This is a genomic window from Helicobacter sp. MIT 01-3238 (assembly GCF_003364135.1).
GTDB lineage: Bacteria > Campylobacterota > Campylobacteria > Campylobacterales > Helicobacteraceae > Helicobacter_B.
This window is the reverse complement of the sequence record NZ_NXLN01000003.1, coordinates 57,672-115,342: the sequence shown is the minus strand read 5'-3', so window position 1 is coordinate 115,342 and position 57,671 is coordinate 57,672. Positions and strand designations below refer to the sequence as shown.

The 57,671-nt window shown below is 40.3% G+C and carries 46 protein-coding genes and 1 tRNA gene (1 of these 47 only partly in view); 31 read left to right on the top strand and 16 right to left on the bottom strand.

Annotated features, from left to right (window positions below; genetic code table 11):
* The 13 genes from CQA40_RS01925 to CQA40_RS01865 form a co-directional block, all read left to right on the top strand.
* Positions 1-1,246: the 3' portion of a hypothetical protein gene (locus CQA40_RS01925; RefSeq protein ID WP_115519299.1), read on the top strand. Its footprint begins 26 nt before the window's first position; only the last 1,246 of its 1,272 coding nucleotides appear in the window; the start codon falls outside the window, past its left edge; it ends in the stop codon at positions 1,244-1,246.
* A 2-nt stretch (positions 1,247-1,248) separates the two neighbouring features.
* Positions 1,249-3,546, top strand: coding sequence for a primosomal protein N' (gene priA / locus CQA40_RS01920; protein WP_115519298.1), 2,298 nt, complete (start codon positions 1,249-1,251; stop codon positions 3,544-3,546).
* 116 nt (positions 3,547-3,662) lie between these two features.
* Positions 3,663-5,132 carry a cytochrome-c oxidase, cbb3-type subunit I gene (ccoN, locus tag CQA40_RS01915; RefSeq protein WP_023926990.1) on the top strand — a complete coding sequence of 490 codons (1,470 nt, stop codon included), beginning with the start codon at positions 3,663-3,665 and terminating at the stop codon, positions 5,130-5,132.
* 13 nt (positions 5,133-5,145) lie between these two features.
* Complete coding sequence (gene ccoO, locus CQA40_RS01910; protein WP_023926989.1) at positions 5,146-5,832, top strand: cytochrome-c oxidase, cbb3-type subunit II; 687 nt, start codon at positions 5,146-5,148, stop codon at positions 5,830-5,832.
* A gap of 10 nt (positions 5,833-5,842) precedes the next feature.
* Positions 5,843-6,052 (top strand): cytochrome c oxidase, cbb3-type, CcoQ subunit, encoded by a 210-nt coding sequence (locus tag CQA40_RS01905; RefSeq protein WP_115519297.1) that lies wholly within the window; start codon positions 5,843-5,845, stop codon positions 6,050-6,052.
* Between the two features lie 3 nt (positions 6,053-6,055).
* On the top strand, positions 6,056-6,931 hold the full coding sequence (gene ccoP / locus CQA40_RS01900) for a cytochrome-c oxidase, cbb3-type subunit III (RefSeq protein ID WP_115519296.1): 876 nt from the start codon (positions 6,056-6,058) through the stop codon (positions 6,929-6,931).
* 9 nt (positions 6,932-6,940) lie between these two features.
* The gene (locus tag CQA40_RS01895; protein WP_023926986.1) at positions 6,941-7,141 is read left to right on the top strand and encodes a DUF4006 family protein; all 201 of its coding nucleotides are present in this window, start codon (positions 6,941-6,943) and stop codon (positions 7,139-7,141) included.
* 132 nt (positions 7,142-7,273) lie between these two features.
* A complete protein-coding gene (locus tag CQA40_RS01890) occupies positions 7,274-8,329 on the top strand; it encodes a hypothetical protein (protein ID WP_115519295.1) in 1,056 nt (351 codons plus the stop codon).
* Between the two features lie 19 nt (positions 8,330-8,348).
* On the top strand, positions 8,349-9,203 hold the full coding sequence (locus CQA40_RS01885; protein WP_115519294.1) for a hypothetical protein: 855 nt from the start codon (positions 8,349-8,351) through the stop codon (positions 9,201-9,203).
* Positions 9,204-9,210: 7 nt separating this feature from the next.
* Positions 9,211-9,597: a type II secretion system protein gene (locus CQA40_RS01880; RefSeq protein WP_147290136.1), complete on the top strand. Its 387-nt coding sequence runs from the start codon at positions 9,211-9,213 to the stop codon at positions 9,595-9,597.
* Positions 9,548-10,165, top strand: coding sequence for a hypothetical protein (locus CQA40_RS01875; RefSeq protein WP_115519292.1), 618 nt, complete (start codon positions 9,548-9,550; stop codon positions 10,163-10,165). The genes CQA40_RS01880 and CQA40_RS01875 overlap by 50 nt, the downstream gene beginning before the upstream one ends.
* The gene (locus CQA40_RS01870) at positions 10,165-10,665 is read left to right on the top strand and encodes a hypothetical protein (RefSeq protein ID WP_115519291.1); all 501 of its coding nucleotides are present in this window, start codon (positions 10,165-10,167) and stop codon (positions 10,663-10,665) included. The genes CQA40_RS01875 and CQA40_RS01870 overlap by 1 nt, the downstream gene beginning before the upstream one ends.
* A gap of 196 nt (positions 10,666-10,861) precedes the next feature.
* Positions 10,862-12,679 (top strand): hypothetical protein, encoded by a 1,818-nt coding sequence (locus tag CQA40_RS01865; RefSeq protein WP_115519290.1) that lies wholly within the window; start codon positions 10,862-10,864, stop codon positions 12,677-12,679.
* A 300-nt stretch (positions 12,680-12,979) separates the two neighbouring features.
* Here CQA40_RS01865 and CQA40_RS01860 read toward each other — a convergent pair whose 3' ends face one another.
* The 5 genes from CQA40_RS01860 to CQA40_RS01840 all read right to left on the bottom strand — a co-directional run bounded on the left by CQA40_RS01860 (position 12,980) and on the right by CQA40_RS01840 (position 21,331).
* Entirely contained in the window at positions 12,980-14,479 is a 1,500-nt protein-coding gene (locus tag CQA40_RS01860) for a phospholipase D-like domain-containing protein (RefSeq protein WP_115519289.1), read from the bottom strand.
* Positions 14,472-17,867 (bottom strand): AAA domain-containing protein, encoded by a 3,396-nt coding sequence (locus CQA40_RS01855; protein WP_115519288.1) that lies wholly within the window; start codon positions 17,865-17,867, stop codon positions 14,472-14,474. The genes CQA40_RS01860 and CQA40_RS01855 overlap by 8 nt, the downstream gene beginning before the upstream one ends.
* Before the next feature lie 285 nt (positions 17,868-18,152).
* Complete coding sequence (locus CQA40_RS01850) at positions 18,153-19,469, bottom strand: S1-like domain-containing RNA-binding protein (protein ID WP_115519287.1); 1,317 nt, start codon at positions 19,467-19,469, stop codon at positions 18,153-18,155.
* A 68-nt stretch (positions 19,470-19,537) separates the two neighbouring features.
* Complete coding sequence (locus CQA40_RS01845) at positions 19,538-19,975, bottom strand: GatB/YqeY domain-containing protein (protein ID WP_023926975.1); 438 nt, start codon at positions 19,973-19,975, stop codon at positions 19,538-19,540.
* A gap of 321 nt (positions 19,976-20,296) precedes the next feature.
* The gene (locus CQA40_RS01840) at positions 20,297-21,331 is read right to left on the bottom strand and encodes a cytochrome-c peroxidase (RefSeq protein ID WP_408941402.1); all 1,035 of its coding nucleotides are present in this window, start codon (positions 21,329-21,331) and stop codon (positions 20,297-20,299) included.
* 322 nt (positions 21,332-21,653) lie between these two features.
* Here CQA40_RS01840 and CQA40_RS01835 point away from each other — a divergent pair, with 322 nt between their 5' ends.
* From CQA40_RS01835 to CQA40_RS01800, 8 genes are all read left to right on the top strand, one after another.
* Positions 21,654-23,105 carry an LLM class flavin-dependent oxidoreductase gene (locus tag CQA40_RS01835; RefSeq protein ID WP_023926973.1) on the top strand — a complete coding sequence of 484 codons (1,452 nt, stop codon included), beginning with the start codon at positions 21,654-21,656 and terminating at the stop codon, positions 23,103-23,105.
* Complete coding sequence (locus CQA40_RS01830) at positions 23,095-24,132, top strand: RimK family alpha-L-glutamate ligase (RefSeq protein WP_115519286.1); 1,038 nt, start codon at positions 23,095-23,097, stop codon at positions 24,130-24,132. Before CQA40_RS01835 ends, CQA40_RS01830 begins: the two co-directional genes overlap by 11 nt.
* Before the next feature lie 37 nt (positions 24,133-24,169).
* Positions 24,170-25,195, top strand: coding sequence for an LLM class flavin-dependent oxidoreductase (locus CQA40_RS01825; protein WP_023926971.1), 1,026 nt, complete (start codon positions 24,170-24,172; stop codon positions 25,193-25,195).
* Between the two features lie 75 nt (positions 25,196-25,270).
* Positions 25,271-26,521, top strand: coding sequence for an MFS transporter (locus CQA40_RS01820; RefSeq protein ID WP_115519285.1), 1,251 nt, complete (start codon positions 25,271-25,273; stop codon positions 26,519-26,521).
* 122 nt (positions 26,522-26,643) lie between these two features.
* Positions 26,644-27,957, top strand: coding sequence for an MFS transporter (locus tag CQA40_RS01815; protein ID WP_115519284.1), 1,314 nt, complete (start codon positions 26,644-26,646; stop codon positions 27,955-27,957).
* 356 nt (positions 27,958-28,313) lie between these two features.
* Positions 28,314-29,753: a glycosyltransferase family A protein gene (locus CQA40_RS01810; RefSeq protein ID WP_115519283.1), complete on the top strand. Its 1,440-nt coding sequence runs from the start codon at positions 28,314-28,316 to the stop codon at positions 29,751-29,753.
* Positions 29,740-30,693, top strand: coding sequence for a glycosyltransferase family 2 protein (locus CQA40_RS01805; protein ID WP_115519282.1), 954 nt, complete (start codon positions 29,740-29,742; stop codon positions 30,691-30,693). Before CQA40_RS01810 ends, CQA40_RS01805 begins: the two co-directional genes overlap by 14 nt.
* Before the next feature lie 14 nt (positions 30,694-30,707).
* A complete protein-coding gene (locus tag CQA40_RS01800) occupies positions 30,708-32,078 on the top strand; it encodes a glycosyltransferase family A protein (protein ID WP_115519281.1) in 1,371 nt (456 codons plus the stop codon).
* A gap of 131 nt (positions 32,079-32,209) precedes the next feature.
* Here CQA40_RS01800 and CQA40_RS01795 read toward each other — a convergent pair whose 3' ends face one another.
* Both CQA40_RS01795 and CQA40_RS01790 read right to left on the bottom strand, forming a co-directional pair.
* Positions 32,210-33,070: a prephenate dehydrogenase gene (locus CQA40_RS01795; protein ID WP_115519280.1), complete on the bottom strand. Its 861-nt coding sequence runs from the start codon at positions 33,068-33,070 to the stop codon at positions 32,210-32,212.
* A 96-nt stretch (positions 33,071-33,166) separates the two neighbouring features.
* A tRNA-Arg gene (locus tag CQA40_RS01790) sits at positions 33,167-33,243 on the bottom strand.
* A gap of 210 nt (positions 33,244-33,453) precedes the next feature.
* On the opposite strand from CQA40_RS01790, the gene rpsU reads away from it, so the two are divergent.
* Both rpsU and CQA40_RS01780 read left to right on the top strand, forming a co-directional pair.
* Complete coding sequence (gene rpsU, locus CQA40_RS01785) at positions 33,454-33,666, top strand: 30S ribosomal protein S21 (RefSeq protein ID WP_023926966.1); 213 nt, start codon at positions 33,454-33,456, stop codon at positions 33,664-33,666.
* Positions 33,667-34,010: 344 nt separating this feature from the next.
* A complete protein-coding gene (locus CQA40_RS01780; RefSeq protein WP_115519279.1) occupies positions 34,011-35,087 on the top strand; it encodes a DctP family TRAP transporter solute-binding subunit in 1,077 nt (358 codons plus the stop codon).
* Positions 35,088-35,138: 51 nt separating this feature from the next.
* Here the strand turns inward: CQA40_RS01780 and CQA40_RS11500 are convergent, their stop codons facing one another.
* From CQA40_RS11500 to CQA40_RS01770, 3 genes are all read right to left on the bottom strand, one after another.
* Entirely contained in the window at positions 35,139-35,261 is a 123-nt protein-coding gene (locus CQA40_RS11500; protein WP_258864418.1) for a hypothetical protein, read from the bottom strand.
* A gap of 261 nt (positions 35,262-35,522) precedes the next feature.
* Complete coding sequence (locus tag CQA40_RS01775; RefSeq protein WP_115519278.1) at positions 35,523-36,413, bottom strand: hypothetical protein; 891 nt, start codon at positions 36,411-36,413, stop codon at positions 35,523-35,525.
* A gap of 11 nt (positions 36,414-36,424) precedes the next feature.
* A complete protein-coding gene (locus tag CQA40_RS01770; RefSeq protein ID WP_115519277.1) occupies positions 36,425-37,354 on the bottom strand; it encodes a hypothetical protein in 930 nt (309 codons plus the stop codon).
* Positions 37,355-37,685: 331 nt separating this feature from the next.
* Between CQA40_RS01770 and CQA40_RS01765 the strand changes: the two genes are divergently transcribed.
* Positions 37,686-38,474: a carbonic anhydrase gene (locus tag CQA40_RS01765; protein ID WP_115519276.1), complete on the top strand. Its 789-nt coding sequence runs from the start codon at positions 37,686-37,688 to the stop codon at positions 38,472-38,474.
* A 384-nt stretch (positions 38,475-38,858) separates the two neighbouring features.
* On the opposite strand, the gene CQA40_RS01760 is transcribed toward CQA40_RS01765, so the two are convergent.
* The 6 genes from CQA40_RS01760 to glyS all read right to left on the bottom strand — a co-directional run bounded on the left by CQA40_RS01760 (position 38,859) and on the right by glyS (position 49,890).
* Positions 38,859-39,146: a DUF3240 family protein gene (locus tag CQA40_RS01760; RefSeq protein ID WP_115519275.1), complete on the bottom strand. Its 288-nt coding sequence runs from the start codon at positions 39,144-39,146 to the stop codon at positions 38,859-38,861.
* A 23-nt stretch (positions 39,147-39,169) separates the two neighbouring features.
* A complete protein-coding gene (locus tag CQA40_RS01755; RefSeq protein ID WP_115519274.1) occupies positions 39,170-42,226 on the bottom strand; it encodes an efflux RND transporter permease subunit in 3,057 nt (1,018 codons plus the stop codon).
* Positions 42,226-43,722 (bottom strand): efflux RND transporter periplasmic adaptor subunit, encoded by a 1,497-nt coding sequence (locus CQA40_RS01750; protein ID WP_115519273.1) that lies wholly within the window; start codon positions 43,720-43,722, stop codon positions 42,226-42,228. Before CQA40_RS01750 ends, CQA40_RS01755 begins: the two co-directional genes overlap by 1 nt.
* Positions 43,723-43,765: 43 nt before the next feature.
* The gene (locus CQA40_RS01745) at positions 43,766-45,385 is read right to left on the bottom strand and encodes a TolC family protein (protein WP_115519272.1); all 1,620 of its coding nucleotides are present in this window, start codon (positions 45,383-45,385) and stop codon (positions 43,766-43,768) included.
* 351 nt (positions 45,386-45,736) lie between these two features.
* A complete protein-coding gene (locus CQA40_RS01740) occupies positions 45,737-47,626 on the bottom strand; it encodes a hypothetical protein (protein WP_115519271.1) in 1,890 nt (629 codons plus the stop codon).
* A 137-nt stretch (positions 47,627-47,763) separates the two neighbouring features.
* Entirely contained in the window at positions 47,764-49,890 is a 2,127-nt protein-coding gene (gene glyS / locus CQA40_RS01735; protein ID WP_115519270.1) for a glycine--tRNA ligase subunit beta, read from the bottom strand.
* 70 nt (positions 49,891-49,960) lie between these two features.
* Here glyS and CQA40_RS01730 point away from each other — a divergent pair, with 70 nt between their 5' ends.
* The 7 genes from CQA40_RS01730 (at position 49,961) to CQA40_RS01700 (ending at position 57,455) form a co-directional block, all read left to right on the top strand.
* Positions 49,961-51,358 (top strand): hypothetical protein, encoded by a 1,398-nt coding sequence (locus CQA40_RS01730; RefSeq protein WP_115519269.1) that lies wholly within the window; start codon positions 49,961-49,963, stop codon positions 51,356-51,358.
* Between the two features lie 224 nt (positions 51,359-51,582).
* On the top strand, positions 51,583-52,326 hold the full coding sequence (fabG, locus tag CQA40_RS01725) for a 3-oxoacyl-ACP reductase FabG (protein WP_115519268.1): 744 nt from the start codon (positions 51,583-51,585) through the stop codon (positions 52,324-52,326).
* Between the two features lie 74 nt (positions 52,327-52,400).
* Positions 52,401-52,634: an acyl carrier protein gene (gene acpP, locus CQA40_RS01720; RefSeq protein WP_023926953.1), complete on the top strand. Its 234-nt coding sequence runs from the start codon at positions 52,401-52,403 to the stop codon at positions 52,632-52,634.
* Positions 52,635-53,051: 417 nt separating this feature from the next.
* On the top strand, positions 53,052-54,323 hold the full coding sequence (locus tag CQA40_RS01715) for a beta-ketoacyl-ACP synthase II (protein ID WP_115519267.1): 1,272 nt from the start codon (positions 53,052-53,054) through the stop codon (positions 54,321-54,323).
* Positions 54,324-54,403: 80 nt separating this feature from the next.
* Positions 54,404-54,631, top strand: coding sequence for an FdtA/QdtA family cupin domain-containing protein (locus CQA40_RS01710; RefSeq protein WP_115519266.1), 228 nt, complete (start codon positions 54,404-54,406; stop codon positions 54,629-54,631).
* Positions 54,632-54,775: 144 nt separating this feature from the next.
* The gene (locus tag CQA40_RS01705) at positions 54,776-55,825 is read left to right on the top strand and encodes a DNA cytosine methyltransferase (RefSeq protein WP_115519265.1); all 1,050 of its coding nucleotides are present in this window, start codon (positions 54,776-54,778) and stop codon (positions 55,823-55,825) included.
* Entirely contained in the window at positions 55,818-57,455 is a 1,638-nt protein-coding gene (locus CQA40_RS01700; RefSeq protein WP_115519264.1) for a TIGR02391 family protein, read from the top strand. The genes CQA40_RS01705 and CQA40_RS01700 overlap by 8 nt, the downstream gene beginning before the upstream one ends.
* Positions 57,456-57,671 lie beyond the last annotated feature (216 nt).

Here is a 57,671-nt window from a genome sequence, read left to right as displayed (position 1 = left end):
CGATGAGAAACTAGAATCTAGCGAAGTAGAATCTCTAGGCATTGATGAGCAGCTAGAAATCAACATTTCTGGGCGTAAATTTAGCATATCACTCAAAGGCTTTGAGCCAAATGCGATAGTAGAGATAAAAGAGCTACTAGAAACCCAAAGCGTGGATTTGCTAGACCTAATGCGTGCGTATCTAAACTCTGTCCACTCTAGATGTGAGCTAGAATCCCAAGTAGCCCATATCACTCAAAAAATAGTCCAAAAGCTACCCCAAGTCTTTATCACAAAAGACTTTGATGAAGCACAAGATGAGCAAGCAGATGATGAGGTAGATAGTGAGCTAGATGAGGAGGATTTGGCGCAATATAGCGAGCTTGATGATGATTTGGCGGATGGGTTTGGAGATGATTTTGGGGGATTTGGGGAGGAGTTTGGGCATAGTGGGGAAGTGTATGGGGCATTTGGCGAATTTAATATGCTAGGTGGGCTTGGCATACATAGCAAAAGTGAGATAGAGCCAAGCGAGGAGGAGCTAGATGAGATAATGGCACAAAAAGAGCAAGAATCACAAAGTCAAAAAGCGCAAGATAAAGAATATGATATAGCAGAAGCAAACGAATCTACAAAAGCGATAGAAACAATAGAAGCGACAAAAAAAGAGCAAAAAGATGAGCAGGTAAAGCAAGCAAATAACTCCACTCAAGCACAGCAAGCACAAAAAGAGCGCACCGACAAAAAACCTAACTATGAAACTACGCAAAATAAAGATTCCCTAGAAAATCAGCCACAAAATCAATCACAAGAAAATCACTCACAAAGCCTTACAAACCAAACACCTCAAGCACCAAAAGCACCTCAAGCGAAGTTTGACCAAGCGAGATTTGACTTTGCGGACTTTTCTAAACCAAATCACTACAAAAATGAAGCACAAAACTTAGAAACAGAATCTAAAGCAAGCGATTCTAAAGCACACTCAAAAGATGATTTGCAAGTGGATTCTAAAGCGGACATTCATACAGATTTGGCAGATTCTAAAGCTGATTTGGAGGCGGACTTAGAAGCAAAATCTAAAGTGGAATCTAAAGCAAAATCTAATGCGGACACCAAAGAGAGTGAGCTATCTCACGCAGGGCAGGTACATAGCACTTTTGCAAATCGTGCGAACAACTCTTTTGACTTTATGGCGGATTCTCCCGCGCTAGAGCCAAAGCCCAAATCCACCCTTAGTCGTATCACAAAATTTTTTAAAAACCCTTAAAAATGTCGCTTTACTACCTTGTCGCACCATTTGGTGCAAAATCCCCACCCTTTACCTACAAATCACGCACTGCTTATGAAAAAGGCACGCTTGTAGAGATTCCATTGCGCGAAAAAGTCGTGCTAGGCGTGGTGTTAGGCAGCGTGCAAAAGCCTAGCTTTGAGTGCAAGGAGATAGGCGAGCAAAAGGGGTATTTTGATAGTAGACAGGTGCTACTAGCGGAGTTTGTGGCGTATTATTATTTTTGCACTCTAAGTGAAGCATACAACTTAATGCAGCCACATTATGGCTTTGGCAATTCGTCTTCGGGTAATCATTGCGTAGGTTTTGTAGATTTTGAGGGTTCGCAGGCGATACAGCCTAGCTCACCCCCAAAATCTACAAAAAACTCCACAAGCACCACCGCAAATACTAGAATTGTAGAAAAAAAATCTAATTTCGTTATCGCAGGTAAAAATCCGCATTTAACTATGGAAAGAACTTTAGCAACTAAAGTTGCCTTAGATAAGTCAAAGTCTAGTGTGGATTCCCACGAAGCAAGCACAAAGCCTTATATCGCTCATACACCGCAGCTACACCCGCTTAGCCAAGCACAAAAACGCGCACTAGATTTTGTGCTTACTAAACCTATAAGCCTGCTTTTTGGCGATACGGGCAGTGGCAAAAGTGAAATCTACTTCCACCTCATCGCCTCCGCACTCACGCAAGGAAAATCCGCGCTCTTTCTAATGCCCGAAATCTCACTCACCCCACAGATAGAATCAAGGCTAAAAAACGCATTTGGCGAGCAGGTGGGAATCTGGCACTCTAAAGTAAGCCAAAAACAAAAAAAAGAGATTTTACAAAAGCTCAAATCAAATGAGCTAAAAATCATCGCAGGAGCTCGCTCTGCACTCTTTTTGCCAATCCAAAATCTAGGGATTATCATTATCGATGAAGAGCACGATGATGCGTATAAATCTTTCCAAAATCCACGCTATAATGCGCGTGATTGCGCACTATATCTATCCAAAAAATGTGGCTTACAAGTGGTGCTAGGCTCGGCAACTCCAAGCCTCACAAGCCACTATCTTGCAAAAAAGGGTGGCTATCTCTATCGCCTAAAGGGTGCGTTTTTTGAGGAAGCAAAAAAACAATATATCTTAGAAAACTCCCCCACAAGCCTAACCCCGCTACTTCTCTCACACATAAAATCCACACTACAAGCAAAAAAACAAGCTATCATTTTTGTGCCAACTAGGGCGAATTTTAAGGCATTGCTATGCCAAGAGTGCGGATATGGGTTTGCCTGCCCATTTTGCAGTGTCAATATGAGCTTGCATATCAAGCAAAATCGCCTTATTTGCCATTATTGTGGCTACTCTCAAATCACGCCAAAATCCTGCCTAGAATGCGATAGCCAAAATCTAACCACAAAGCGCGTAGGCACACAGCAAATCGCAGATGAGCTAAAGCAATCTTTTAGCGAGGCAAAAATAGGGATTTTTGACAAAGACCATATCACTACAAGTGGCAAGCTAAATGAAGCATTGAGAGCATTTAGAGATGGAGAGATAGACATACTTGTCGGCACGCAAATGCTCTCAAAAGGGCACGATTATCACAATGTCGAACTAGCCGTGATTTTGGGAATTGAGTATGTGCTAAATGGAGGGGATTTTCGTAGCTTTGAGCGAGGGATAGCCTTGCTTCATCAAATAGCAGGGCGAAGCGGACGCAAACACATAGGCAAGGTGTTTATCCAAAGCCCACAAGCCGAGTTTCTTAGAGGATTTTTGGGCGATTATGAGGAGTTTTTGGCGTGGGAAGAAAAGCGCAGAAGTGATAATTATCCACCTTTTAGAAAACTTGTGATGATTCATTGCTCACACCCTAGACAAGAGAGGGCAAAGGAGCAAATGGAGGAGATTCTCCCCATATTAGAGCGACAAAAAAATATCCATATCATAGGGCACGGAAGCAACGCCATAGAGCGCATAGCAAACAAATGGCGGTTTCATATTTTGCTAAATGGAGAAAAGATTAGCGATATACTAGAAGCACTAAATGCGGTGCAAAGCGAGCTAGAATCGGGCGCAAAATCTAGTGTGGATTTGCATACAAAATCACACTCAAAGCCTAACTCAAAATCTAACCCAAACTCTTACCCAAAATCGCACGCAAACTCTAGCTTGCAAAAATGGGTAGAATCTACACAAAATCCTAGTTCATCATCACATAAGCAAAACTCTCATTCTCAAAAATCCCTACATTTCGGCAAAAGGCTTGATGTTGATATTGATTGCTTAGATACTTTGTGAGAAAATCTATTAGCAAAAAGCAGATGATTTTGAAAAAAACTAAAAAATTTAAGGATACAAAAGGTAAAAAAAGGTTAGAATAGCTGTGATTTAATTTTCGGAGAAAAGGAGAGTAAATGCAAGACAATGTAGCAACTTTAGAATACGACTATTCTATCGCAAAATTGTTTTTGTTCTCAACGCTTGCATTCGGGTTTATCGGTATGCTTATCGGCGTTGTTTTGGCGTTTCAGCTAGCGTTCCCTGATTTGAACTATATCGCTGGCGAATATGGAATCTTTGGGCGACTTCGACCACTTCACACAAATGGAATCATCTATGGTTTCACTCTTAGTGGGATTTGGGCTGCGTGGTATTATCTAGGACAAAGAGTGCTAAAAATCACTTACCACCAACACCCACTTCTAAAATTCATCGGTTTAGCACATTTTTGGGTTTATATCGTGCTTATGCTTGCGGCTGTGATTTTGCTTTTTGCAGGCTTTACACAATCAAAAGAATACGCTGAACTTCCTTGGATTTTGGACTTGGTAGTGGTAGTAGTGTGGGTGCTATGGGGCGCTAGTATGTTTGGCTCTATGGGCGTTAGACGCGAAAATGTGATTTATATTTCGCTATGGTATTTTATGGCGACTTTTACAGCTATCGCCGTGCTATATATCTTTAACAACCTTGCTATTCCTACTTACCTTGTCGCTGGCACAGGAAGTGTATTGCACTCTATTTCACTCTACGCAGGTAGCAATGACGCACTTATCCAATGGTGGTGGGGACACAATGCGGTGGCATTTGTTTTCACTTCTGGCGTTATCGGCGTGATTTATTACTTCTTGCCAAAAGAATCTGGGCAAAGCGTATTTTCTTACAAACTTACACTCTTTTCGTTTTGGAGTTTGATGTTTATATACATTTGGGCTGGCGGACACCACGTCATTTACTCTACCGTGCCTGATTGGGTGCAAACTCTTGGTTCAGTCTTTTCTGTGATTTTGATTTTGCCTTCTTGGGGAACTGCGGTAAATATGCTTCTTACGATGCGCGGGCAATGGCATCAGCTAAAAGAATCTCCACTTATCAAATTCCTAATCCTTGCTTCTACATTCTATATGCTATCTACTTTGGAAGGACCGATTCAGTCTATCAAGTCTGTCAATGCTCTAGCGCACTTCACAGATTGGATTGTCGGGCATGTCCACGATGGTGTGCTAGGCTGGGTAGGATTTACGCTTATTGCAGCTTGCTATCATATGCTTCCTAGAATGTTTAAGCGCGAAATCTACTCTAGAAAGATTATGGACATACAATTTTGGATTATGACGATTGGGATTGTGTTTTACTTCTCTAGTATGTGGATTGCAGGTATCACACAAGGTATGATGTGGAGAGATATGGACCAATACGGCAACCTAGCATATCAATTCATTGATACAGTTAGCGTGCTATTCCCATACTATCTTATCCGTGCGATTGGTGGGGCATTGTATTTGGTAGGCTTTATAATGTTTATATACAATGTCATAATGACAATCACAGCAGCAAGAGAGCTAGAGAGTGAGCCAAAATCTGCCTCACCTATGGCTTCTTAAAAGGAGGTGAGCAATGTTTAGTTGGCTAGAAAAAAATCCTTTCTTTTTCACAGTAGCGTTTTTGGTGGTGTTTTCTATTGCGGGGCTTGTAGAGATTCTACCTGACTTTTCTAAGTCCTCTCGCCCTATTGATGGGCTTAAGCCATATAGTTTGCTAGAGACTGCAGGCAGGCAAGTCTATATGAAAGAGGGTTGCTATAATTGCCATTCACAGCTTATCCGTCCATTTCAGTCTGAAACAGACAGATATGGTATGGCAAGTATAAGTGGTGAATACGCCTATGATAGACCATTTTTGTGGGGCTCTAAGCGCACAGGACCAGACTTGCATAGGATAGGGGATTCTCGCTCCACAGATTGGCACGAAAATCATATGTTTGACCCAAAAAGTGTTGTGCCTGCGTCTATTATGCCTGCGTATAAGCATCTCTATGATAAAAATGTAGATTTTGAAACTGCGTATGCAGAAGCTATCACACAAATGGAAGTCTTTAGTGTGCCTTATAATACTCAAGGTGGCGTGTCTATCGGCACAAGCATAGAGGAAGCAAAAGACATCTATATGGAAGAAGCAAAAGCACTTGTCGAGGATATGAAAAGCCAAGACATTAAGGACTATTTAGAAAAAGGCGAAGTCAAAGAAATCGTAGCTTTGATAGCTTATCTAAATAGTCTAGGGCAAAGCAGACGGACAAAATAAGGGGTAAGGTATGACAGCCCAAAATATTGAATACATAAGAGTTGGTGCGTATTTTGTCGTTACCATACTTTTGATTGTGTTTTTGTATTCGTATGCGATTTCTATGTGGCGCAGACAAAGAAAGGGTTTGCGCGACTATGAGAAATACGGCGATTTGGCTGTCAATGATAGCTTAAGCGATGAGCTAGTCGAGCCTCGCACAACATCAAAAAAGGAGTAGGTAATGAATTGGTCAAATGACGATGTGATTAAAATCACCCTCTTGGGTGCAGTAGTAATCCTATTGATTACGATTTATGTAGTTGGCTTTTACTTCAAAAAAATGAAAGACGCCAAAGCAGATGGGGAGCTTACAGAGCACTATTGGGACGGAATCGGCGAATTTAAAAACGACATTCCTGTCGGCTGGGTGCTGATTTTTATGGGGCTTATCGTGTGGGGGCTTTGGTATATTTTTGTAGGCTATCCACTAGGGCAATTCTCTCAAATCGGGCAATACAACGAGGAAGTCAACAGAAATAATGAAGTGTTTGAGCAAAAATGGAAGGGACTAAGCCAAAGCGAAAAAGTCGCTATGGGTGAGGGGCTTTTCTTGGTGCAATGCTCACAATGCCACGGAATCAACGCTGAAGGAATGGACGGAAAGGCACAGGATTTGCGCTCTTGGGGCAAAGAAGAGGGTATTATCAAAGTCATCACAGAGGGTAGCAAAGGGCTAAACTACGCTGGTGGCGAGATGACACCGGGATTGCTAGAAGATGAGACAGAAAAGCGACAAGTAGCCGCCTATGTGATGCAGACTTTTTCCCCTGCGCAGTCTACTAAGTATTCTCAAGCTGATGTAGAGGCGGGAAAAGCTGTATTTGATATGATTTGTGTAACTTGCCACGGCGAAGATGGCAAGGGCAATGGCTCTGAAATTGAGGGCTTTGCTGCGGATTTGACAGAATATGGAGATTACAAGTTTGTGAAGCATATTTTGACCGATGGCAAAAAGGGCTTTATAGGCAAAATGCCATCTTTTGGCTATGCAAATTTCAATGACATTCAAATCCAAGCACTTGCTGCATATATCAACTCGCTCAAAGTGCGAGACTAAGGAGAGACTATGAATGGTTTGTTTGGTATCAATGGACTTTTTGGTTTTCTTGTGGCGGTCGTGCTTGTAGTGGTGCTAGCAATCGGGTTTGGTATGCTAGCAGCGAGTATCCAAAGCGAAAACTCTACAAACTACTACATCATCAAAGATAGCGCACATATCGAAGCGCAAAGCGTGGATAACAAAGACCACTTTGAAGATGCAAAATAAGGAGGCAAAATGCTAACAACGCTAGAAAAACTACTCGGACTTATGATAGTCATCTTGGCTTTGGCTTCAATAGCTATCGTGTTTATCCCTGATGGATTCTTGCACCTCGTGTAGCTCTGCAATATTGTGTAAATGTCGTGCGCTCTTGCTTGCTACTTGATTGATGAGTGTTTGCACAAATCGACTTTGGGTGTGGCAAATGCCAAATATGCAGACTATGCCATAGCCCAAAGCCCTTGTAAAAATCCTCACAAAGGCATTCTACAATATAAGCAGATTTTACACGGCTTATTCTCCCTCCACCCCAATCCTAGATTCTTAAAAAAGTTTTTTTTATTTTTTGTGTTTTTTTGTGTGGCAAGCCTATCATTTGCGGATTCCACAGATTCTAAACCCCACCAAAATCATAAACCCCCCACCTGCTTTCCTAATAGCCCCGAAGCAGATTCTACAAAATCTATGGATTCTCACAGTGGCATTGATTACGCAACCTCTGCTAAAGAAAAAGACATAAATAGTGATTTTGTATTCCCTCACGCTATCTCGCCCCAATCCACCTATATTTTTGGCAATACAAAAAATATCATCGTGCCTAAATCTAAAGAATTTATCTCCGCTCTTGCAAGCGAAGTCTTTACAAAAAGTGGGATAAAACTCTTTGTCGATGTTATTGATGAAGTATCATTTCCCTCCTGCTACCCTACAAAGCAAAGTCGCAAAATCTACCAAAATCAAGTCATAAGCAAGCTAAACGCACCTTTTGTCATCATTTTTCTTTTTGTCCAAGAGCACAAGATAGAGATTCTCTCAAGCCAAGATTTGCACTACATAGCTAGCCCAAAATCCACCAACCAAAAACCTACACAAGACACTATAAACACAACAGAAGCAAAAAAAGAATTTCTTAGCCCAAAAAAACTAGATTCTATATACTTTGACTATATGGCACCGCTTTTGCCACACAAAGAGGAGGACTTGACGCCAAACCGCATTTCTGGTGTGATATTAAACGGCTATGCAGAAATTGCTGATAGAATTGCCGATACATATCACTTCACGCTAGAAAACAACTTCCCGCGCGATGAAGATGGAGTGAGGAATTATGTGAAGTTTATATTATATGTTATGCTTTTTATTCTTTTGGGGCTTTTTGCGTTTGCCTATCTACCAAAAAGAAGCAAAAGCTAGAATCTTTAAGGACTAATTTATGCCAAAAACACCGATTAGCACAAATAACAAGCATTCTACGCAAGATTCAAACCAAGATTTAGATAAAAACAATTTATCTAGTGATTTGCATAGCGATTCGCCTAGTGCAGATTCTACGCAGGCGACAAGACCTAAGCGCAATTTTTGGCCTTACGGCATTTTGCTAGTAATTTTGCTAGGCGTAGTGCTTATTAGCATTTCTATCCGCATTTCTGTGAAGCACCCCGTTGTTGATGATGTGCCCTTTTTTATCAAGCACGATGATATGGATTCTGCGATAAATGACTTGCTAGAGTCTACCAAAGCCTTGCAAAACGATTTTGATTTTTTTATCAATGCAAATGCTACGCCTACAAACGATGAGGCACTGCGCCCATACTCGCCCTATATGCGCCCACCACACCGAGATAAAGCCACTCAAAACACCTCCCCCACTTTGCATACAAAATCCCTAAATACGATTTTTTTGCGTGTCATTGGCAAATCTAGCAAACCTCAAAATCTACGCCTCCAAGCGTTTATCCAAAAAATAGGCAATCTAGAAGCCCAAGAGATTTTCATCTACAATCCCAAAGATAGCTCCTACTCATCTATCAAGCCACCCAAAAAAGGAGCACAAATCCCTATTGGCGAGCTAGTTTTGCAAGAAAACACACAATCTAAAGATTCTAAAAAAGAGGCAATCTATGCTAGCCCGTTTTTTATGCTTGAGCTAGAGGGACGCTGGATAGTGTCTTTGCAAATAAGCCAAAGTGATGACAAAGACACAAAAAGCGATATAGTCGTGCTTGAAAAAGAGTTTTTCGCCCTGCCAAATCAAAGCACAAATACAGATAGTGAAACTTTGCAATAATAACAAAATGAAAAATCCACACAAAACAGACGCGATAAAATCGCTTAAAAGTCATAAACCAAGCGAAAGCCAATACAAAAAAGCGCGTAAAAATAGTAGCACACACAGAGCATTTGCACTGCTAGAAGTTGTCTTTGCGGTGCTGATTTTGGGCGTGGCATTTGGGATTTTGGCTAGATTTTATCACACAAGGGCACAAAGCCAAGAAGCTCAAAATATCACACAAAATCTAGAGCAAATACAACAACAAGAAGAAAAAATCATAGCCGAGCTAGAGTCCCAGCTCTCGCCCAAATCCCACAAAATCATTGGAACAAATGGCGAGTTTTGTGAGGGAAAAATGTTTGAAAAATCCGCTTTTAAACTTTTTAAGCCACAAAACTGCGAGCAATAAGCCACAAAATCATCATAATTTCTACCCACAAAAACCACACAAAATACAAATCCACCAAAACCTAATGCAAAAACGACATAAACACACCAAAGCACTTCACAGAAGCGCAAAAAACGCCTTTATCCTGCTTGATTTTGTGCTTGCTATGTCTATTTTATCTCTTATCATTATTGCCCTTATGCAGGCTAGCGCACACTTTCAGCGACAAAACCTTGCCAAATCCACCCAGCACCTAAAAGGATTAGAAGCTAGCAACGCCATTGACATCGTGCGAAATCTCCTTGAAATGCACTCTAGCATAGACTTTAGCCACGATATGCTAAAGCTAGATAATCACATTATTTGGCTAGACTCTCACACGCTACTTTTGGACAATAGCCCGATATTACACAATGTTTTTAAGTTTTCTATCACTCCTCAAGGGCAAAGTGGTTTTAGTATCTCACTATGCTACGCTACAAGCCACGCCAAACAATCCTGCATTTCAAAAGCAGGATTTTTCTCCACAATACAACCCCTCTCCACAGATAAAAACCAAACTTCATCTCCAAAAAATACAAAATTGTAATGCGAAATCCTACCAAACTAGCAAGCCTTGCAAAACCTGCAAAAGCCACGCCCCCTGCAAACTCAAAAAAATCTACAAAAATCAAATCAAGCAATACAAAAAAAGCATTTGGGCTTATATATGCAGCGATATTTTTAGCCATAGTTGGGCTATTTTTGGCAAACGCGCGTCTTAGCACTTCTCTTAGCCTAGATAGGATTACCAACTCTCACATACACTTCCAATCAGCCCTCTACCTACGCAGCCTAGAGGATATAGCGCGACTTTGCGCAAGCAAGCCTGATTTTACGCAAGGGCGATTTGACTTTGGTGGCGGATATGTCGGTGGATTTTCTTTGCAGCATAATGAATCTATGACAAAGGCATACCTATATGTCGAGGGCAAAAACTTGCGCACAGGACAAATCCTGCGAGCTACAAAAGAAATCTACTTACCACAAAATGAGCCAAACAATCAAAATCCACTACCTAGCCAGCCACCAAACAAAGAAAATCCATAATATTTAAGTTTTTTTCACAAAAAGATAAACTTGTAAATAAATCATTTGTTTTAGGTAAAATCATATAAATAATAAACAAAAATAATATTTTCAAATAACCAAAATTTTTCCTTTATACCCAAAAATCTAAGGTATAATGTAGCCTTTTAATCTTAGATTTTGCAATTTAACCAAAACCTACAAAGGAAGACTTGATATGAAAATCACACAACAAAATAGAGCAAAAAACTCTAAAACTTTCAAAAAAATCCAAAATCTAGCTTTCAAGCTAGCTTGCGTGGGAGTCTTTACCCAAAGCGCACTTGCAATAGAAAATCTACAATCCCTAGATGAAAACGACAAAAAAGCCCAAGAGTCAAAAAAATCAAAAGAACTAGGAGTGTGTGGCAAAAAATCACTCCTTGATGAAGTAAGGCTAAATATCAAAAACAATCTCTTAAACCTAAAAATGGCTCATCTCCTAGAAAAAGGCTCTACCCCTTTTCCAAGCGTGGATTCAAGCGAATATGAAGCTACAATAAAAAGGCTAAGAAGCATAAATATGGGCTGTGATGCTCGCAGCTACTCCGAAAGTGCACAATGCCTTTATAATAAGCTAAAAGATGAGAAACTAAAAGCAGATTTTGGGGAATTTGCCAAGCGACTTTCAAAGATAAATATGACATTTGACGCACAAGCGATGAGTAGGGATTTGTGCTCTGTTAGGGGTATTAGCGTTGTGTTTGATGGTGGCGATAAAGCTAGCTATGACAAAGTAGATGTCGGCTACACACCTAGAGCTTATAATGACAAAGGCGTAGAGCTAATAAGCTTTAGCACCTCCACGCAAGGCACAAGTATAAATTCCAAATTCGCACCATTTGCTAGCATTATCACAGATATAGAGAATTATTACAGCGGTAGAGGAGTGATGATAAATAACTCCCTAAGAGGTGGATGCCCAAATGGTAGCTACACCACCACTCTAAACCCAAAAGACAAACTATCCCAAGTGTATAGCTGCGCGGGCGGGCTATTTAGAAGCGGGATAACAAAGGAAATCTCAAAAGAAAAACTCAAAAATAAAGATGAAAAAGACAATATAGTCATAGCACACTACCAATCAAGTGGTGGCGCACTCATCGTGCGAAAATACGCCATAACAAAATACATAGATGAGCAAAGATTCAACAGCATAGGACAAAACAAAGAGCTATACACCAAAGCCTATCAAAAAGCAAGCCAAAGGATAAAGCCACCCACTCTAAGCAAGGCAGAAAAAGATTTAGAGAAATTCAAAGAGCAGGCATTAAGCGGGCTTAACCCAGATAATATCGCACAAAATACGCTAGAAAAAGTCATAGATGAGGATTGGCAGGCTTACCAAGAAGTCCAAGACTACAACGCAAAAAGGACGACAAAAGTCCCAGATGAAAAAACACTAAAAATGGCAAAAGCATATCAGCAAAAAGAAGAAAAACAGCAAAAGCAGCTAGCCGAAATGAGGAGAATCTCACAAGAGTGGAACAACAAAATCCTAGCCTACAAACAAAAACTAGAAGAAGAAACCAAAAAAGAATACGCAAAAATCCTCCAATCATACCAAGAGCCTAGAATCGACACAGAGGAGCAGATTTTGGCATTTATCAAAAAAGAAAAGCTAACGCCTATTTATGAAAGTATCGAGACGGCAGACTTGAGGATTGTGGGTGGGGAGGAGTTTTATAGCAAATGCGAACCGATAGAAGAAACTTGCAATGCCAAGTTTCAAACAGGCTGCAAAATCATCGGCAAAAAGTGTGGAGTAGTGTGGAATAACAACTCGCCAAAGAAAGGATTGGGTGGCGAATATAAGACAAAATATAAAGAGCTAATTGAAAAAAGCCACTTCAAAGACGAGATAAACGCAAACCTAGACGCCCTAAATCCAAGTAGCACAGAAAAAAAAGAATCCAATCTCGAGCCACAAAAAGCCGAGCCCGCACCAACCCCACAAGAGCAGATTTTACAACCGATAGATATTTTGAGATTTTAGAGCAATCTAAGAAATCTCACTTTTAGTCTGCTAATGCTTTGTGCCAAACGCAAAACATTAGCATAAATCCTCTGTGGCAAAATCTTGTGTGATGAAACATACATTGATAGCAAAGATGAAAGTGCAAAATATTTTTTTTGCATTTGATAAATTTATAAAAATTTATAACTTTTTAGCCACTAGAGTCCTCTATAAAACCTATAAAAAACTTTTGTGTATCCTCTAGCTTTTGTCGCTACTTTATTGCACCAAATCTTGCGCGTTATGTTTGCGTGTTTTAGCAGGAATTTTAAATCTCACTTAGTCAAATTTGGCGATTTGCTTTTTTATTGAGTCTTTGTTTTTGTTTATGGTGGAGGTTTCTCCTCTTAATGCCTCATCGCCTTTACTTTCCCCACCAAAACTTAGCCAATTAAAACTCCCCACTATCATAAACTCATCATCACAAATTAAGATTTTGGAGTGGTCATAGTCGTGTTTAAGGCTAAAATTTGGGTATTTTGCTTTTAGCTCGTTAAGATAAGTCAGTGCCACTTCATCAATCTCTTTCTTGTCTTTTTGACTTCGCTTTTGCATTCCATATTTGATAGTTATTTTTACGCCTTTTTCTAGCGCGGATTGTATATACTCTTTATAGATTTCTAGCGTATCGTGGCGCACCCAAGGGCTTTGTATATAGATATGCTTTTTTGCATTTTTAAGCACATATATAAAATACCGCTTATGCTCGCCCACTTCAAGCATCGCTCCCTCGCTTAAATTTGGAGCAGATTCCAGCCTAGATTCTATCACTTCTTTGCTAAGCCTTTCGCGTTTATCCTCTTTGTCTTTCCACGCGTTAGAGTTGGCGTTACTTGGAGTTAGATTTTGCTCATTTATTAGCCTATCAAATAGCTTTGTGATTTCTGCATCTATCTCATATTTTTCGCCAACTACTAGGATTTTTTCCTCATCATTCGCGTTTTTGTAAAATAGACAAATGTATTTTTTGTAAAATTTTCTCACATTGCGCACGGCTAGGATATTGCTTACTTCCACACTTTGTCTTTCACTTTGTTCTTGCCCCGATTCATTTACACTATCTAGCCCTTGCAGTGCTTCGGCTAGGACTTGATAGAGTGTTTTGTTATTGCTAAATTCCTCATATAGATTTTCACTCCTAGGAGGACGCGCTTTAGGCTTTAGCTCGATAGAATCCCTACTTGGCTTATGTGGCAGATTCATATCTCTGACATTTTTTGCGACTTCTAGCACTTCATTATATATGCCATCAATCGCCACTACCGCGCTTTCATCATTGACAATCTTTTCTTTTTCTTCTCTTAATGCGTCTTTGCCTTTATCGCTTAGTCGTATTTCGCCATTTTCATTGCTTAGTAGTCCTTTTGTGATGAGTTCGGAGCTTATGCTACCATAGATTTCATCATCAAGCTGTGTGATAGCTTTTAGCTTTTGAGCGACATTGACATTTTTTAGCGTTTGTAGGTATTTCACAGATTTCAAAATCGCTATGATGATAGGGTGGATAGGCTGAATCTTTGTGATTTGATAGTCTATAATAGCCTTATACACAGGATAAAAAACCTCCCTAGTGTCATACCACACAAAATTGCTTTGCTCCTCACTCTCATCACCCTCCCTTGCTAGTCCCATTTGGGCTAGATTCTCATCACTCTGTTTTGTGCTTGTGTAGTAGTCGCTGTATTTGTGCGTGAGTAGCTGCATATCAAATTTAGCGTAGATAGACTCCGCAGGTTTAGTATTCTCACTAGTTTGTGGTGCTACTTTTTTCTTAGCCATTTTTGCCTCCTCTATTTTGTGTTTGTGGTGCGGGGATTATGTGATAGCTTTCTTTATGCTTGTGGATAAAGTCTATGATTTTATAAAACGGATTTATCCCCTCACTTACACTCGCTCTATACAAAAACTCCATATCGCCTATGATGATAAGTAGCTTTTTGGCACGAGAGAGTGAGACATTTAGTCGCTTCTCATCAGCGATAAAGTCGATTTTGCTCCCGCCTCTTTTGGCTTTGTCCTCTTTGCTATTTTTTGCCTTTGATGAGCGGACACAATCATAGATGATTATATCTCTATCACTCCCTTGGAAACTATCCACCGTGCCTATGTCAAAGCCATTGCGCAAGTCTTTGTCATCACTTGCCTTATCTGCATAAAACTCTTTAAATTCAGCTTTTATGCTTTTTAGTTTATCTTTTAGTAAATTTGTCTGCGCTCTATAAGGCGTGATGATTCCTATGCTGTGGCTTAGATTTTGTTCTTTTGATTTATCAAATTTATCAAGCAAAATTTTTAGAGTATGCAAAATTATAGAGGCATTGCAGTGGTTGATTTTACCCGTGCCTGCTTGGGTGTCCTCTCTATCATCTCTTTTGCCCGTATCTATCCACACCGCGCTGGATTTAAAGAGTGGAGAGAGATTATGCTCTCTTTTGCCTTTTATAGCTAGTGCCTCTTTTAGTTCGCCCTCATAAAATGGCTGATTGTAAAGCTCGCAGATTTTATGCTCGGAGCGGTAGTTGTAGATAAGTCTATGTCGGAAATTATCCAAATGTGGAGCTTCTTGCCTCCCCTCACTAAGTCGCTCGAAATACCGCTCAAAAAACGAAGTCCCCACTTCTTTTTTGGGAAAATTGCTATTCAAATTACTAGCGATTTCATCATCGATGACAGGGGCTAGCTGCTTGTGGTCGCCTACTAGCACGATATGCCTAGCTTTGATACAAGGCACACATAGCTCACTAAGCGTAGCTCTCCCCGCCTCATCGACAATAGCAAAATCAAAGACAATATCTCTAAAATCTTTCCACGAGGATATGCCTAGCAATGTCCCAAAAATAACGCGGATATTTTTTAGAAAAAGTGTGGCTAGCTCGCTTTCTTTTGATTTTTCGCCTGTTTTTGCGCTTATTTTTGCTGTGATTGTTTGCAGGGCTTTGTCAAAGTCGCCTTGTAGCTCTTGTAGCTTAGCTTGGATACTTGGATTTTCATCGCTGATAGGATTTGCTTTGATTCGCGCTCTATTGTCTTTGATAAGCCTATCTAGCACTTTATTTGGGACAAATTGCTTTGCTATATCACTCATTTTGGATTCATCATTGCCTATGCGCAAGATTTTATTCTCATTTGTGCTGATTTTTTCTAGCACATTATCCACAGCTTGATTGCTTTGAGAGGCTACCAAAATCTTAGCGTGCCTATGTCGCTTCTGAATCTGACGAATCATCTCTGTGATAGTCGTGGTTTTGCCTGTGCCCGGGGGTCCTTGGATAAGCAGTATTTCGCTACCATTATCTAGGCTTAGTGTTTTTACTACCGCTTCTTGTTGATTTTCATCTAAATTTTCATCAAAAAAGCTAGGAATCTCTACAAGGACATTTTCTCTTAGCTCCTGTGGCTCATTTATCTTACGCAAAAGATTGGGGATTATCGTGGTAGCTCCTTTTAAATCGCTTAACACCCTATCTTTTTTGCTCCACAAAATTTCCTCGACTTGATAGTCATAAGTGATAGTGTAGATTTGCTTTTTCATTATGGATTCATCGATATTGCTACTTCCATATCTACCTATCTTTATGGTTATTTCTTTATTTTGAGGATTTTGAGTTGTGATTTCGCCATATATCTCAATCTCAGCATTTTTATTCTCAACGATAACTCTATCATCATTTTTAAAATCACGCACTTTTTGTTGTTTTTCAAACCTTCTAAGCGCACAGCTCAAAAACTCATCTACAATCTCATCAATAGCTTCTTGCGAATAAGGAAGTCTTTTATAAAAATTTTCTTTTGTCTTTTCTACTATAATGTTTTCTTCATTGTCTGGCTCTATCCGCTCAAATATAATCGTATCTTTGCCTTTATCTACGCTTGTAAATCGCGCTAGGATTACATTTTTCTTTAAGTCGATAGTTTCTTTTTCAGCGCGAAGTAGCTCCTCCTCTGTGGCGATTGCTTTTTTATCTATTTCAAGCCGTTTGTTGCGGAGCTTTTGCATTTCAAAGTCGCGTTTTAGTTCGTCTTTTATACTTTGTATATCATCGCAGTCATAGCGATGATTGTATCCTATGGTGATGATAAAGTCATTATCAAACTCTAAGCCATTTGCATAGAGATTTTCTAACATTTTTTGATTTTCTAAGATAGAGAAGCAAAAAAGATAGCTTGAGTCCCTAGCCGAACAGCAAAAGATTAAATCCCCGCAAGCGATTTTGATTTCCTCACGGTCTTTATTTTTATCTAGCCCAAACTCCCAAAAAGATTTTTTGCCATCAATTCTGCGTTGTATATGCTCTTTTAACTCATAAAAGCTAATTTCGTGTATCTCGCGGTATTTTTCCCCTACACTATTAGATAGATTTAGCTCAAAAGTGTAGGTTTGCTTATTTTGCCTTAGAATCGCTCTTAATTCTTTACCCAAATCATCTAGTGAGATTCGCTCCTGTGGGTTTAGTGCCGTCATTTTGCGGATAAGCAAAAAGATTTCATTTTCGCTAGATTCTAGCTCATAGTCATTTTGGATTTTTGCGTAGATGTTTTCCAAATCGCTTGGCTTTTTGTAGTTTTTGTTGAATTCAAAATCCTCAAATGTCCCAAGCAGTAGGTTTAGCATACATAGCCCAAAGGAAAAAATATCCGACCTTATGTCAATATCTGCTTTTATCTCTCCTAGCTGCTCGGGGGCTTTGAAGTGTGTCTCATCATCGCCTAGTAAGGCATAAAAATAGCTTTTGCCAAAGTCTAGCAAAAACACGCGATTATCCCTAGTAACCAAAATCTTGTTCGTGCTTATATTGCCGTGATATAGCCCTTTTGAGTGGATATAGCTAATCGCATCAAAAATCTGCAAATAGCACTCTAGCAATCGCGTATAATCCACCTCATCGCCGTTTTTAAATATTTCTGGGCTTAAGGGGCGATACTCCCCCTTCTCAAAGTCCTCTCTAATAGCATAGAAAAACTCATCATCTTCATCAATGCCGATATTGATAAGATTTTTGTGTCGAAAGTCTTGGAGATTTTGGGCTAGATAGGAGGTCATAGTCTCATCTAAGCCCTCCTTTCTAACGCGCTTTATGAAATAACTTTTGTGCAAATCTTTCGCCCTAAACTTATCGCTTGAAAGCTGCTCTATGATTTCATATTTGCCTAAAATCCTTTTTATCATAGCTTATCCCCTTTATTTAGATTTTGTGATTTTGGAAGCGAAGTGATAAAAAGCAAAAATCTTATGCTCTTTATCACTTATTAGCAAAGAAGTAGAGGGGAATCTTAGCCGTTTTTTTTTTTTTTTTTCAAGCGCCCGCTTGGTAAATCGCGGATTTGGCAACTTGAGTATTTAGACAAATTTAAGTAGCAGTTTTTTTAGGCGTGTTTTAGTGGATTTTTAAGAATCTTTTGGAGTCTTTAAGGAAAGTTTGAATCGTAGATAAAAAGGCTTTGAGGTAGTTTGCTAAGCCTTTTGGCTAAATCTAGGATTTTTGGTGTTTTTATGTGCGCGATTAGCAGAATCTAGCAGAGTGATTTTGCCCTCTCTCAATTCTATACAAGAAGTAGCAATGAGATGAGAAAGCACGCGCTTAAAAGCCTTTTTGCTTATGCCAAAGGTTTTATCCAAAAGCTGTGGAGGGCTATCGTAGTGAAACTCTAGCACCTTATTAGTCTTTTTCAGTGAGTGCAAAATATCTAGCACTTTTTGTGCTTCATCTTTGGTATTTGACTTACTTTGTAGGGTCAAATCCAGCTTGCCATCAGGGCGGACATTTTGTATAAAAGCACTTGATTTTACTCCTAGACTTAGCTCTAGCTTTTTTAGCACTTCGCTAGAATCTATGTTGCGAGGATTTTGGCTAGATTTTTGGGGGGAATCTCTGTGGGGAAAGTCTTTGCGAGTAGAATCTTTGCTAGCAAAATCCCTGTGAGTAGATTTTGCTTTGGGGCTACTTTGCCAAGCATATAGCAATCCATAGTATTTGCCCTCCACTATACAGCCCACACCAAGAGGGCTTATCTCAAATGGCAAAATCTCTACCTTCGTGCCTCTATGTGCGCCCCTATGCTTTGCTCTATAAGGCTTAAGCGTGTCTTTTATACCCTTTTTTGCGATAAGTCGGTGGGACTTATCAGAGCAGATTTTCACTGCTACGAGCGAGTCTAGCGCGTAGGATTTTGGATTTTTGCTAGGCATAAATATATCTTTGTCAAGTCCCAAGTCCAAAAACACGCCATTTTGCCCCACGCTCACCACGCGCAAAAACGCGATTTGTCCTAGTGTGGCTAGTGGGGATTGTGTAGTGGCGATAAATCTATCTTGCGAATCGGTGTAGATAAAGGCTTGCACTTCATCGCCCACCTTTGCACTGCTAGGGCAAAATTTATTTGGCAATAGCACTTCGCTTGCAGGGATTTGCACAGGGGTTTGAGTAATGATTTGGGCTGGAATCTGCGTGTGAATTTTCGTGGGAATTTTCGGTGAAATTTGTGTAGAGGCTTGTGTAATGGCTTGTGTGGCACTTTGTGCTATGCTTTGATTTTGGGAGAAGCTATGTGTGGATTTTTGCGCGCTATCTCGCGTGGAAGTTTGTGGTAGCTTTTGTGTGGTGTTTTGCGTGGATTCTTTTTTGGCAGATTTTGCATTGGAAGCTATTGATTGCACTATTTTTGCATTTGTGTCAAAGTCTGCACCCAATGCACTCAAATCGTCGCTTAGATACGCACCATTTGGGCTAAAGCGCGTGATAGTGAGTGTTTGGATTTTGCCAAGCTGCATCTTAGGCTATATTTATTGTGGATTTTGTATTGTAGATTTTGCTTAAAAATCACTAATGAAAACTTATCTTAGCCCAAAAGTGTCTTTACCATTTGTGAGATTCTGCGTCCATCAGCGTTTAGGGATTTTGCACTAGCCATTACTTTGCCCATATCTTTTGGGCTAGTTGCGCCTACTTCTTTGATTATGGATTCTAGCTTGGATTGTAGCTCGCTATCGCTAAGCTGTGCGGGCAAATAAGAAGTGATGATGTCTAGCTCTTTTTGCTCCTTTGCTAGCAAGTCATCTCGCCCGCCTTTTTTGTAAGCATCTATGGCGTCTTGTCGCTGTTTGGCAGCTTTTTTTATTATGTCGCTAATCGCACTATCATCTAGGCTTGCCCTAGTGTCTACTTCTACGCGCTTTATGTCTGCATTTAGCAGTCGTAAAGTATCACGCAAAAATGTATCCCCCGATTTCATTGCTTCTTTTAAGTCATTGTTTAGTTTTTCTTTTAGATTTTGCATTTGGATTCTCCGTGTTTGGTTTTAGCATTTAGCCAAAATAAAAAAGCGCATTATATCAAAACAATGCCAAAAACTAAGAAAAGGGAGTTATGAAAAAGGCTTATAAAGATTGCTATGAAATTCTACAAAAAATCTTAGGAAGCTAGGTAATTAGATTTTGCTAGTTTATGCAAAATTGCAAATCTTATTGATTTTTGCTAGAGGTTTTGCGCGAAAACCGACACTACGATAACACGCCCGCCTTGCATTTACACAAAATCTTTATGTAAATTTTATGCAAGGCAAGGCGTGGGTAAGGCTATGAAGCAAAATGAAATCTATCTACACTTGTGGTTTGGGTGTCTTTGGTGTAGAATCGGGCAGTTGTGGGTAGATTATCACAGGTTTTTTACCTGTAAGCGTGCGCAAAAACGCTTCTATATCTTTAGCTTGCTTATCATCTATTGACACGCCAAGCTGGATTTTGCCCATCTCTTTTATCGCTTCTTGCAAACTCCAAATCGCACCATTGTGAAAATACGGCGCAGTCTGCTCTACATTTCGCAAAGTAGGAGCTTTTACTAGCCCATCTTTATCGCCCCTAAAATCCCCAACTAAGCGGTGTTTATACTTTTCTACCACTTCAAAAGCCTGCATAGAGCCACCTAGATTTACACCATTATGGCAAGAAGCACAGCCCAAATCCATAAACAGCTTTAAGCCCTCTTTTTCTTGCGCATTTAGCGCACTGCTTTTGCCACGCAAAAACTCATCAAAACGAGATGGCGTAAGCAAAGTTCGCTCAAAGTTTGCAATCGCATCAGCGATATTATCAAATGTTACGCCATCACCATAGATTTTTTTAAACTCATTGACATATTCATCTATGGAAGCGATTTTTTGAACGGCTAGCTTTTGAGGAAGTGCCATTTCTGCATTGTCTTGGATAGGTCCTTTTGCTTGCTCTTTTAAGTCTTTTGCTCTCCCATCCCAAAATTGCGTAGCATTTAGCACGGAGTTATACACGGTGGGGGAGTTTAGATGATGAGGATTTGAGCTCCATTTGTGCCCTATCGCTGCTTCTACGCCGTCTATCCCTGCTGTGCCTAGATTGTGGCAGGTGTTGCACGAGATAAGCCCGCTTTTGCTTAGTCGTGGCTCGAAGTATAGCTTTTTGCCTAGCTCTGCTTTTGCCTTGCTAAATGGGCTAGATTTTATGCCATTTTGTTGCAAGATAGCATCTACTTCTTTTTGGTTTTTGGGTAGCGGAGCTAACCCTAAGTCTTTTGCCTGCTTTTGCAAATCACTTGCAAAGCTAGTGCACATAAGCGCACTCGCCACAATCACACCAAAAATCATAAAACCTTTTTTTAGCATTTGTCCTGCTAGTATTGTTGCCATTTGTTCTCCTTTAGTTGTTGTAAGTTGTTTTGCAAACCTTTTGCGCAAATTTAGATTTGCTTAAGATTTGAAGCGTAAATGCTACCCAAAAAGAAATAATAAGTGGATAATTTTTATTATTTAGATTTTTTTATTTGATAAAGTCCAAATCTTTACCAAAATTTATAAAATCATAAACACATATTGTGTTTTTACATTTTTTACGATAGAATGCGCTTCTAGGTTTTGCCAAAACCTGACAAAACCAAAAACCAAACGGTGCCAAAACCACATTTGGCAAAATCTAAAAGGAGTAACAATGAGTAAGACACCCAAGCAAATCAGTTTCAACGCGTTTGAAATGAATTGTATCTCTCATCTTAGCCCCGGACTTTGGCGGTATCCAAACGACCAAGCTCTGCGCTACAAAGATATAGAGTATTGGCAGACTATCGCTCAAAACGCCGAAAAAGGGCTCTTTGACGCGGTGTTTATCGCTGATGTCATCGGTGTGTATGACATCTATGGTGGCAATGATTTTGGTGCGCTAAAGACGGCTCTGCAAGTGCCTGTGAATGACCCTGTGCAGCTAGCCGCAGTAAGTGCAGCAGCTACCAAGCATATAGGCTTTGGTATCACTTCTGGCGTGCCTTTTGAGCATCCATTCCCTTTTGCTAGGAGGCTTAGCACGCTAGACCACCTCACAAAAGGACGCGTAGGCTGGAATATCGTAACAGGCTACCTCCCAAGTGCAAACAAAAATATGGGAGAGAGTGAGCTACCTCACGATGAGCGATATGAAGTAGCTGATGAGTATATGGAAGTGATTTATAAGCTACTAGAGGGAAGCTGGGAAGATGATGCGGTGATTTTAGATAGAGAGACGGGGGATTTTGCCAATCCTAGCAAAATCCACCACATAGGACATCACGGCAAATATTTCAATGTCCCGGGGATTCATATCTGTGAGCCTAGCATTCAGCGCACACCTGTGCTATTCCAAGCGGGCAACTCCCCTAGAGGACGCAAGTTTGCAGCCACGCACGCAGAGGGTATATTTATCGCCCCACCGACAAAGGAATACGCAAAAATCGCCGTTAAGCAAGTGCGAGACGCACTTATCCAAGCAGGACGCGACCCATATAGTGCCAAAATCTACCTACTAGCAACCGTAATCACAGACAAAACCGAAGAGTTAGCCCAAGCTAAATACAAAGACTTGCTAAAATACGCAAGCACAGAGGGTTCTTTGGTAATCAATTCTGGTTGGCTAGGAGTGGATTTGAGTAGGTATGAGCTAGATGACCCACTAAGCAATATCAAATCAAATGCCATAGTCGCTCAAGTCGAAGCTCTCTCAAACTCTACCACAGATGAGGGCAAAACTTGGACTTTGCGTGATTTAATCAAGCTAACAGGCATAGGCTGCCAAGGACCAAAAATCATCGGTAGCCCACAAAAAGTCGCTGATATTTTGCAAGAATTTATCGCTTATAGCGATGCAGATGGATTCAATCTCGCCTATGCCACCACCCCCGGAACTATCCAAGATGTAGTGGAATTTGTCGTGCCAGAACTCCAAAAAAGAGGTGCATACAAGCAAGAATACACTCAAGGAAGCCTAAGGCACAAGCTTTTTGGCAAGGGAGATAGACTAGATTCTAGTCATATTGCCTCGCAATACCGCGTAGGAGGACCAAAATCTAGCATAGATGACTACACGGGCACAGGCAGAAGTAAGGCAAAAAAGGAGGTAGATTATGTCATATAATGACTTACAAAAAGGGATTTATATCTTGCACGAAAATCCAGAGTGGATTCCGCCATTTAGAGAGGCTTTTAATCGTGCAGGGGTAGAGTTTGGCGAGATTATTCTCACACAAGGAAGCATAGATATAGATAGGGAGCCACCACAAGGTGTGTTTTGGAGTAGGATTAGTGCTTCAAGTCATACGCGTGATAATGCTTTCTCTAAAGAGTATGGACGCTCTATTCTTTCGTGGCTAGAGTCTCACAATCGCCGCGTGATAAACCCTAGCTCCGTGCTAGAGCTGGAAGTAAGCAAAGTGCGACAATACCTCGCACTATCTCAAGCAGGATTTCGCACGCCAAAGACCATAGCTGTATTTGGCAAGGCTACTTTGCTAGAGCAAGCCAAAGGCTTAAAAACCCCCTTTATCACCAAGCACAATCAAGGTGGCAAAGGGCTAGGAGTTCGGCGATTTGATAGCTATGAGGAGTTTGCCGACTATGTGCAATCTAGCGAGTTTGAAGCACCAATCGATGGCGTTACGCTATTGCAAGAGTATGTCCGCTCTAAGGAGCTATTTATCACGCGACTTGAGTTTATCGGTGGTAGATTTCACTACGCAGTGCGCGTAGATACAAGTGGAGGAGCGTTTAAGCTATGCCCAGCTGATGCGTGTGCGATAGAGGACGCAAAATCCACAAGCGAGATTGTCCCAGAGCTAGCAGGAGCGGCGTGTGATATAAGCGGTGGTGGTGCTAGCAAATTTAGCCTGCGCAAAGACATTGGCGAGGATACGCCACTTGTAAAGCAGCTAGAAGAGTTCCTAAAGCTACACAAAATCGAAGTCGCAGGTGTGGAATTCATAGAAACACAAGAAAATGAGAGAGGCGAGGGCGAAATCGTGGTGTATGACATAAATACCAACACCAACTACAACAAAGCCGTAGAGGACACGCTTAGAGCGCAGAGCAAACAAGCTGCAAGCGATAGAATCGTGGAATTTTTGAGCGAGCAACTACAAAAAATCAGCTCTAAGCAAACAGCTTAAATCTCGCAAAAAGCAAAATCTAAAAAAAGGAGACAAAATGAAAATGAAGTTTGGATATTGGACACCTGTATGGGGGAGCTGGCTACGAAATGTCGATGATGACACTACAAAGTGCAGTTGGGAATACATAAAAGACTTGGCACTAAACGCAGAGGAGCTAGGCTATGTGCTAACGCTAGTACCCGAACTCTACCTAAATGACATAAAAGGCGAAAAAGCCCCTGTGCTTGATGCGTGGGCGATAGCAAATGGGCTAGCTGCTATAACCAAAAAAATCGAAGTCCTAGCAGCACTTCGCCCCCAATACCACCAAGTCGCCCTAACTGCTAAACAAATCGCCACTATCGCACAAATAAGCGGGAATCGCTTCAGTGTAAATATGGTAAGTGCGTGGTGGGAAGAGGAAGCAAGGCAGTATGGCATAAACTTTGATGGGCACGATGACAGATATGCCCTTGTCAAAGAATACACCGATGTTTTGCGCGGATTTTGGAGTGAGACACCTTTCACACACAAAGGCAAGTATTATAACTTTGAAAACTCCTACAACGAGCCAAAACCTACCAAAATGCCACTTGTGTATGCGGGAGGAGAAAGCGATGTAGGGCGAGCTACCATAGCGCAATTTGCCGATAGGTATCTAATGCACGGGGGCACGGTAGAAGAAGTGTGGGAGAAAATCAACGATATGAAAGAGCGCAGAGCAAAGGCTGGCAAACCACCTTTTAGCGCGTTTGGAATGGCGACTTATATCATCGTGCGTGACACAGAAAAAGAAGCCCAAGATGAGCTAAAGCGCATAACCACAATCAAAAATTATGAGGATTACGCAAGCTCATATAGCGATTTTACGGGCAATTCACAGCTTGACTTAGAAATCACCAAGCAAGAATACAGCGTATCAAATCGCGGACTTCGCTCCAATCTCATCGGCACGCCCGAGCAAGTAGCAGAGAAAATCCGCGAATACCACAAAGCAGGGCTAAACCTCCTAATCGTGCAATGTGCTAATGTGAGAGAAGAGCTAGAAATGATTGCTAAAAAAGTGTTTCCTTTGGTTTAGTTGAGTTTTACGCATTTAATCTTATGGATTTTGGAAAAGTTTGCATTTATTCATCGTGTCATTTAAGGAATCACAATGCAAACAAAACCTATCCATATCCCAAGCATAGTAGCAGCAAGCAGTGGCAATCTAATTGAATGGTTTGATTTCTACATTTATGGCTTTGCTGCGGTGTATTTCGCGCACAATTTCTCAAACGCCACCTCGCCCTTGCTAGCACAAATCGAAGTCTTTGGCGTGTTTGCAGCGGGGTTTTTGATGCTACCTGTGGGGAGTGTGATATTTGGGCGCATAGCCGATAGAGATTCTCGCAAAAAAGCGATGATAGTATCTATCTTGTGTATGGCATTTGGCTCATTTGCTATTGCGCTATTGCCTGATAAATCCTCCATAGGCGACACAGCTATTATATTACTTCTGCTTGCTAGGCTTATTCAAGGCATAGCTGTTGGTGGGGAGTTTGGCATAGTCGCAGCATATCTTAGCGAGATAGCCCCTAGTGGCAAGCGCAGTTTTTACTCGTCATTCCAATACGCCACCATAATCGGTGGACAGCTTCTAGCAGTGGCTAGCATTAGCTTTTTGTTTTTATTTTTGTCCCAATCCCAAATGCAAGATTTTGGCTGGCGGATTTTGTTTTTAGCTGGTGGTGTGTTAGCACTAGGTAGCCTTATCTTTCGTGGATTTATGCGTGATGATTCTCACAAGGTTTTGGAGGCATATAGCGATAGAGGTAGCCTAAGCGCACTTTTTAAATCGTGGAAAGGCTTAGCCCTCGTAGTTGGCACTACTGCTGGATGCACGATAGGATTTTATACCATAACGGTATATCCCAAAATCTTTATGATAAATAACGGCATAGACGCTTTTGTGGCAAACAACATTATGCTAGGTGCGCTTTGTGTGCTATGTGTGGCGATACCGCTTGTGGGCTACATAAGCGATAAAATCGGGTTTAAAACCTCGCTTAGCATTTATCTAGGATTTTGCATAGTGGGAATCTATCCGCTATTTTTGCTACTTGGAAGCACCAAAGACTATCTAGTGCTATTTGGCATAGCTAGCTTTATGTGCTTTATGCTTAGCTTTTACACAGCAGTAGCTGGCATTTCCAAAACCACGCTTTTCCCACCGCATATCCGCGCACTTGGTGCAGGGCTAGGTGCGATGATAAGTGTGGGGATTTTTGGTGGAAGTGTAAACTATGTCGCTTTGCAGTTCAAATCACACGGAATTGAGCAAGGATTTTTTGTGTATTTTGGGGTGTTTGCGTTTATATCGCTTGTATGTGTCGCACTTATCCCCAAAAAGCGCGAACTAGACTAACCCAAAGCCCCCTAAATCCGTGCCAAAATCAACAAACTAAGCCAAACTAGACTAGATAAACCCTAAAATCTTAAAATGATTCTACGCAAAAGAATCTATAAAAATCTAAATAAGGAGCAGTAATGCACTCAAAAAAGAATAACAAACATCACAAACACGAACACGACAAAAACGAGATAAACGCAAACTTAAGCGATTCTAAGCGAATCTCAAGCGTCATCGCCGCAAGCAGTGGCAATCTCGTAGAGTGGTTTGATTTCTACATTTATGGCTTTGCTGCGGTGTATTTCGCGCACAATTTCTCAAACGCCACCTCGCCACTCATTCAGCAAATCTCCGTATTTGGCGTGTTTGCAGCGGGATTTTTGATGCTACCTGTGGGGAGCGTGATATTTGGCTCGATTGCCGATAAAGTCGGGCGAAAAAGCTCTATGGTAGTCTCTATCGTGTTTATGGCACTGGGCTCTTTTAGCATTGCTTTTTTGCCCGATAAACACACTATCGGCGATGTGGCGATTTTGCTACTTCTGCTAGCTAGACTTTTGCAAGGCGTGGCTGTGGGTGGGGAGTATGGCATAGCTGCAGCTTATCTTAGCGAAGTAGCCCCCAAAGGCAAGAGGGGATTTTACTCATCATTTCAATACCTAACCCTAATCGGTGGGCAGCTTCTAGCAGTGGCTAGCATTAGCTTTTTGTTTTTGTTTTTGGACGAATCCCAAATGCAGGATTTTGGCTGGCGGATTTTGTTTTTTAGCGGCGGTGTGCTAGCACTTCTAAGCCTACTTGTTAGGACATTTATGAGTGATGATTCTAGTGAGAAGCTAAAAAAATACGAGGATAGAGGTAGCTTCAAAGCGTTGCGAAAATCGTGGAAAAGTGTTGCCCTCGTGCTTGGAATCACCGCTGGGTGCTCGCCTGCATATTATATCATCACGGTGTATTCCAAAGTCTATATGATAAACAACGGCATAGACGCACACATAGCAAACAACATTATGCTAGGTGCGCTTCTTGTGCTATTTGTTGTCGTGCCATTTATGGGTGCGCTAAGTGATAAAATCGGCTTAAAAGTTTCGCTCCTCATATTCTGCGTGTTTGCCTTTTTTGGCGTGTATCCGCTGTTTTGGCTGATGAAGGGAGTAAGCGACCCGCTTATTTTGTTTGCAATCGTAGGCTTTATGTGCTTTATGCTTGGATTTTATAGCGCAGTGGCTGGGATATTTAAAACGACTTTGTTCCCACCGCAAGTGAGGGCACTTGGCACGGGGATAAGCTACACCATTGGGGCAGCAGCATTTGGCGGAAGTGCCAACTATGTGGCATTGCAGTTTAAAGCTAGCGGAATAGAGGAGGGGTTTTTTGTATACTTTGGGGTGCTAATGGCAGTAGCGATAATCTGCGTGGTGCTTATCCCCAAAAAGCGTGAGTTAGATTGATTTTGGTGGATTTTGGTGGAGTTGATTGACTTTGATTGATTTCGGTGTGGCTTAGTGAGATTTGGTAAGATTGACAAGGGCAGATTTGGTAGGCTTTTGGCAAGATTGATTGGCTTGGTAGAAGTATGAGTTGTATGAGTTAGGATTTCTTGCCTAATAAATCCTAACTATGCTAAAAATAATCTTTGCAAGGTAATTTTTGATATAATCTACATTTTATAATCCTACCTCTTGGATTTTTGGTGGGATTGCTAGCCATTAAATTATCTTGCCACAAGTTTTTATAAAAAATTTTTGAGATTGAAGCAGAAATATTACATTTACAAATTTTCACTTTCATAGCTTTAAGGACACAGATGCAATCCTTTAATCAACCCCATTCCCACCTAGTCTCTATCATTATCCCCATTTACAATGTCGCGCCGTATTTAAGCGAGTGTATCCAAAGTGTGCTTACACAAAGCTATGAGAATCTAGACATTATTCTAGTCGATGATGGAAGTAGTGATGAGAGTTTAGAGATTGCATTAGAGTTTGCTAAAAAAGATAAGCGAATCTTTGTCATCTCTAAGCCAAATGGAGGGCAAGCCACAGCAAGAAACTATGGAATAGAGTTTATCAAAGGTAGTGCATTACGAGAGTTTTTTGATTCTTGTCATACTGAGGGCATAGCCCGAAGTATCTCAAATGGAAATGATAGAGATTCTTCGCTTCGCACAAATGCTTCGCTCAGAATGACAAACGATTTAGATATTTCGGCTTTTGCAAAGCCTCAATATGACAATAAAAACTTAGTTAGCAATGACAATGTTCATTGTCATACTGAGCGAAGCGAAGTATCCCACATTCAAAGCCTATCCCAAACCCACTCTTTTGCTAAAACCTACAAATCCCTTAGCGCGCAAGAAGTGCAATCCCACTTCAAAAAACTCCAACCAAACTTTATCAAAAGCGATTTAGAGAGGATAAATGACTTTATTACCCAAGAGCTTCCAAAAGATGCACTTATTCATTTCATAGATAGTGATGATTATATAGAGCCACGGTGCATAGAGATATGTGTGCAAAATTTGCGTGAAAAAGATTTAGATATTTTTGTGCATAATTGGAGTGATTTTGATGAGGAGACAAAGACGCTTAGCAAAGGTGCATATATGGGCAAACTTAAAAAAAATAGCTATGAGAGTGGCTTAGAGCTCCTCTCTCACAATAAAATCTATAATTTCTTTTTTGCGTGGCAAGGGCTTTTTAGAGCAAGTATCCTTAATCACTACGCCTTACGCTACACAGAGGGAATCTACCACGAAGACCACGACTTTGGGACATTGCTTTTTGCCCTAGCAAAAAGGAGTGCATATAGTGATGAAGCACTCTATGTATATAGGAAAAGGGCAGGCTCGATAATGAATAATCAAAGAGATGTCGCTATGCCTCCTAAACTCCCTAGCTTTTTAGAGCCTTTGAGAGGGGATTTTGAGAGCTACAAAGAAATGCGAGCGTATTTCAAGGCATATTGCTTTGTGGTGGTGGGGTTTAGGCTTAATAATTATCACAAAATAGATAGACGAGAAAGGCAATTTTTTGGCAAAACCATACAAAGCTGTATCAAGCCATATATAGATGACTTTTACAATGTAAGCAGTTTTTATACACCAAGTGTTAAGGATTTTTTAGCTAAAATGGGATATAAGAATATTACCTTACGGCACTTTTATTTTTTGTTAAGAAATTATTGGAGAAATCCAAAGAAATTTTTACGCCTTTTTGGTTTGAGAGAGAAAAATGCAAAATCCTAAATTTTCGATAGTTATCCCCGTGTATAATGCAAAAGATTTTATAGCAGAAGCGATTGATAGTGCTATAAATCAAAGTTATGGTAATATAGAAATTATCTGCGTTGATGACAAAAGTACAGATAATAGTGCAAGCATAATCAAGGAATTTATGGCAAAAGATAAACGAATAAAGCTTATTTGCAATGAGATAAATTTAGGCACTTTTGCCACGAGAAACAAAGGGGTGCTAAATGCTAGCGGAGAGTATTTGCTGTTTTTAGATGCTGATGATATGCTTAATGTGAATGCGTGTGAGAGGCTAGATAAAGAGCTACGATTATATAATGATAGAGGACAAAAGATTGATATTTTGGCGTTTAATCACATAATGGCAAAAGAAAGCGGACAAAAGGCACAAAAGAATTTTAACCTTTTATATCCTAAAAACGGGATTTTTTCTATCAAAGATTTTGTATTAGAATCTGTAAAAAATGGTATTGGCAAGTATTGGACTTTATGGGGCAAGGCATTTTTACGCTCTACTTATACCCACTCTTTGCAGAATCTAGATTTAAACCAAAGGCTTCTTATGGCAGAAGATGGGCTAAATTTTATCAATGTTTTATTTTATGCTAAAAACTACGCCTACATAAGCGATGAGTTATATATCTACAAAGACAATGAAAATTCTATCACGCAAAGAAACGATAAGGAAAAGCTACTTATTACAATACAAAATCATAGCTATGTCATTGATACACTGCTAGATTTAAGCGAGCAATTTTCGCCATTTGAGCGATATTTAGCGCAGATTTTTTGTATAGAGCTAGAGATTTCAAATATCAATTTTGCAAAAAGAAAACTAAATCCATCACTTCTAAATTATCTTGCCACAAGTTTTTACAAGAAATTTTTGAGATTGAAGCAGAAGTATTACATTTACAAATTTTCACTTTCATAGCTTTAAGGACACAGATGCAATCCTTTAATCAACCCCATTCCCACCTAGTCTCTATCATTATCCCCATTTACAATGTCGCGCCGTATTTAAGCGAGTGTATCCAAAGTGTGCTTACACAAAGCTATGAGAATCTAGACATTATTCTAGTCGATGATGGAAGTAGTGATGAGAGTTTAGAGATTGCATTAGAGTTTGCTAAAAAAGATAAGCGAATCTTTGTCATCTCTAAGCCAAATGGAGGACTTAGCTCAGCACGCAACACAGGAATGGAGTTTATCAAAGGTAGTGCATTACGGGAGTTTTTTGATTCTTGTCATACTGAGGCTTTAGCCGAAGTATCCCACATTCAAAGCCTCTCCCAAACCCACTCCTTTGCCAAAACCTACAAATCCCTTAGCACGCAAGAAGTGCAATCCCACTTCAAAAAAATCCAACCAAACTTTATCAAAAGCGATTTAGAGAGGATAAATGACTTTATCACCCAAGAGCTTCCCAAAGACGCACTCATTCACTTCATAGATAGCGATGATTATATAGAGCCACGGTGCATAGAGATATGTGTAAAAAACTTGCGCGAAAAAGATTTAGATATTTTTGTGCATAATTGGAGTGATTTTGATGAGGAGACAAAGACACTTAGCAAGGGTACATATATGGGCAAACTCAAAAAAAATAGCTATGAGAGTGGCTTAGAGCTTCTCTCTCACAATAAAATCTACAATTTCTTTTTCTCTCCACAAGGACTTTTTAGAGCAAGTATCCTTAATCACTACGCCTTACGCTACACAGAGGGAATCTACCACGAAGACCACGACTTTGGGACATTGCTTTTTGCCCTAGCAAAAAGGAGTGCATATAGTGATGAAGCACTCTATGTATATAGGAAAAGGGCAGGCTCGATAATGAATGCAAAAAGTGCTATGCCTACTAAGCTCCCTAGCTTTTTAGAGCCTTTACGAAAAGATTTTGAGAGTTACAAAGAAATGCGAGCGTATTTCAAGGCGTATTGCTTTGTGGTGGTGGGGTTTAGGCTGTGGGAGTTTTATGAAGCGATAAGCGCGCTAGAGAAGTCGCTAGAAAATCAAGGTGCGGATTTTGCACATTTTAAACAACTTAGGCAACGCGCAGAGAGCACAAGTCTTGCAAGTCGTGGGTTTTGTAGCGGGCTTTGCAAGGAGTATGAGGGCTTTTTTGGCAATATCACGCTAGGCTATGTGATGAAAGTGTTTAAAATCCCCCTAGATAAAGACCCAATGGGGCTAAAGGCAATGCTAAAGCAAATTCGTTTCAAAAAGCCCCTAGTGTGGTGGCATTTCATCAAAGACTTGCACCGCCAGCCCAAAAAACTCCTACATATCGCAAATATGCGGTATTTTGGCAGATAATCCACGCAACAATCCACACACAAAGAACCAAAAACACCAAAACCAAACGAAGCACCCTAGCAAATTTAGTACAGCAATCAAAATACCCACCTTACCCCCAATCTTTCAAAATACCAAAAAACCCCGACCCCTCACATAAACTTATGCAACGAATTTGCCTTGCCCATCCACGCTATGAGCTCTTCCCACTTTTCATCTTTAATGAGGCTTTCTGCGTATAGCATTTCTTTGCCAAAAGATTCTATGGATTCTAGTAGATTTTCTTTGTTTTGGGCAAACACATCACGCCACATTATAGGCGAGCTTTTTGCGATTCTGCTCATATCTTTAAACCCACCACCGATTAGGGCTAGGATATTTTGTGGCTCTTCTTGAGCTAGCACGGTGTTTGCAAGTGCAAAAGAGATGATATGTGGCAAATGAGAAATATACGCGGTGTGTTTATCGTGCTCTGTGGCACTCATTTTGATTAGTCGCATACCTATGGAGATAAAGATTTGCTTGGCTAGGGAGACTTGGGATTGCCCACTGTGCTCTTCATCAGTGATGATTACGATTTTGTTGTAAAAAAGCCCTTTTATCGCAGCACTTGGACCAGAGTTTTCTGTCCCACTCATCGGGTGAGCTGCGACAAAGTTTTTGCGGATTTGCGGAGGGATAGAAGCGATGATTTTTTGCTTAGCCCCACCCAAATCAATGATAGCGCAATCTTGCTTTATGTTTTTTAGCTTCCCTAGAGTGTCGATGATAGCATCAAGTGGCGTAGCCAAAAATATCACATCGCATTTTTCAATCTCGCCAAACTCCACACACTCATCGACAAGTCCCAAAGACAAAGCCTGCTGTGAATGCAAAGGATTAGTATCATAGCCAAAGATACGACTAAAGACAATCGGCGAACTTTTTGACTCGCTCGCCTCACGCAGAGCAAGCCCCATAGAGCCACCGATAAGCCCTAAGCCGATGATTCCTACGGATTTTCTCTCTTGCATTTTTGTGCCTTTTAGGATTGATTTTATGTTATTTGGATTTTTGTTTTATTTGTAAGGGTTTGGGCAGAAAGCGATTATTTAAGATAGATTTAGAAATGGTGTGCTCGGAGGGATTCAAACCCCCGACCTACAGGACCGCAACCTGTTGCTCTATTCAGCTGAGCTACGAGCACATTTGGTTATTTGCTTCTTAGGCAGTTATTTTGCTAGATTTTGTAGAAAATCGCAAAACGCAAATTGTATCTAAGATTGCGTAAAATTTAGTTGAAATTTATGCGATTTTTGCTAAAATCCCGCACTTAAAGTGTTTTTTGGATTGATTGTGTTTTGGCTTATAGACAGCTTAAAAATCCAAAATCTAAAACAGAAAGGTGGTGAGACAAATGCCCGGTATCAGAGTAAAAGAAGGCGAATCTTTTGATGAAGCCTATCGCAAATTCAAAAAGCAAACCGATAGAAATCTAGTCGTTACAGAATGCAGAGCACGCAGGTTTTTTGAAAGCAAAACAGAAAAACGCAAAAAGCAAAAAATCAACGCTAAGAAAAAAATGCTAAAACGACTTTATATGCTACGGCGATATGAGTCTAGGCTCTAGTCCCTCATAGCTACTTTATAGATACAAGGCTAGATTTGATTCTGGCTTTGTATCTCTTTTGCACACTTCTTAAAGCATTTTTACAACACCAAAGTTTGACAGCTTTTGTTTAGACTTTCTTTTTTACCTCTTTCACTTATTTTTCTATTTCTCACAAGATTCCCCCCTACTCCAAAAAAAAATTTTTTAATTTTGTTTTCTTTTTTAGTTTATTTTGTTTCATAAAGTTACCATTCATTGAAAGATTCCACAAAGGTAAGCAAAAATATCTAGTAATTTAGGATTTTAAGCTAGAATCTAGTGCTTTTCACAAAAGTCCTACAAATCTAAATTAAGGAGCAAAAATGGACAAAACAGCACAAAACCTATCAAATGGCTTTTTTCCCAAAATCCACAAGGCATTTAGCACAAGTCTGCTAGGTGGCGCACTTATCGCCACAGCTAGCTTTTTTGTAGCGTGTGGGGACAAACCCCAAGACGACCCAAACAAAACCTACACTATCAAATTTGCCCACGTAGTAAGTAGTGGCACACCCAAAGGCAAAGCCGCAGATTTGTTTGCCAAGAGAGCGGGCGAGCTAAGCGGTGGTAGGCTAAAGGTAGAGGTTTTCCCTAGCGCACAGCTTGTCGATGATGACAAAGTATTCCAAGAGCTAAAGCGCAACAACATTCAGCTAGCAGCCCCCGCATTTTCCAAATTCACACCTATCTCAAAAGAATTTAATCTATGGGATGTGCCTTTTATATTCCGTGATAATTCCCACTTGCACGCAGTAATGGATGGCGAAGTAGGCGAGATTCTAAAGCAAGCAATCGCCAAAAAAGGCTTCATAGCACTTGATTATTGGGATTCTGGCTTTAAGCAGTTTAGCACAAACAAAAAGCCTATCATCACTCCCGAAGACGCAAAAGGACAAAAGATGCGCATAATGAGCTCCAAAGTCCTAGAAGAGCAAGTAAAAGCAATGGGTGCAAATCCCCAAAACATAAACTTCGGCGAAGTGTATAGCGCACTACAAACAGGCGTAGTCGATGCTGCTGAAAATCCACTCTCAAACCTCTACAACTCTAGATTTTATGAAGTGCAAAAAAGCGTAACAATGAGTAATCACGGCTACTTGGGATACCTTGTCATCGCAAGCGAGAAGTTTTGGCAAGAGCTGCCAAATGAGCTAAAAGAAGTCGTGCAACAAGCAATGAGAGAAGCGACACTTTTTGAGCGCGAAGAGAGCGAGCGAGACGAAGCAGTGCTACTCAAAAACCTAAAAGACTACGCTAGCAAAAATCCAAGCAAACTCACTATCTACACGCTTAGCGAAGCCCAAAAGAAGCAATGGCAAGAACTTATGGTAGGGATTTATCCTAAGTTTTATGACTTGATTGGCGAAGAGCTTATCAAAAAGACACTTGATACCAAGTAGTCCAAATACGGACAAACAAGCAAAATAATCACTTCTGTCTATATCACTTTTTCAAGGTAAGCTAAGATTTTGGCTTGCCTTGATTTCGTATTTGGATTTTGTCTTTTGGATTATTTCTTTGGAATCTTGCGCTTGGATTCTTACGCCAGCCGCCAGCCCGCCAACGCTTGCCAACGATACATTTTGCTACATTTAAACCCCACAAATCTTACAAAACAAAATCTAGTATTGCTTTATTGCATTCTGCTTTATTGCGCTCTTTCCTTGCATTTCCTGCTTTTTTGTCGCTTTTTAGATTGCTCTTTTTGCACTATCATTTGCTTAGCCACCGCAAACACTCCGCCACAAATAATCCACAAAAAGCAAAAACTGCAAAAACACAAGCATAAGCCCCTTAAAAATCAAGACTTAAAATATCAAAGCGTTTAGCAAAAACTAAAAATTCCACAAGTATTGTATGGTAAGTATGTGTGAGCTATTTTTGGGCTCATAAAGTCCAGTTCTTATGATTGTAGCACCTGTCTTATCTTTGTAATCTGGTTTTGTTACCCTAACGCCGGGTGAGTCAGCTAAGCTCCAATACTCATACACAAGCCTAAAAGAATTTACTCTATCGTTCTTTGTTTTGTAAGTTGCACCGATATATGCCTTTGCGCCTAAGCCCTCATCTTGTAATACATCTAAATCCCTGCTAAAATGCCATTTTGTCGAGGTGGATAGATGATTGCCCAATACAAATACATTTATCCCACCCATATAGTTTATCGCCCATTTTTCGCTTAGTGCCACCTCGCCTTCAAGCTGGATTGGCACATATAAGTAACCTTGTAGTCTATCCATAGTTAGCAAATCCGTGCGATTGAAATAATACCCCAAGCCAGCTTGAAAATATAAGCTCGCATTTTCTGCTAGAAAGGCTTTAAGCAGATTATACCCCGCTTTCACTTCGGCGTGATAAAAGCTACTCATCATAAAACTAACAAGTCTTTGTTTATCTTTTTCTCCATCAGAAACATCTAATATACCACCTGTATATTGCCCAAGTGCGATATTTGCATCTAGAGCAAAATCTATCTTAAACCCACCACTTGCCACATAGCCCAGATTTCCATAAATATTTAAAAGTGCCATATCTAGGTTCATAATATGCGCGCCATTCTCGTCAACTTCACCATAATAATAATACCCCGTGCCTATTCCTAGTGATTTATAAGCTCCATTTTTTAGCAGGGTAGATTCTGCATAAGTATTGCTTAGTCCCAAGCCCAAAAAAGCGCAGATAACAAAAAATGTCTTTCGTGTTGCGTTAAGTATATTTATATTCATCTCACACCTCCTTAAAATCCAAATCCAAGCTGTAAGCCCGTATAAATAGTATGGCTTTGTGGGTAGCGCACATTTGCACTTGCGCCAGCATTTATCCCTTCATCTGTTGAGTTTGTGCTTATGGTGATTTGCTTTGTATCGCCCGCGCTTAGATTTTGGTAGGTTAGATTTAGCCTTGTGAAAAAGTAGGCATTTTTACCCATTTTGTATTGCGTGCCTAGTGAAAACTTCAATCCATAGCCTGAGATAATAGAACTCAAATCTGCAGCACTTTGAGTAATACTAGCCCCATCAATACTAATACTTCCTGCTGCGACAAAAAACCTAGCAAGATATTCTAGTGTCCATTTTTGGTTTAGTCTAGCTTGCCCATCTAGCTCGACAAAAAGGTTCGAGGTAAATATTGTGGTAGCATACGGCGAAAGACCTGTGCCTTGCGCTAAGAATCTCATCTCGCCACCTAAATTGATAAACAACGGGTATTGCCACGCTTTAAGTATAGAGATAGGATTATATCCACCTTTTATTTCTCCACCAAAATCAATAAACGCCCCTCCTTTGAACTTAGTATTAAAGTTTTGATTAAGCAGGGGTTGTGCTCCTATCTGTGTCGCCCCTATGGGATATGCTCCATAGATATTGTTTGTCCCCGCGCCAAATCTCCCGCTAAATTCTAGCTTTGCATAATCACGCCAATTCCACCCTAGTGTGCCATTTATCGACATTAGTAAGCCATCTAGCCTGCTTGCTCCTGCCTTGTGGTTTAGATACTCGCCCCCTATGCCTACTCGCCCGATAAACCCTGTGCGTGCTCCACTCTCTAGTGTTTTTTGCGCACTTGCTGTGCTAGCAAGCACACTTGCTAGCACACACACAAATGCCACAAAAGCCACCAAGTCTAGCACTAGCTTTTGCATATTTCGTAGTTTTACGCTTGACATATCTTAGCTCCCTAAATCTTTTTAGTTGTCGCTTTTGTTTTTACGACAATTCATAAAGCCAAATTCTACAAAAAAAAAAAATGGTTTTGTCAATATTTTTGCAAAAAATGCACAAAAAATACACATAAATTTTTATGCAAACAAAAATACGCAAAAAACAACAAAAAATAAGAATTTAGCTAGATTTTTAACCTAAATATGATAGGATTTTGTTACATTGTTTGTGTTTGTTGTGCTTTGTTTTATCTTTGCTAGTGCGAGTTAGAAGCCACTTCGTAGAGTGAATCAATCACAAGAAGCGCGACAATAATCTATCAAACAGGAGTTTATTATGAGATTTTCAGCACTTTGTGTAGTAGGTGCGCTATCTTGCGCAAGTCTAGTAGGCACTTTGAGTGCCGCACCAGCAAAAAATGCAAACGCAAACGCACATAGCGGCGCAGCTTGGAGCTACAAAGGGACAAATGCACCTGCAAAATGGGGCGATTTGTCTCCAGAATATAGCGCGTGCAAAAAGGGCGTATATCAATCCCCTATTGATATAAAAATGGAAAATGTTTTCCAAGCAAACACTGCTAGCCCTATCAAGTTTAGCTACAAAGGCGATGTCCAAAATGTCGTAAACAACGGACATACTATCCAAGTGGATTTCAAAGCAGGTAGCTCTATCACTCTTGATAAGACACAATACGACCTTATCCAGCTACATTTCCACACTCCAGCAGAGCACAAAGTCGCGGGCAAATCTTTCCAAATGGAAGCTCACCTAGTCCATAAAGCAAAAAACGGACAGCTACTTGTCATCGCCATATTGTTTAATGCAGGGCTAGAGCACCCAGCAATCGCAGAAATCCAAAAAGTAATGCCTCAAAAAGAGGGAGAGAAAGCAAACCTTGCTAAACTTGATATGAGCACGCTCACTAAAGGGCTAGACTCTTATATAAGGCTTAATGGCTCTCTTACCACTCCTCCTTGCACAGAGGGTGTCATTTGGATAGTAAATACTATGCCTTTAGAGGCTTCCAAAGCACAAGTTGCAGCATTTACAAAAGTGTTTGGACAAAACAATCGCCCACTTCAGTCTCCAAATAACCGCGTAATCATAGAAACAGGCGACTAAGACAAGCCCAAAATAGCACTACTTAGACAAAGTCGGTGGTGCGTGGGTTTAAGCTTATGTGTCATTCGCTTGTCGCAATGATTTGACAATGATTTGATTGGTCGGCGCGGTGGTTGCTAGCATAATGATTGCGTTTGCTAAACTATTCATTCGCTTACAGCTTTATCTCTCATCATAGTCTATGATGAGAGATTTTTAGACACTTTTTTTAAGTTGCTTTTATGATTCTTGGCTTCTTGCGACTTTTTATATTCTCTTTTTGCATTCCCCTTAAAAAACCTTTTATGATTCTATTAAAAACTCTTTGATTCTCTAAAGCCCTTTTGGCGTTTTGCAAAATCTTTAGGCAAATCCCCCTCAAGCAAAAATATTTAAGCAAAATCCTTATGGCATTTCTTTCACACCCTCAAGCATATAGCACCTCACACCCTCTCGCTCATACTCCTCATATATTGCCCGTGATAGCTCATCTGCACTATCATAATCCACAAAAAGCCTAAACACCCCATATTCTTTCCTGCCACTTACTTGCTCACGCGAAGTCTGCAGAAGTGTTCGTGAAGCGTATTTATCACAGACGAAATAAAAAAAGTCATTTAGCCTACGCTCCAAAAGCATATCTACAATAGCATCTTTTAGCCTTATATCCGCATAGATTTCAAATACACACATTTCCGCGCCTTTTATTGATTTTGCTAGATTCTTATCTTTTTGGCGATGATTCTAAACATAGCGGGCAATAGCAAAAGTGTCAAAGCACTAGAGGTTACAAGTCCACCTAGCACGACAATAGCAAGTGGTTTTTGCACCTCGCTACCCACTCCACTTGAAAGTAGCATAGGGATAAGCCCAAATGCTGCGATAAACGCCGTCATAAGTATCGGGCGCAAGCGTCTTTTTGCTCCGCGCACGACTGCTTCATCAACACTATATCCTTGATGAATAAGCTCTTTGAAATACCCTATCATCACCACACCATTTAGCACCGCTATACCAAATAGCGTGATAAATCCAATACTCGCAGGCACAGAGAAATACTCACCCGAAGCAAATAGCGAGATAAGCCCGCCCGTAACGGCAAATGGGATATTTAGCAAAATCATCAATGCTAAAGGCACGCTTTTAAATGTGAAAAACAAGATAAAAAATATAACTACAATGCTAATAGGGATAACCACAGCAAAGCGCGCATTTGCTCTCTGCTGATTTTCAAACTGCCCACCATAAGTGATGAAGTAGTTTTCTGGCAATTTCACTTGAGCGGTGATTTTTGCCCTTGCCTCATCGACAAACCCTCCTAAATCTCGATTTTCTACATTGCTTCGCACTACACTCATACGGCGATTATTCTCACGCACTATCGTTACAGGACCATCGACTTCTTTTATCTCTGCGATAGAGCTCACAGGCACGACATAGCCCTTTGATGAAAACATTTCTAGTGCTTCTAGCTTGGTAATATCACTAGCGATTTCTGGCTCTTGACGGATAAGCACGGGGATTCTAGCCACACCCATAGGGATATAAGACACCAAAATCCCCTCTAGGGAGCTTTTCATAAACTTTGAAAACTCATCAGTGCTAACCCCGACATTACTCATAATGTGCTTCTCTGGCGTGATATAAAGATAGTTTACCCCCTCATTTAGCGTGGTAAACACCTCGCTACTTCCACGCACACCTTGCAAAATCTCTTTGATTTGCTTGCTTAGGGCATTTAGCGTGTCAATATCATCGCCAAAGATTTTTATCGCCAAATCCCCCCGCACGCCCGTTAGCATTTCGCTTATACGCATATCGATTGGCTGCGTGAAAGTAAAGCTAATGCCTACAAACTGCTCCAAAGAAGCGGCAATTTTTTTGATAACCTCATCTTTTGTCTTTACTTGCCACTGCTCTTTTGGGATAAATGATATAAACATATCGGTTTGATTCATTCCGCCCAAGTCAAGCCCTAGCTCATCTGTCCCCGTGCGAGCGACTAGAGATTTTACTTCAGGGACGGAGGATTTGATAGCTTTTTCTATGCGCAAGATTAAATCGCGTGATTGTGGGATAGAAATCGATGGCGTAGTTTCTACCATTAGCACGACATCTCCCTCATCAAGCGTTGGCATAAACGCCCGCCCAATGAAAGGAAAAAGGCTCAAAGCAAGCACCAAAAATATAAGCGCACTTGCGATGACTAGCTTTGATTTTTCAAGGCAAAAATTTAGGGCTGGCTCATAGATTTTGTTGATATGTCGCATAAGCCAAGTCTCGTGATGCTCCTTGCTTTTTAGCACGATAGAAGCGATGACAGGGATAACCGTTATAGAAAGCACGAGCGAGCCAAGCAAGGCAAAAACGATACTTTTGCCAAGTGGACCAAACATTTTGCCCTCGATTCCCTCTAGTGTGAGGATAGGCACAAAAAACACAATGATGATGATGATACCACTAACCACCGATAGCGAAATCTCTTTGCACGCACGATATAGGGCGTGTAGCTTTGTCGTGGTGGTGTTTGTGCTAAGTTTTTCAAAGGCGTTTTCCACCATTACCACCGCAGAATCCACCAAAATCCCAATAGCAATAGCAAGCCCGCCTAAGCTCATTAGATTGGCACTCATTCCACTTAGATTCATACAGATAAACGCCACGCTAAGCGCACAAGGCAATATCACACTCACAGCTACCGCTGCACGCAAATCCCCCAAAAACAAAAACAGCAAAATCACAATTAGCACAATAGCTTCAATAAGCACCTTTGTTACATTATTTACCGCCTTTTGCGTCAAATCACTCCTATCATAAAATACATTTAGGCTTACCCCATCTGGCAAAAGTGGCTTTAGCTCATCAAACTTCTTATAAATCTCTACGATTGTGTCACGAGAGTTTGCTCCCTTTAGCGATAGCACCATTCCTTGTGTGGCTTCGCCTACGCCGTCTTTGGTTACAAAGCCTAGTCGTGTAAGCGAGCTAGTCTGCACTGTGGCAAAATCCCCTATTCTCACAAAGCCAAACTTCGTCTGTATGGCTAGCTCTGCGATTTGCTGTGGGTTTAGCGCGGCATTTTGGATTTTGACTAGGAAGTTTTCTCCATCTCTATCCACGCGTCCTGCGCCGTCATTTTTTAGGCTTGCTTTTAGGACTTCTTCTAGCTCGGTTATTGTTATGCCAAGCCTTGCCATATCGTTAAAATCTGGCATAACAACAAACGCCTTTGCAAAGCCACCTAGCGAATTAACATCGGCTACACCTTTGATTTTGCGCACTTCGGGACGAATGGTAAAATCTAGCAATATGCGCTTCTCCATATCGCTAATATCCCCCTCAATAGTAAACATAAACATATCAGAAAGAGGCGTTACAATCGGTGCTAGACGCACTTCCACGCCATCTGGCAAATCATCTATGGCATTTGCAAGTCGCTCATTTGTCATCTGCCTCGCTAGATAAATATCTAGACTATCTTCAAAATCTAGCACAATATCAGCTATGGCGTATTTAGAGTTTGAGCGCAAAAGCCTTTGGCTAGGAAGTCCTTGCAGCTCTAGCTCCAAAGGACGCACTACGCGATTTTCCACTTCCTCTGGAGCCATTCCGGGGGCTTTGACAGAGATTCTTACCTGTGTAGAAGACACATCTGGAAAGGCATCAATAGGAATACTAATAAAGCTATATCCACCAAATACAAGTAGCCCAAAGCCAAGTATGAGGATAATGATTCGCTGGATAAGGGAAAATTCTATGATTTTTGCTAGCATTAGTGGCTATGTCCTCCTATACCGACATTGTTTATAAGCCCTTTTAGTGCGATTAGAGAGCCTGAAGCGACTTTCTCATCGCCTCTAAATCCACTAGAATCTATCACAAAAGACTTGCTTCGCTTCTCTACGATATTTACCACACGAGGTATGTAGCCCTCTTGGGTTTTGATAAATATTAGATTGTCCTTGCCATTTTTGATAATCGCATCGGAGGGAAGCGCAAAAGTGCCTTTTGGCTGCTTGCCCTCTATGTAAATATCTGCGACTTCGCCCACACGAAATACGCCTTTTTGGAGTTTGGCAATGGCAGTTATGGAGTTGTTTGTCTTATCTATGACGACTGATACGGTAGAAATATCCCCCACATACTGCCCTTGCTCGCTATATACTTTAGAGCCCGGCACCACATAGTCTGATATAGAAGCGGGAATCTTTATGCGTGCGAGCAAATCACTGCTCTTTGAGATTCTCACATAGGGCGTAAATGCGGGGATTTTCTCCCCTGTGGTTTTTGGTGCGACTGACAAAATCCCACTAGAGCTAGCCACTACACGAAATCCGCTTTTGCCTTTAGGGTTTTTGGGGTCTATGCCAAATAGCTTAAATGAGTTTTCAAGCTGACTAAGTTTTAGGTATAGCTCACGGCTAGCTAGATAGCTTGTTTGATATTCTCTTTGTGAAATCACACCTGATTCATACAGCCCTTTGTCTTTTTGGGCGACTTCTTGGGCTACTCGGTAGCGATTGCGTGCATTTTCTAGCTCGAAGTAAGAGTTATTTAGCTCATTAGAATTTATCTCACATATCTCATCGCCCTCATTTATCGCTTCCCCCTCACGCATAGAAATCCCCACCACCACGACATCAAAAGTCGAGCTTTGTGTAGCAGACTCCTTGTCATCAAAGTCGATAAGTGCGTTAAAAGGCACACCTCTAGTAATGCTTGGATTTTGTATAGGAATGTCCTTTATGCCAAGCCCTTGCGCTTGAGAAGCACTTACTTTGACTTCATCATATTTGGTAGAAGTATCTCCTCTAGCTTCTTGCGTGTTTAGCGCGGAATATTGCGAGTTTTGTGGATTTTGCGCGTTTGTGCCAATGCTTTTTGGCGTATCTAAAGGGCTTTGTGGATTTTGCAAGGCTTGCGGCACTTGGCTAGAGCTTGCAAAATCTTGCTCGCTTGGCTGGAGATTTTGTGGGCTTTGTGCGAAATCTTGCTGACTATCTTGCTCTGTAAGATTTTGTTCTTTCATCTGCTCTTGTGTAAAATCCTGCGAAGAATGCGTATCTTGAGTTTGATGAGATTGCTCGCTGTGCGCCATTGATTGTTTGTCCTGTGTCATATCACTTGTAGCGATAAACACGATAAGTAGCACCACCACAAGCACTGCACTAGCGACAAGGGCAATCTTTCGCAACAAAATCTTATCGGCAAGCACTTTATTAGCCCTCATTTTGATTAGCTCAATTTTTTGTAAAAAATCTTCTCTCATTTATCACTCCTTATGACTTCTTGCTACTTTTTGCTAGTAAGCCTTATTGTAGCATTTCCCCTAGTGTCTCTTCTAGCATTGATTGGATAGCTATGTATTCTAGCTTGGCATCAGCAAGCGTGATAAGGCTATCCATATATGCGTTTTGGTAGGTGAGGTATTCAAAAAGGCTGATTTTTTGTGCTTCATAGGCGATTTTGCCCATCTCTACTAGCCCCTTTTTGTTTTGTATATTTTCCTTTTGTAGCTCGATATAGCTTTTTTTGTTCCTTAATTGCTCATAGTAAGAATCTAGGCTTATGGCTAGATTTGTCTTAGTGATTTGAGATTCTGCCAATGCACCGCTATGTAGGGCTAAAAACTTGCGCTTTAAGTGGGTGTTTTTGGGCGTAAAGGGAAGTGGGACACTCACGCGGAATTTCACTCCATCGCTTGACTCCGCGTGGACAACCCCTGCGCCTATCTCTATGCTATCAAATCTCTCTCGGCTAGAGATTTTGGCATTTGTCTTATAGTCTTTTGCCTGCAAATCCAAAATCTCGGTATAAAGCGATGAGTTTAGATTCTCCCTTGCCTTTGGCAAAGATATTTGCGCGTAGGCAAAATCTAGCCCCTTTACCACGACATCTCTGCGTGATGAAAGGATTTGCTCCTCAATGTGCCTAGATAGATTTGCCCCTTTTTGCGCTCTCTCATAGTCATCATACCCACTTGCGTCATTTGCACCAAAATCTGCACTGCCACTCGTGCCAATCTGGCTAGAATCTGTGGATTCTGCAATCTCATCAGGCAAGACAATCTCTCCCATCTCCACACCCAAAATCTGATGAAGCTGTCTTTGCAAATCAAGTAGTTGAGTTTGGGAGCGCATTTTTAGAAGCCTAGCATCCAAATACGCGTTATTAAAACTTATGTAGTCTTTTTTGGACATACTACCCGCATTTAGCTTGGCTTGAGCAATTTGGAGCTGGGACAAAAAATTGCTCTCACGGTGGATATAAATATGATATTTTTCTTTTGTTATGAGATAAGTAAGATAGAGCTGCTTAGCCGAAATAAAAGCAAGATTCTTATAAAGATTGTAGGTTTTTTGGTATTGCAAAGTTTGCAGGCTTAGGGATTTGTGTAGTAGTGTCTGCACCCAAGGGAGCTTTGGCTTTAGCAAAAAAAGCGCACTTACTTCTAGCTCTCTCCTGCCATAGCCATTTTTGGTGCTATCACCCTCCACTTCGGCATAGGGGCTTTCCCAAGAGTTGTAGGCTTTTTGGGATTCTAGCAGGCTTGCAAAAGTGGCTTTGCTTTTGATAAGGTTAACATTTCTTGCCTCCACAGAATCAAAAAATGTCTCTTTTGTAAGCTCTGTTAGTGGCTCTTGTAGGGTATTTTGCGAGCCCTCTTTTGAAGTATTTTGTGAAGTGTCTTTGTAGGACTTTATTACAGATTTAAAATCAAGCTTTGGTAGATTTGAATCTTTGGCACTTTTTTTGGCACTTGATTCTTTAGTATTTGTTTTATCTGTTTGGGGATTAGCCTGTGCTAGCGTGAGTAGCAAAGGCAACACACACAAGCAAAATCCACCAACCACATTTCTAGTAAAAGTATTCATAGCAAATGCTCTTTGTGGATATGGAATCAAAGCAATGTCTCTTTGTTCTTTTTTCACTTTTTATTTTCCTATACAGATTTTGGGCAGATTTATTGTGCCTTATTTATGTTATTGATTAGCACAAAATCTAGTTTAGATTTTTGATTTGACAACGCTACAAATTTGGCGACAAATCTTTGCGCAAAATAGGCATTTGGGCTAGATTCTACAACCATTTCTTAACCATTTAGCAAATCGTGGTTAAACCGATTCTAAACGGCTTTGCTTGTGGCTTCTTGCTAGATTCACGCGCATTTTGCCCACCCAAAAGCCCCAAAATCAAGCACTCCACACACATACGCAAAAATCATACCAACCAAAAAACATTATCGCTTTGTTGCCACCATTATCACAGATAAGGGCACACAATCAAAACATATACCCTAGCCATAGCTTTGATATAAGTGATTTTGACTGCATAGAGTTTGGCTTAGCCCACTCATCTATGTAAGCAACCGTAAGGTGTAAGTGTATATTTGCTAGAGATAGCTCTAGCTCGCCTACTGCTTGATTGGAAAAGTGGCTGTTTTCTAGGCTACCGTTGGGGAAAAACACACTTCTACCATAGCCAATAAATCCACCAAACTCTTTTATCGCCTTTTTGCCAGCACGGCGATAGTCTATGCGCACATAGCCACTTTGCCCACCCTCGCCATAAATGTAGGTGTTGTATTCTAGAGGGTTGTTATCTGCATAGATTGGTAGCAAGTCTGTTGCGCCATTTTTGTCATTGCCTACATATCCCGCTGCAAGTGTTAGCCCACCAAAGTGCGCCCTACCCTCTAAGTGAAGCATACCGCCATTTAGCTCGCCAAAGCCATTTTTGAAGCTATTTTTTTTATAGCACACTAGCCCTGCATTTGCAGCGGCTTGGTGCGCGGTAAAGTTATTGCTCCCACACTCGCGATAATTTAGCGCACTATAAGGCTCTTGCACCCCTGCGGTTACAAAATTTGCGTGCAATAAAAAGCTAAAATTCGTATCTTTTGCCAACTCTTTTGTAGCAAAATCTAGCTTAAACCCCGCCACCGCATAAAGACTATGCAGATAGTTTGCATAGATTCTAGCTTGGAGATTTTCACTCTCATAGTTTGCATCAGCATAAAAATTCATCTTCAAATCATAGCCTTGATATGCTTCATAAAGTCGCTTGATATGCCCAAAAGCCGAGTTTTCACTAGGGTTTGCATAGCTTTGGCGATAAAACCCACCAAAAGCAAGTCTAACCCCGCTAATATGCCCATAGATTTCCCCTCCCTCTAAATAGTCCCCAAGCCACTCATACCTCGCACCATATCTCCCTATGCGCACTCCCAAAGTCTCACTTTTGTTTAGCACACCCACATATAGCCCTGCGATATGTGCTTTGTCGCTTGTGAGAAAAATATCTTTGGCTTCGTCATTGTTGATAAAAAGCGAGATGATTTCAGGTGTGCCTCTATCGACATTTTTGCGTCCTATGTCGCTTAGGTGTGCTAGCGCAGATAGCGTGCCTCCTAGATAGATTCCTGCTAGCTTTGGTGTCTCAAAGGTAAATCGCGCAAAAAGCGCGCTATACCCACTCTCAAACCTATCTCCAAGCACGGGGGATAGCATTTGAGAGTGGATACTCGCATAGGTGGTAAATGAAGAGATTTCGATATTTTCTAGTCGCAAAAACTTGCCTAGCTCAAAGTAGGGCTGGGTTTGCTGGGTTTGGATTTTGCGTGCAGAATCCGTATAGAAATTTGTCTCATAGTCTGGCGCAGAATCAAATGGCTTGTATTCAAAGCGACTAGATTGCTCCGCTTGCTCGCTAGCGTGGATAGAGCCAAATTGTGGCTTATTTGGCACTTTTTTGCGGAAATGCAAGACATTCCACGCTTTTTGTTGGCTTGGGCTTTGTGATTTTTTGGATTCTTTGGTGGTATTTAGCTTAGATTGCGCGTCATCTTGCGCTTCTTGTGATTCTTGTGCTTGGGTAGATTGAGGTAGATTTTGTGAGATATTTTGAGAATCTTGCAAAGCAAAATCTAATGAGTTTGATTCTTGCTGGCTAGATTCTTGCAAGCTAGGCTTTTTGAGGTTAGATTCTTGTTGCTTTGCACTACTTTCTTTACTGCTTTCTTGTATGGTATTTTTTGGGGCGGCTTGCGTAGCTTTGGCATTTGTGCCAAATCCCACCACAAATGCCAAACTAGCCAAAAAAACAACAAAACGCATAAAGACAACGCTTGCAATATCTTTTTGGCTTGCAATCTTTTTTTGTATATTTGGCATACTTCCCCTTAAAATTTCAAACTCTTAAAACGCAATACCACGAGCAATAGCTACCTAAGCAATAATCTCGCCTTAATAACCACCTCTTAATACTTGGTAGCTTGAAATCTAAGCCACCCACTACCTAGCTAAATCGCCTAAATAGCTAGCTCTTTTAAGTCGCCCACTTGCTTAAACGCGCTATAAATTGCAAAAATAAGTGCCTTGCGATTTGCCCTAATTTGTGGATTTTCATCGTTGACAAGCACAGAAGCAAAAAACTCCTCCAAAGGCGATTTTAGGCTAAAGAGGGCTTCTAGGAAATCTTTTGGATTTTTGTATGTGTCTTTTTGCTTACAAATCGCTTCAAACGCTCTGTAAAGCCCTTTTTCTGCTTCCTCGCCAAAGAGAGTAGAATCAAAACTAGTTTGAGTAGAATCCATATCTTTTGTGATATTTGCCACGCGCTTAAACACCGCTATAAGCTCCTCTCTATCATCTCTTTTTAGCAGTTCTTGCAGAGCTTTTGCATTTTCTCTCATCGCTTGGATTTGCTTGTTTTCGCCTTTTGAGACACTTCTAAAAACTTGCGTGCTTATGTCTTTTTCAAATATTGATTCTAATCGCTCCATAAAAAAGTCTTGCAATAGCGATAAATCAAACTCTTTGTAGCCACCACTGCTTTTTACACTTTTGGCAATCTCGCCCAAAAACGCAACTTCTAAGCTAAAATCACTATTGTCAAACACTTCGCTTAATGCGATTTTTAGCACGCCATTTGCCGCCCTGCGAAGTGCAAATGGGTCTTTTGAGCCGCTTGGGATTTTGCCTATACTAAAAAGCGAAAAAAGACTATCTAGCTTCCCACTCATCGCCACCACCGCACTTATCGCGCCACTAGGCATTGCCAAATCCTTTGGCAGATACTGCTCCTTTATGGCTTTAGAAATACTAGAATCTAGCTCTAGCGCATAATACCCACCCATAACCCCCTGCAACTCGGGAAATTCCCCCACCATTTCGCTTAGTAAATCTACCTTGCTAAGCCTAAGGGCTTCATCTACATTGTGAGAATCCGCCTCGCTTAGTCCATAGTGCTTGCACAAAAACGCACCGATAGCCTGCTCTCTGCGGGTTTTATCTAGCATACTTCCTAGCCCATCGACAAAGGCGATATTGCCTAGAGGATTTTCGCTCCCCTTTTTGCTAAAATGCTTTTTTATGTCGTTTTGGTAGAAAAACTCCGCATCGCTTAGTCGCGCTCTTAGCACCTTTTCATTGCCTTTTATGATAGGCGCACACTCCTTACTAAGTGAGTTTGCCACAAACACAAAGTGATTGCATAGCTGAAGTTTTTGAGCTTTTTTGTGTGCGACAAAATACCGCTGATTTTCCCTCGCTGAAGTTTGGATTACCTCCTGCGGCAGGGCTAAAAACCGCTCCTCAAAGCTACCCAAAAGTGCAGTAGGAAACTCTGTAATCGCCACCACTTCGCCTAATAAATCATCATCTCTTTTTACCTCTATACCCTCCTTTGCTTCAATCTCCTCAATCTGCGCCAAAATCCTCCTCTCTCGCTCTCTCTCATCTAAAATCACACCGCCTGATTCTAGCACTTCCAAATAATGGCTAAGCCCTTTTATCTCTATCCACTCAAAGCCTTTATCTCTATGGACTTTTGTGGCGGCTAGATAGGCTACTCCGTAGTGAGTTTGACACTCGCTAAAATCGCTAGATTCTAGCGGATTTATCCGCTCCCCTCCAAGCAATATCATAATGTTGTGAATAGGACGAATAAAGCTAGCTCCACCATTTAGCTTGCTATCGCCCCAGCGCATTGTTTTGCCAAAGTTTAGACTAGCTAGAAATCCTAGCACGATTTTAGGCAAAATCTTTTTGGATTCTACCCCTGCTATGACACGGTTTGCATATAGCACTTCTTTGCCATCTTTTGTGGTAGTTTGGATTTGGTTTTTTTGTATATCTGCTTTTTTTAGGAAGCTTATGCCAGCATTGCTTAGCTCGCCATTTGTGTAGGCAATACTCACAGGAGGACCAAAAAACTCCTTTATCTCATCAGCACTCCTAATAGGAAAATCTCGGCTAAAAATAGCGATTCTGCGCGGAGTGAAGTGAATCTCACATTGCGCTTTTAGCCCAAATTCTGCTAATTTGGCATTCCATTTGCTAGGGATATTTTGCCACTCTTTTAGAAACGGCAATGCGGGCAACTCCTCTGTCAAAATCTCTATGAGCAATTCTTTGGTATCGGTGGTGCTTGTCATTTGATTCCTTTTATGCTAAGCGCGTATAAAATCGTAATTGTATCAAATCAAATCAAAAAGGCTTCTCTTTATGAGCAAAAAACAAATTCTACAAAAAACAAAACTATGTGCAAATATATCTACAAATGCACTTACAAATCTTCGCACAAAATCGCTTGAAAATATTTTTGCAAAAGGATTTGATAAAGCATTTGCAAAATCGCTTGCAAAGCAAAAACCACTTATCCAAATCCTATCCAAACCCAAAATCCTAGCACTGCTTTTTTATTCACTTTTTGCTGTGTTTGGGCTATTTGTGCTAGGGATTAGCCCTCTTAGCGCAAACCAAACCAAGCCAGACCCTGCGGTATTCCCACAATATGAATGCACCGAGCCAAAAAAATTCTCAAAAACACAAAGAGATAACATAATCTATGCTTACAATTTCGGCGCACCTCACGGGATGGGCTACACACTCGCAGCTATCGCGTGGCAAGAAAGCTGTGCGGGCGTGTATATGATGAATTTTTCTGACCCAAGTGCAGGGCTATATCACGCCCATATACCTGTGGTGCTAAAATACTACTCCAAATACGAGGACAACGCTTTCACGCGCAATGTGATGGGACAAATGCTAATAGATAATCGCCTCTTTGCTAGCCAAATCGCCCTTGATACGCTTTTGTATTGGCAAAAATACCACAAAGGCAATCACAAAAACACCATAAAATCTTACAACAAGGGCTTCAAATGGCAAAAAGACAAAGAAAACAACACCCTAGCAGAATCCTACTACAATAGCGTAAGCAAAAAAATGCGTGCGCTAGAGACATATATCCCGCGCTACTCAAGGGTAAAAAACCAAAGCCTTTTTGTCGAGCTAGAAGACAAAAACAAACACTTAGAGCAGACATTTAGGACACTTCAAAATGCCAAAAAAATCGAAAAAAAAGAACTAAAGCAGCCCACAAAACAAGAATCTAAGCCAAATCCCAAGCCAAATATCACGCAAAATGCCATAAGTGCCACCCCAACTACCCAAACCCCTCCAGCTACTACAACCCAAAAAACACAACCAGCACAGCCTGCACAAACCACCAAAACAACCAACCCACCAAAAGAGCAAGAATCTACAAAAGACATCACAAAGCAGCCCAAAAAGCCACCCATAAAGCCATTTATCGAGCCCAAAAAAGACGCCCCCAAACAAAGATTTAACGAGGGGCTTGATAATGATGATTTCATAGAATTGCCTATAACGCAACGAAATATAAATGAGCTAAGCCCAAAAACCAAGCTAGCAAAAAATCACGCAACTACCAACGCAAGCACTTCTACAAATGCACGCACAAATACTAGCGCAAATACCCGACCACAAAACCGCACAAACAAATCTAATAGTCCAAATAACGCAAGCCAACTAAGCCAAAAAATCCAAAAACTTGATGAACTTTTTGATGATTTTAATCTCATCTTTGAGGGGAATTAGATTTTTAATTTCTGTATAAATTTTGGCTGATTTTGGCTATACCAAACAATTCATCAAAGCACCAAAAATCCTAAAACAAGCCTTAAAGTAAAATGTGCAAGATAAATGTGTAGCCAAAAATATATGACTAAAATAAAAATTTTATTGTATATTTTTAGCTAGGATTTTGCGTTTAAAACTTGATTTGACAAAATCTTACAATAAATCATAAAGGGAGCAAAGCTATGAAATTTAGCGGAAAAAATGTGCTTATCACAGGAGCATCACGAAGTATCGGAGCGCAAATCGCTTGCACACTTGCAGGCTATGGACTAAAAGTGTGGATAAACTATCGAAGCAAACCCGAAGTGGCAGACGCGCTAAAAGCACAGATAGAATCTAGTGGTGGTAAAGCGGCAGTGATTGAATTTGATGTAACGAATGAAGAAGCATTTTGCGCTGCAATCTCTGCGATACTTCAAAGCGATGGCGAGCTAAGCTACCTCGTAAATAACGCTGGAATCACCAATGACAAGCTAGCAATGCGAATGAAAACAGATGAGTTTATAAGCGTTATTGATGCAAATCTAAAATCTAGCTTCATAGGCTCAAGAGAAGCCCTAAAAATAATGAGCAAGCAAAGGTTTGGTGCGGTGGTAAATATCGCTTCTATCATCGGCGAGAGGGGCAATGCTGGACAGACAAACTACGCCGCTAGCAAGGGTGGAATGATAGCGATGAGCAAAAGCTTTGCCTATGAGGGTGCGCCTAGAAATGTGCGATTTAACTGCGTAACTCCGGGGTTTATCGCCACAGATATGACAGAATCTCTAAGTGAGGAAGTCAAAGAGGGCTACAAAAAAAACATTCCTCTTGCAAGATTTGGGCAAAGTAGCGAAGTGGCTGAAGCAGTGGCATTTCTGCTAAGCGATAGTGCGAGCTATATCACAGGTGAAGTGCTAAAGGTAAATGGCGGTTTATATATGTAATTTTGCTTTTTTTTATTGATTTATAGGAAAATTTTGCTAAAATAGCGCACTAACAAACTTTGAAGGAGCACACAATGGCTTTATTTGATGAAGTAAAGGAAACAATCGTAAAGGAACTAAGTGTCGAGGCTGACAAAGTAACTGCTGAAGCAGAATTTGTCAAAGACCTAAACGCAGATTCTCTTGATGTTGTCGAGCTTATAATGGCTTTGGAAGAAAAATTTGGCGTGGAAATCCCCGATGAAGAAGCAGGCAAAATCGTAAAAGTAGGCGATGTCGTAGCATTCATCGAAGCAAACAAAAAATAGCGCAAAAAGGCATTTAAGTTTTGATTAAATAGCATAAGGCTTTGCATAGATTGTTGCTAGAATCTTGCTGTGTTGCGCTGTATAGTTTATGTCATTGGCAGGATTCTAGTAAAACCTAGCTGGATTTTGGCAGAATCTATTGAAGTCTATTAGTCTTTTGAAGTCTAAAATATACTGAAATCTGTCAAAGTCTTTATTTACAGACTTAGATTTGTGTTGTATTTGAGGCGTTGCGTTATCAGTGCTATTAAAGCTAGTTGCTAGCACTATGAGATTTTCTGTGATTTTTAGCCCTTGCTGTGCTTAATGTGTTCTTATCTAGGATTTGTGTAGCAGGCTTAAGGCAAGTGTTGATTTGGAAAAATGACAGAAAATCTTATAAAATGTAGATTTTTGATTTGAGATTTAAGGAGCAATATGCGGCGCGTAGTTGTAACGGGCATTGGTATGATAAATGCGGTAGGGCTTGATAAGGCACAATCTTTTAAGTCTATCATTGAGGGTAAATGTGGCGTAAGACTGATTCAAAGCTTTGATGCGAGCGATTTCCCCGTCAAAATCGCAGCTGAAATTGAGGGCTTTGACCCTGAAGAAGTGCTAGACCCTAGAGAAGTCAAAAAAGCAGATAGATTTATCCAGCTCGCTCTAAAAGCCTCCAAAGAAGCGATGAAAGAAAGCGGACTACTAAATAGCGATGGCAAAGTCGATGAGAATCTAGCTGAACGATTTGGTGTAAGCTCGGGTGCTGGGATTGGCGGACTTGCAAATATTGAGAAAAACTCTATCGCTTGCTTTGATAAAGGACCTAGACGAATTAGCGCGTTTTTTATCCCATCTGCACTTGTGAATATGCTAAGTGGCTTTACCTCCATAGAGTTTGGGATAAAAGGACCAAATCTAGCAAGTGTAACAGCTTGTGCGGCAGGCACTCACGCCATAAGCGAAGCTACAAAAACGATAATGCTAAATGGTGCAGATAGGATGCTAGTCATCGGTGCAGAATCTACGATTTGTCCCGTGGGGATTGGCGGTTTTGCAGCGATGAAAGCACTTAGCGAGCGCAATGATGAGCCACAAAAAGCCTCTCGTCCATTTGATAGAGATAGAAATGGCTTTGTGATGGGAGAGGGCGCAGGAGCTCTAGTGCTAGAAGAATACGAAAGCGCGAAAGCAAGAGGAGCGAAAATCTACGCTGAAGTAGCAGGATTTGGCGAGAGTGGAGATGCAAATCATATCACTACCCCAGCTCCAGAGGGAGAGGGAGCGTATAGAGCGATGAAAGCCGCACTATCTATGGCTAGCACTTGGGCACAATCAAACGGAGGAATAGACACTATCAAGGTGGGCTATGTAAATGCGCACGGCACAAGCACAGCATATAATGATTTATACGAGACAATGGCACTAAAAAAGGTATTTGGTGGAAAAGATACCGTGCCACCTGTAAGCTCGACAAAAGGGCAAATAGGGCATTGTCTAGGTGGAGCAGGAGCGATAGAAGCAGTAATCTCCATAATGGCTATGAATGAGGGAGTGCTACCCCCCACAATCAACCAAGAAAACAAAGACCCACAGTGTGATTTGGACTATATACCAAATGTCGCAAGAGAAGCAAAAATCCAAGCAGTTATGAGCAATTCGTTTGGCTTTGGTGGGACAAATGGCGTAGTGATTTTTACAAAGGTATAACCTAGCTATTTGCTAAAAAAAATAATCGCTAAAATTTTATAGCACTAAGCCAAATCAGGCTAGTCCAAAAGGTGTATGGTTTGGATTACCAACTCTTAAATCTAAAAGTTTTAGGCGATGAGCGGGGTAAGCTCATCTCACTTGAGGGTGGCAAAAACATACCCTTTGAGATAAGGCGCGTATATTGGATTTATGACACTTTGCCCGACATTGATAGGGGATTTCACGCGCATAAGGACTTGGAGCAAGTCATCGTGGCGATGGACGGGGCGTGTCAGTTTGTGCTTGATGATGGCAAAGCGCGATAATGGATTAAAATAGGCACTCTGCTTGACAAATATAGGAATAACAGCTATACTTTGTCTCGCGCTTGTTGGCATAGCAGTAGCGCACTTGGCTGTGTGTTTACTTGGTTAAGGGGGACTTTTGAGTAAATTATTTGGGTTGCAAAAATGAGCAAGATGATCTCTGTCGTTGATTTATTTTGTGGCGTGGGTGGATTAACTTATGGCATAAAAAAGGCTGGGTTGAATGTTGTCGCAGGTTTTGATTATGATGAAACATGTCAATATGCTTATGAACATAACAACAAAGCTAAATTTATAAAAGCAGATATATCAAAGCTAGATAGTAATGAAATAAGAAAATGTTATCATAAAAACGACATAAAGATACTCGTAGGGTGCGCTCCTTGTCAAACATTTTCCAAACAAACCAATAAATATAAAAATAGAGTTAATGATAAAAAATGGACTTTATTGAACTATTTTTCACATCACATTAATAATATTGAACCAGAAATAGTCTCAATGGAAAATGTCCCGGAATTAAGGAAATTTGATGTCTTTGAAAAGTTTAAAAATAACCTAACCGATAAAGGATATTACATATCATATAAAATAGTCAATTGCAATGAGTATGGGATACCACAAAAACGAAGAAGGCTTGTATTATTAGCTTCAAAATTTGGTAATATAGATTTAATAAAGCCAAATTGTAGTCAAAAGCAAAAAAATGTTTTTGATGTTTTAAAAAATTTACCACCACTACAATCAGGAGAGGTCAACAAGAAAGATCCTTTACATAGATGTGCAAAATTATCGTCAATCAATATTAAAAGAATAAAACAATCCAAACAGGGGGGTACTTGGAGAGATTGGGACAAAGATTTGTTGCCAAAATGTTATAAAAGGAAAACAGGAAAAACATATAGCTCTGTATATGGTCGTATGAGGTGGGATGCTCCATCTCCAACAATAACAACACAATTTTACATTTACGGTACAGGTAGATATGGTCATCCTGAACAAAATAGAGCATTATCATTACGCGAGGGTGCTATTTTGCAAACTTTTCCCAAAAGTTATAAATTTGTTAAGAATGGCGATAATATCACATACAAAGTTTTGGGTCGTCAAATAGGCAATGCTGTGCCAGTAAAATTGGGAAAGGTTATAGGTAAATCAATAATTAAACATTTAAAGGAAGTAAAAAATGTCTGATTTAGAAATGTCTTTTGACCCTCATACTATTGAACATTTAGGAATAAAAATGTATTCAAGAGTTGCTAACGCAATTGCTGAGCTAGTTGCAAACGCCTATGATGCAGACGCTGATACCGTCCATATAAAGCTATATGATAAAGATGAATTTAAAATCATAGTAGAAGATGATGGAATTGGGATGTCTTTTAATGATATCAATAGCTGTTTTTTGAGAATTGGTCGAAAAAGAAGAAAAACCGATGAGGGTAGAAAAACTCTGAAGGGGAGGACAATAACTGGAAAAAAGGGCTTGGGCAAATTGGCTCTTTTTGGCATTGGTAAAAGCATAAATATAATAACCAAAAAAGAGGATTCCGATAAGCAAATATCATTTAACTTGGATTGGGATGAGATAATAACACAAAATAGTGGCTCTTACAGACCACATTATACTATCAAAAAAGATGAATTGACAAATCATGGCACTACGATTATATTATCAACCTTAAAACGCAAAACGCCATTTGACATCCAAAGTATATCTAATGCCCTTTCTAGACTATTTAACTTTATGAATACTAATTTTAAAATAAAAATAAACTGCAATGATGGCAACATTATAGATGTTGGGCAAGAAAACAAATATGACAATTTAAATATACAGTTTCAATGGGATATGCAAGACTTATGTAATGAGATAGAATCTAACTACATAAGAAAGTGCGAATTGAAAGGCAAAATTCTATCAACACAAAAACCAGTAGTATCCGATTATAGGGGTATAACTCTATATGCTAATGGAAGGTTGGTAAATTCTGCAGGGTTTTTTGGGATATCTGAAGCTCCTGTAGCGTTGTCATATATAACAGGTTGGATTGAAGCAGATTTTATTGACGAAGAAGCGGAAGAATTAATCTCAACAGATAGACAATCATTAAATTGGGATATAGACCAGGCTCAAGAATTACAAGTTTTTTTATTTAAAATTATACAGCTAGTAACTAAAAAGTGGAACGCTCAACGAAAGCAGGAAAATATAAAGAAAACTAAAGAAAAAACAGGGGTAGATATCAAATCTTGGACAAATACGATGCCAAATAAACTAAAAAATGATATTGAGAAAATTATTGAAAAAGTTGTTGAAAAACCAGAACTTGACGAAGAGATAGCTAGTGATATAGTCAAACAATTGCACGAAATAATCCCCAAATATCCGTATTATCATTTTAGGGAATTACATAAAGAAGTAAAACAGGCATCTGAATCTGGTTATCAAAGCAAAGACTATTACAAAGCATTTTTGGAAGCAGCCAAAAGATATGTTAATGCTGTTGCTAAAAAATCAGATGATAGCTTAGATGGCGATCCATTGATGAGTAAAGTCTTTAGCGAACATAACTATAAATTAGATGTAGTAAAAAGATATAGTAATAATTCTAAAATCAGAGATTTTGTGTTAAAAGATATAAGGAGAGGGCAAATGTTTTTATCAAAGGGTGTGGTTGCTGGTGGGCGAAATGTTCTATCCCATACTGAATATGAAGATTTGAAAAAAACAGAACTATTTACCGAAAAAGATTGTTTGGACTTATTGAGTTTATTATCACATTTATTCAAAAGGTTGGAAGAGTCTGAACAACGAAAATAAAAAAAACAATCAATAAAATCATTTAAATGGTATTTCAAACCATTTTAGATTGGCACTAAAAGGTGCTTGGCATTATAAAAGTGCGAGACATACAAAATTTTAATAAGTGGATTTGTGTAAAAAATCCACTTGAAAAAATATATGCTACATTGTGCATCACTGTTATTTTTTTAGATGTTCAAATGCTTATAGGTGTAAATAAAATTAACAATAAAT

Coding starts and splice junctions, on each gene's coding strand:
- priA (WP_115519298.1), top strand. CDS start 1,249: ATGTCGCTTTACTACCTTGTCGCACCATTTGGTGCAAAATCCCCACCC.
- ccoN (WP_023926990.1), top strand. CDS start 3,663: ATGCAAGACAATGTAGCAACTTTAGAATACGACTATTCTATCGCAAAA.
- ccoO (WP_023926989.1), top strand. CDS start 5,146: ATGTTTAGTTGGCTAGAAAAAAATCCTTTCTTTTTCACAGTAGCGTTT.
- CQA40_RS01905 (WP_115519297.1), top strand. CDS start 5,843: ATGACAGCCCAAAATATTGAATACATAAGAGTTGGTGCGTATTTTGTC.
- ccoP (WP_115519296.1), top strand. CDS start 6,056: ATGAATTGGTCAAATGACGATGTGATTAAAATCACCCTCTTGGGTGCA.
- CQA40_RS01895 (WP_023926986.1), top strand. CDS start 6,941: ATGAATGGTTTGTTTGGTATCAATGGACTTTTTGGTTTTCTTGTGGCG.
- CQA40_RS01890 (WP_115519295.1), top strand. CDS start 7,274: ATGTCGTGCGCTCTTGCTTGCTACTTGATTGATGAGTGTTTGCACAAA.
- CQA40_RS01885 (WP_115519294.1), top strand. CDS start 8,349: ATGCCAAAAACACCGATTAGCACAAATAACAAGCATTCTACGCAAGAT.
- CQA40_RS01880 (WP_147290136.1), top strand. CDS start 9,211: ATGAAAAATCCACACAAAACAGACGCGATAAAATCGCTTAAAAGTCAT.
- CQA40_RS01870 (WP_115519291.1), top strand. CDS start 10,165: ATGCGAAATCCTACCAAACTAGCAAGCCTTGCAAAACCTGCAAAAGCC.
- CQA40_RS01865 (WP_115519290.1), top strand. CDS start 10,862: ATGAAAATCACACAACAAAATAGAGCAAAAAACTCTAAAACTTTCAAA.
- CQA40_RS01860 (WP_115519289.1), bottom strand. CDS start 14,479: ATGGCTAAGAAAAAAGTAGCACCACAAACTAGTGAGAATACTAAACCT.
- CQA40_RS01855 (WP_115519288.1), bottom strand. CDS start 17,867: ATGATAAAAAGGATTTTAGGCAAATATGAAATCATAGAGCAGCTTTCA.
- CQA40_RS01850 (WP_115519287.1), bottom strand. CDS start 19,469: ATGCAGCTTGGCAAAATCCAAACACTCACTATCACGCGCTTTAGCCCA.
- CQA40_RS01845 (WP_023926975.1), bottom strand. CDS start 19,975: ATGCAAAATCTAAAAGAAAAACTAAACAATGACTTAAAAGAAGCAATG.
- CQA40_RS01840 (WP_408941402.1), bottom strand. CDS start 21,331: ATGCTAAAAAAAGGTTTTATGATTTTTGGTGTGATTGTGGCGAGTGCG.
- CQA40_RS01835 (WP_023926973.1), top strand. CDS start 21,654: ATGAGTAAGACACCCAAGCAAATCAGTTTCAACGCGTTTGAAATGAAT.
- CQA40_RS01830 (WP_115519286.1), top strand. CDS start 23,095: ATGTCATATAATGACTTACAAAAAGGGATTTATATCTTGCACGAAAAT.
- CQA40_RS01825 (WP_023926971.1), top strand. CDS start 24,170: ATGAAAATGAAGTTTGGATATTGGACACCTGTATGGGGGAGCTGGCTA.
- CQA40_RS01820 (WP_115519285.1), top strand. CDS start 25,271: ATGCAAACAAAACCTATCCATATCCCAAGCATAGTAGCAGCAAGCAGT.
- CQA40_RS01815 (WP_115519284.1), top strand. CDS start 26,644: ATGCACTCAAAAAAGAATAACAAACATCACAAACACGAACACGACAAA.
- CQA40_RS01810 (WP_115519283.1), top strand. CDS start 28,314: ATGCAATCCTTTAATCAACCCCATTCCCACCTAGTCTCTATCATTATC.
- CQA40_RS01805 (WP_115519282.1), top strand. CDS start 29,740: ATGCAAAATCCTAAATTTTCGATAGTTATCCCCGTGTATAATGCAAAA.
- CQA40_RS01800 (WP_115519281.1), top strand. CDS start 30,708: ATGCAATCCTTTAATCAACCCCATTCCCACCTAGTCTCTATCATTATC.
- CQA40_RS01795 (WP_115519280.1), bottom strand. CDS start 33,070: ATGCAAGAGAGAAAATCCGTAGGAATCATCGGCTTAGGGCTTATCGGT.
- rpsU (WP_023926966.1), top strand. CDS start 33,454: ATGCCCGGTATCAGAGTAAAAGAAGGCGAATCTTTTGATGAAGCCTAT.
- CQA40_RS01780 (WP_115519279.1), top strand. CDS start 34,011: ATGGACAAAACAGCACAAAACCTATCAAATGGCTTTTTTCCCAAAATC.
- CQA40_RS01775 (WP_115519278.1), bottom strand. CDS start 36,413: ATGAATATAAATATACTTAACGCAACACGAAAGACATTTTTTGTTATC.
- CQA40_RS01770 (WP_115519277.1), bottom strand. CDS start 37,354: ATGTCAAGCGTAAAACTACGAAATATGCAAAAGCTAGTGCTAGACTTG.
- CQA40_RS01765 (WP_115519276.1), top strand. CDS start 37,686: ATGAGATTTTCAGCACTTTGTGTAGTAGGTGCGCTATCTTGCGCAAGT.
- CQA40_RS01760 (WP_115519275.1), bottom strand. CDS start 39,146: ATGTGTGTATTTGAAATCTATGCGGATATAAGGCTAAAAGATGCTATT.
- CQA40_RS01755 (WP_115519274.1), bottom strand. CDS start 42,226: ATGCTAGCAAAAATCATAGAATTTTCCCTTATCCAGCGAATCATTATC.
- CQA40_RS01750 (WP_115519273.1), bottom strand. CDS start 43,722: ATGAGAGAAGATTTTTTACAAAAAATTGAGCTAATCAAAATGAGGGCT.
- CQA40_RS01740 (WP_115519271.1), bottom strand. CDS start 47,626: ATGCCAAATATACAAAAAAAGATTGCAAGCCAAAAAGATATTGCAAGC.
- glyS (WP_115519270.1), bottom strand. CDS start 49,890: ATGACAAGCACCACCGATACCAAAGAATTGCTCATAGAGATTTTGACA.
- CQA40_RS01730 (WP_115519269.1), top strand. CDS start 49,961: ATGAGCAAAAAACAAATTCTACAAAAAACAAAACTATGTGCAAATATA.
- fabG (WP_115519268.1), top strand. CDS start 51,583: ATGAAATTTAGCGGAAAAAATGTGCTTATCACAGGAGCATCACGAAGT.
- acpP (WP_023926953.1), top strand. CDS start 52,401: ATGGCTTTATTTGATGAAGTAAAGGAAACAATCGTAAAGGAACTAAGT.
- CQA40_RS01715 (WP_115519267.1), top strand. CDS start 53,052: ATGCGGCGCGTAGTTGTAACGGGCATTGGTATGATAAATGCGGTAGGG.
- CQA40_RS01705 (WP_115519265.1), top strand. CDS start 54,776: ATGAGCAAGATGATCTCTGTCGTTGATTTATTTTGTGGCGTGGGTGGA.
- CQA40_RS01700 (WP_115519264.1), top strand. CDS start 55,818: ATGTCTGATTTAGAAATGTCTTTTGACCCTCATACTATTGAACATTTA.